This window comes from Blautia sp. MCC283 (assembly GCF_018785565.1).
Taxonomy (GTDB): Bacteria; Bacillota; Clostridia; order Lachnospirales; family Lachnospiraceae; genus Blautia_A.
Genome location: NZ_WQQB01000068.1, coordinates 99,092 through 142,288 on the forward strand (window position 1 = coordinate 99,092; position 43,197 = coordinate 142,288).

Consider the following 43,197-nt stretch of genomic DNA (forward strand, 5'->3'; position numbering starts at 1 on the left):
GAACCTTCTGTTCCGTTCAGGTTCTGCATCATTCCCGCACGCTCATAGAAGGCGGAAAGTTTGCTTGCCAGATATGCAGGGAAACCTTCCTCTGCAGGCATTTCCTCCAGACGTCCAGAAAGCTCACGGAGAGCCTCAGCCCATCGGGATGTGGAGTCTGCCATGATCGCTACGTCGTAACCCATATCACGGTAATATTCTGCAAGGGTAACGCCGGTGTAGATGGAAGCCTCACGGGCTGCAACCGGCATGTTGGAAGTGTTGGCGATCAGGGTGGTTCTGTCCATCATCAGGTTTCCGGATTTCGGGTCGATCAGTTTGCTGAAATCCTCAAGAACCTGTGTCATCTCGTTTCCACGCTCACCACAGCCGATGTAGATGATGATATCTGCGTCAGACCACTTGGCGATCTGGTGCTGGGTCATGGTTTTTCCGGTTCCGAATCCTCCCGGAACAGCAGCAGTGCCGCCCTTGGCAATCGGGAAAAGAGTATCCAGGATACGCTGGCCGGTAAGAAGCGGAACGCTTGCCGGGAAACGTTTGTAGGTCGGTCTCGGCACACGGATCGGCCATTTCTGTGCAAGTGCCAGTTCTTTTTCAGTTCCGTCATCAAGACGAACGGTAACGATGGGTTCCAGAACCGTATAAGCTCCGTCAGGAACGGCATGGATAACAGTTCCGTGTGTGATCGTCGGCGGAACCATGGACTTGTGAAGGATAGAAGCGGTTTCCTGTGTCTCGGCGATAACCGTACCTGCGCCGATGACATCGCCTTCTTTTACTGTAATGTGTGTTTCCCATTTTTTTTCGGTGTCAAGAGAGTCAACGCTGACACCACGGGAAATATATTTTCCAGAGGCCTGTGCAATCTCTGCCAGAGGTCTCTGGATACCATCAAAAATATTGTGGATGATTCCCGGACCAAGGAGAACGGAAATGGCGTCTCCTGTTCCGATCACGGTTTCTCCGGGTTTCAGTCCGGTAGTTTCCTCAAAAACCTGTACGGTGGTCATATGTTTCTTAAGACCGATGACTTCGCCTACCAGTTTTTCAGGGCCTACATAGACCATCTCGGAGATCTTGAATCCGGTGTCGCCCTTTAAGTAGATAACAGGACCGTTAACACCGTAGATAATACCTGTTTTACTCATGTGCTGGACCTCCGTCAAATTTGAATTCTCTGTAAGCTGCCTGGTAACCTTCCTCAAAGGAATTGTCTATGAGGATGTTTTTTTCAGGGATGATCGCCTTGATTCCGCCGATAAAGGACTCGTCGGAAAGCTTCAGCGGAAAGCCGGTTTTTACAGTGAGAGATTTCAGACGAGGTTCATCTTCTTTTGAAAGATAGATCTGGATCTCATCGTGTTCCGCGAAGCAGACAGCTTCTTCAATTTTTGTACAAAGATATTCTTCATAACGGGAAGATTCCATGAATTTCAGGATTTGTTCCCGGACTTCAGCAAAAAGTTTTTCTTTTAAGCGGCTCTGTCTGGCAGTCCAGTCACGCCGGATGTGAAGCTGCTCTGCGGAAAGTGCCTTGTTGATCTCGCGCTTTGCGTTTGCAATCTCGGCTTTGCGGGAGCTGGCGGCGTTTTCCAGAGACATTTTTTTATGTTCCTCCAGTGCGGCATCCAGGGAGTCTTTGTGCTCCTGTACATCTTTTTCCGCCTGACGGCGGGCTTCTTCCACGGAGGTGTCATAGAAGTGCGTAAGCTTCTCTTCAATTGTCATAATATCACCTGCCTATAATTTTAATCCGATGGCCTCGTTTACATAAGAAGTAATGAAATCGGGCCTGCGGCCGGTACCATGTCTGTCAGGAATTTCAATGATGAGAGGTGTTTTATGATGAAGTTTGACATCATCGATGATCTCAGGAAACTCCCGGCCGAATTTTTCGGTCAGGAGTATGATTCCAATCTCTTTGTCTGCGATGGTGCGTTCCAGGGCTTCTTTCAGCTCGTCGTGTTCATGGACGATCACACCTTCTACACCGGCCAGTCTCATTCCTGTCAGAGTATCAATATTGTCACTGATCAGATACATTTTCATATCAAAGTTTACCCAGGATCATGAAGGAGATGATCAGTCCATAAAGAGCAACACCTTCGGCAAGACCTACGAAGATAAGAGATTTACCAAGGATGCTCTGATCCTCACTGATTGCTCCAAGGGCTGCGCTTGCCGCACTGGCAACGGCAATACCACCACCGATACAGGAAAGTCCGGTAACGAGTGCTGCTGCGATGTAACCCATACCTGTTGCAAGGCCTGCGTCAGCGCCTGTAGCAGCCTGTACGGAAGCTCCGCCTGCAAATGTTACGGCAATGGCGACAAGCATGATACCGAAGAAGAAAAAGGCATTGACACCAAGTGCTGTTTTGTAGCGGCCACGGCTTTTTTCGCCGAGAAGATAATAACCAAATGGAAGAATGATGCTGAGTACAAGTGCAACTGCGATTGTGATCTGTGTAATGACTGTCATGATGATGACCTCCTTAATATTCGTTTAATTGGCTGCCTGGATCAGAAGGAGTTCTGACTCTGGCATTTTATTTGTTTTTGGAGCAGAACGGCTCGAATTTCCGGCCGCTGCCTTTGTAAAAACGGCTGAACATTTCGTAATATTCCAGACGGAGTACCTGGATACCTACGATCAGGCCCTCCATGGCGCATACAAACAGGTTTCCGAGAATGATGACGATCCAGTTTGGACTGCCGTTCTCCGCACCCGCAAGCATAAGTACAACTTCCATCATGGCTGCGTGGCTGACTGCAAAAGCGCCGATACGCACGAAGGAGAGTGTATTGGAAAAGTAGCTCAGGATAACCTCAAACAGTTCAAAGATACCCTGTACGATAAACATGCCTTTTTCTTTTGGCATAACCTCGGCTTTTTTCTCTACCAGGTTTGTGAGCGGCTCCTTGAAGAAAATAAGAAGCAGCGGTAAACCGAACATAATGGCAAGAACTGCACCGCCAGGAACTGCATGCCCGGATACAAAAAGTCCGATGCAGAGAACTGCGGAACCATAAAATACAAGTCCTGCCACTGCGTTGGTGTCGAACCAGGTTTTTTCAACATCGTGCATCTTAAAGGAATTGATGATGTTGAAAACCATGCACAGGAGGATGATTCCCATGCCGAAGCCGATGGCAACGATAAATACGGTATTCAGTTTTCCGATAAAAGGTATGGTCGTCATACTGTCTACGGGCCGCAGCCACAAAGCAGGTATGAGATCCTCAAATCCAAAGACACTTCCGAACATCAGGCCGAAGAATGTGGAAAAGACTCCTGCGCAGCTGATGATTCCGGCAAGATCGATATGTTTCCGTTTGTACAGGAACAATCCTCCGATAAAGAGCAGGAGCCCCTGGCCTGCATCACCGAACATGGCTCCGAAGATAAAGGAGTAGGTGATGGCAACGAACCAGGTGGGGTCCATTTCACCGTAAGCAGGAAGTCCGTACATTTTTACGTACATTTCAAATGGTTTGAAAAGTTTTGGATTTTTCAGTTTGGTTGGCGGCTGATGGCTTGGGTCATGTTCCAGTGTGGAGGTATCTTCTCCGTCAACCAGACAGAAGATCCTCTCATCAGAAGCGATGTCCGCCTGAAAAGCCCTCGTGTCGGCTTCTGTCATCCAACCGCAGAGAATGTAAAAATTCTCATGTTTTCCGGTACATGCAGCAGCTTTTCGTACATCGAAGTTTCTGGAAAACTGTCGAAGTGTATTTCTGACAGAAACAATGGTTTCAGCTTTATCTGAGAGAAATCGCTGGTATTTTTGCTTCTGTGTTTCCAGGTGTTTCATGGCTTCTTCGTATTGGCTGCTCACGGTGGAAAAAGCCTGATGCGCTGTTCCGGTGTAATTATCCGGCACAAAAATCTTCTCAAAATGCATGGAAGCGTAAGCTGCATCGATCTTACGAGCCTCATGCTTCGGCACAAAGTAGACGCCCCAGGCATACTGATCGTCTTCATCGCATTTGAGGAAGATGGTGTTCAGATTGTCGTAAATATATTTCTTGAATTTCTCATAATACTGTTTTTCGATACGTCCGAAATGAAAATGAATATATTTCAGATGCAGGATAGAGGAAATATCATAATTGATATTTCGGAATGGACGTATGATACGCAGAGATTCTTCCAGTGAAGAACATTTCTCTTCCAATTCTGCCTGTTCTTGCTGGAGCTGATCCGCCTGAGAGCGGATCTCCTTTACTGTGGAAAGTGCTTTTTCAATACCAGGACTTTCGCCGGAAGCGGCAGGAGGGCTTTTCAGCTCTTCATAAATGGCATTGATGGAATTCAGCGCATCTCTGTAAGGGTTGACCTCAAGAAAAGGTGTCAGGTTTTCTACTGTGGTCAGTTCAGAGAGTGCGTTCTCCAGATGAATTTCGTACTTGCACAGGTAGGTGTTTACAACCCGGTCGATATCTGCCTTCGGACCGGTGATGCTTAGAAAATTCATTTTTTCAATCACGTTGCTACCTCCTGGTTATTAACCGTTGCGTATATAACGCAGGGATTGTTCTGGGTCCACGCCATAGCGCACGCATTCAAGGGCAATGGTCAGACGGTTGACTTCATGTTCTTTGTGATATAAATAGGAATAGATGACTGCTACGGAATAGGGATCCTTGCGTGCTTCCTGTTCCAGTATGCTGCGAAGAATATAGTTATAAAATTCTTCCAGACTGGCAACGGTCAGCTGTTCGTATTTCTTACCATAATAAGTTCCATTGAAGATACGACGGAACTCTTCTGGTGTAGGGGCCTCCACAAGGGTGGTGATCTCCTCTTTGCGGAGCTTGTAGTTCATGGGGACCAGCAATGCGTAAATAGCAGCCGGTTCCATCTGAAAGCAGCGTTTGGAGCGCTGGATGAACTGCAGGTTCAGCATATCGAATTTTTCACCGTAAGCCTTGGTGATCTGTTTCAGATCGTTACCTTTGAAAAGCTTCTTCCGCACATTCCAGATCTGTGAAAAATACGAAAGGTCAAGTGCCATGCCGAAGTCAAAAAGCGTGGCATTTCCACGTTCGTTGACCTGAGACAGCGGAATAAAAAAATCATTTCCCTTTAATGCCGCGACAAATTCGTCCATGTTGGTACAGGCAGCGAGCCTGTCAATGTCTAGCCTGGAGTGATGTCTGAAAAAATCACGGTAAGGAGAGAGGTCTACGGGATCGGTGTCCCGGTGATCAAAGAGATTCGTCATGATTTCTTTCAGGACGCGGATCTCATAGCGCTTCGAATAAAGTGCGAGGAACGTTCGCTGTTCCTGATTTGCAAAGTGGTAAAGCCTTGAAAAATTCTGGAAGATAGATTTCTTCAGAAGTTTTTCGACCTGCCCTCGGTGAAGAGTATTTTCATCGAGACCGCCCCAGATGTCCTGATATTCCGGGGTGCGCTTCAGGTAGGCTGTTACCTGTGGGACATTGGGAAGCTGAACGATTTCTTCCAGCTGCTCAGCTGTCACAAGACGGCTCTGCATGGCTCGGATCTTAGTGGAGAGTCCGCTGTATGAGAGGACAGTGCCCATTGAATCACTTCCTTTCCCTTCAGGTTTCGGTGATGCCTGTTATTTTCTGAAACAGCTCACTGCAAAGACTTTCGTGATTGGCTTCGTAATAGGCGTCCAGCCTGGACAGCTGGTCTTCGGTTTCTGTGCGAAGCTCATTGATCCGGGCGTCTTTCTCGCGTGCCAGATCTTCACGGATCTTCTGGATCTCAGTGCCGGTTTCTTTTTCAAGTGCGGCATCGAATTCCCTGGTCTGTTTTTCTGCTTCTTCCGAGAGAGCCTTTTTCTGTCGCGCAGCGTCCTGCATGATGGCATTGGCTGTGGCTTCGATTTCCGAAAGCTTGTTTAGGATTTGTTCCATAGTGCCCTCCTTGTTTGGTTATTGTTTATAATTGATTTTTATATGATACACCTTTTTTATGGTAAAAACAACTAAAAAGTTGTTAAATTTTTTGCAAAGTTTGAATAAATGTGTTCAAAAAAAGACGGAAAAAGAATATTTGTTTATTAGACGATATATTCTTTTTTGGGAAAATGAAAACCGCAAAGGGGCCGTAAAGCCACGGCCCTTCTGCACACCCCTCGGGCTTTTTTTGAAGGAGTGCTTGGTTGTGGTGACGGGAGGTTGTTGACTTGTGGTTGGATTCTGCGGTGTTGGGATGTGGGAGGTTGTGCCGATAGGGTGGTAAGGGGACGGCGAGGCGTTTTGCTGTTGCCTGGATTGAGGGTTGATAAATTTTTTTATTTTTTGCTTGCGATAGCAGGCAAATTGCATGTATAGTTGAGTATTGGGACGTCTTGTGAATGAGTATTTTTGGGAATGATGGTAAATGAGAAAGTTTATCATATTTATGAGGGCGTTCTGGTTTATGCGGTTGGTGAGAGGGTGGATAGATGTGTCTGACTGGGATTGCTGGCTGCGGAAAGTTATGATTTGAGTTGTATATTATAAGAAGATTAATTGGAGGTTGTTTATGAGATTGCGTAATATTCCCGGGGCGAAGGATGCTATTTTGGAGTGTGACTGGGTGATTGATGAGCCGGAGAGGTTTAAGGGGAAGTGGGAGAGTGTTTTTGGGGAGAAGAGACCGCTTTTTCTTGAAGTTGGCATGGGAAAAGGGCGTTTTCTGATGGATATGGCGCGCCTGCATCCTGAGAGGAATTTTGTTGGAATTGAGATGTATGACAGCGTGCTGCTCCGGGCACTGCAGAAGAGGGAGGAGCTTGAGGAAGCCGGGGAAAAGTTTTCCAATCTTGTGTTTATCCGTGTGGATGCAAGGCTCTTACCGGAGATTTTTGAGAAGGATGAGGTTGACGGGATTTATCTGAATTTTTCCGACCCGTGGCCTAAGGCCCGTCATGCCAAGAGAAGGCTGACTTCCAGGGAGTTTCTGAAGAGATATGAGCAGGTCCTGAAGAAAGAGGGGGCTGTGGAATTTAAGACGGATAACCGTGGGTTATTTGAGTTTTCTCTGGAAGAGGTGAAGGAGTCCGACTGGAATCTGGAGGTTTGTACATTTGATCTGCATCATGATGAGGAACTGGTTAAGGGAAATGTGATGACAGAGTATGAGGAGAAGTTTTCTTCCATGGGTAATCCGATCTGCAAGATGGTGATCAGACAGAAATAGAGGCGATAAAATGCAGGAAGAGATTTTTGAAAAGTATCCGATTCCGAAGGCGTATTTTAAGCTGGCGCTTCCGGTTGTGTTCAGTATGGTGATTTCGCTGATCTATAATATGGTAGATACTTATTTTATTGCGGGAACCGGGAATACGGATCTGGTGGCGGGTGTTGCTCTGGGTACACCGATCTTTACGCTGATGATCGCCCTTGGAGATATTTTTGGCCTGGGCGGAAGTTCTTTTATTTCCAGGCTTTTCGGGGAAAAGAAATTCGAGGATGCGAAGAGGATCAGTGTGTTCAGTTTTTATGGGGCCATTGTCTGCGGTGTGGTGGTTACCGTTGTTCTGATGCTTTTGCGAAGCCCTATTCTGGGGTTGCTGGGTGCAAGTGAGGCAACCTGGGAGTATGCTTCTCAGTATTATACCTGTATCGCACTGGGCGCTCCGTTTATCATTGTGGCGTTGACGCCGTCCAATCAGCTGCGTACAGAGGGTTTTGCCACAGCATCTATGATCGGTTCTGTGCTTGGTGCGGTTGTGAATATCATTCTGGACCCGGTGATGATCTTCGGGCTTGGCTGGGGTGCGGCAGGTGCTGCCACAGCTACGGTGATCGGAAATGTATGTACGGATATTTTTTTCGTGTGGTTTCTTATTAAGAAGAGCAGAAATCTCTCTGTGAACCCTAAGGGATTTCATATTTCAGGGGCGGAAATCGGAGCGGTTTTTGCAATTGGGATTCCGGCGTCGGTGACAAATCTGATGCAGAGTATCGGGATTGCTCTTACCAACCGTGCGTTGTTGGGATTCGGTGATGATAAAGTTGCGGCTATGGGTATCGTCATGAAGATCAATATGATCGCGGCGCTGGTGCTTGTTGGCTTTGCTTTTGGCGGGCAGCCGCTGATCGGGTACAATTATGGTGCGAAAAACCGCGAGAGACTGAAGGGAACGCTGAAATTTGCCTATCTGTTTGAGGGCGGGCTGGCTCTTGTCCTGATGGCTGTACTTGGATTTTTTGCCCCGCAGCTGGTGCGGATCTTTATGAGTGATCCTTCGGTTGTGGAAAACGGCGCACTGATGCTTCGCCTGCAGCTGGCGGGTATGGTGTTTATGGGAATTGTGCTGATCAGTACCTGTACTTTCCAGTCAGCAGGACAGGCAGTGGGAGCGTTTCTCCTGTCCGTCAGCAGACAGGGTGTGATCTTTGCCATTGTGCTGAATGTGGCGCTTCGGGTTGCCGGATATCAGGGGGTGCTTGCGTCTCAGGCGGTTTCCGATCTGTTGACTGCACTGCTTGCAGTGGTGTTGGTTGTCCGATGGTGGAAGTCTGTGGAGTTTTAACCAAATCAAGTAAGTCCCCTGCGGGGTTGCGACATTTATTGTGAATAAGATTTTTTTCAGGCTGATCGGGAAACTGATCGGCCTGTTTTCATATAATAAATAAGGAAAAGAGGAACGTAAAGTGGTATGTAAATGTTTGGTTTGTTCAGGCGCAGGCTCATGATCTTACCAGGAATCTGCCGAATATGGGAAAGGGGAGAAAGAAAACTTGAAAAAAAGAAAATCCGGTTCATTCCGACGAAATCTCAACAGTGTAAACCGCAGCATCAACAATCAGGCAGCCCAGATCAGAAATTCGCTGTCAGAAATAGAAAAAACACTGAACAAAATTGCATCAAATGAAGATACAAAAAATAAAAAAGATAAAAATAAAAAAAATTAAAAAAAGGTGTTGACTTTCACCGAACCATAACGTATAATACAACATGTCTTGAGGAACGAAACAAACGAAAGACAAACAATTAAATATGCGTTTTTAGCTCAGTTGGTAGAGCACCTGACTCTTAATCAGGGTGTCCAGGGTTCGAACCCCTGAAGACGCACTAAAAGCACTGTTTTTGCAGACATGGGAGCTGCGGGGACGGTGTTTTTTTGTGCTTAAAATCAGTGTTTATGCGTGTTACGGAATTTTTGAGGTTTTGTCTGGACGGAGTGAAATGAAACGAAATCGGGGTAAAATCGGGAAACAGTAAAATGCCGATCATCAGATGTGATCAGAGTGTCCGATTTAGACACCATGATTATAGGTATAGATCCTTTTGAATAAAGAAAGGATGGTATACGATGGGAGTTTGTAAGAAGATAAAAAGGAAGGATGATCAGGAGCGGAATGTATGGGAGAATATCTCAGAAAAAAAGGAGGGCCGGGTCTTGGAACGGACCCGGCAGAGTATGAAAAGAAAAATAAGTAATGATCTATAAGATGAAAAAGCTTTGTGCTTTATTTGCTTAATAATATACCGTCAAAATGTGATGGAACTGTGAGAAGCATTTTAAAAATCTGTGATTAAAATCTAAATATCTCATAAAGTCTTATAAAATCCTGCGAAACTTCTCGACTGTTTGTTCAGACTAATCTGCAAGCGGATGTGAAAAAGACCATAAGGATGGAAAATTCTGGAATTTACTCAAAAATACTAAAAATTAAGAGGACTTTTGCAAGGCGATACGGTATAATAAACCATAGCATAAAAATCTGAAGCGGAAATGAAAGGTGACGGATGGGAATGCCTGTCTGTATTCAATTCTGAGACCTTCAGATAAAAAGGGAGGAAATAGCTATGGAGAGAGTGTTTGAGGCGATCAACGGAGTGTTCAGCTTTATCGGTCCACTGTCTGATTTTCTGTGGGATTTTCCTACAAATTTTGACTGGTACAGCAGCATTCCCATTCTGGGAAACATATCCTTTGCGATCATACTGCTTCTTGGATCCGGAATTTTTTTCAGTTTCAGGATTGGGTTCATGCAGGTGACCTATTTTAAAAAAGGAATCCGGACTATGACCGAGAAACGTGTCGTTGAAACAGGAATTTCACCGCTGGCATCGTTTTTCTTAAGTTCGGCCATGCGTGTAGGACCAGGAAATATTCTGGGTGTAACAGGTGCTATTGCAGTGGGCGGCCCGGGAGCTTTGTTCTGGATGTGGATTTCCGCATTTTTCGGAATGGCAGTGGCATATATGGAAGGTGTCCTTGCCCAGATTTTTAAAGAAAAAAAAGACGACGAATTTGTAGGAGGTCTTCCTTTCTATGGAAGAAAACTTCTGGGAAACAAAGTTTGGATCGGAGTTTTTCTTTCCGTATTGTATATTCTGTACGCCCTTTGCTGTCTGCCTGCACAGGGATTTAATGTTGTTTCCTCAGTGGGACGTATGGCAGAGATTGTAACCGGAACAACCATCGCAAGCGGATCTGCCTTCTATTATATAGTAGGAGCACTGATCGTAGTTCTCACAGCAGCCATCGCATTTGGCGGAATCAAAAAAGTTTCCAAATGGACAGATATGATGGTGCCGGTGATGGCGGTGCTCTATATGGTAGTAGTATTACTTCTTATAATATTAAACTTTACCCGCATTCCATATTTCTTCGGAAGCGTTTTTGCAGGAGCATTTAAGCCGGACGCATTCTTTGGCGGTGTTTTTGGAACGGTTCTTGCACAGGGTGTAAAACGAGGCCTGATGTCCAATGAGGCAGGTCAGGGAACTATTACAATGTCAGCGGCGGCAGCAGATGCAAAACACCCATGTGAGCAGGGTGTGATCGCCTCCCTGGGAGTTTTTCTGGATACCATTGTGATCTGCACACTTACCGGATTTGTGGTAGTTATGGCTCATTGCTGGACCGGTGCGGATGCGGAAAACTGGCAGGCTCTTGATAAACTTCCGAAATATACGGAATCTATCGCTGTGCTGACTCCGGGAACTGCAATGAACGGAATCGTTACATTTCTTGTGACATTGTGTTTCTGTCTCTTTGCGTTTACCTGCCTTCTGGGAATGATCAGTTTTTCGGAAATCGCGGCAAATCGTATCCGCAAGGATAAGATCTGCATCAATATTGTACGTTGTATCGGCCTTTTTGTTGCCGCATTTGGAATCCTCTGCAATATTGCAGGACTGGAACTTGGAAATCTCTGGGCGTTTTCTGACCTTGGAAATATTCTGATCGTGTTCTTTAACGTACCGATCGTTTATGTCGGCGCAAAATATGTTTTCCGTGCCACAAAACATTACAAAAAGAATGACGGCACTCCGTTTACATCAGAAGTAATTGGAAGAAATGACTGTGTCTACTGGGATGAGCGGGCGAAAAAACAGTGAAATTTTTTTGCAGAAAATAAAAATTCCGGCGTGAGATAAAATTAGCATTGTAAAAGTGCATACACTCATTTATAATGAGTAACAGATTCTAAAGATGTTATAAACAACAGGAGGAAAGCCTTGAAAAGAGAATTAGTTATTGTCATTGATTTTGGCGGTCAGTACAATCAGCTGGTTGCAAGACGTGTCAGAGAATGCAATGTATATTGCGAAATCTATTCTTACAAGACAGATCTTGAGAAGATTAAAGCGATGAATCCGAAGGGAATCATCCTTACCGGCGGACCAAACAGCTGCTATGAGGCAGATTCACCGACTTACCAGAAAGAATTATTCGAGCTTGGTATTCCGGTACTTGGACTTTGCTACGGAGCACAGCTCATGATGCATGTCCTTGGCGGAAAAGTTGAGAAAGCAGATGTCAGCGAGTACGGCAAGACAGAGCTTCTCATTGATAAAAAAGATTCCAAGATCTTCAAAAACGTATCCGACAAAACAATCTGCTGGATGAGCCATACAGATTACATTTCTCAGGCTGCACCGGGATTCGAGATCGCTGCACACACTGCAGACTGTCCGGTAGCAACTGCACAGAATGAGGAGAAGAAACTGTACGCGATCCAGTTCCATCCGGAAGTACTGCACACAGTTGAAGGAAAGACCATGCTGTCCAACTTCGTACTTGGTGTCTGTGAATGCGCCGGAGACTGGAAAATGGATGCCTTTGTTGAGCACACGATCAAAGAGATCCGTGAGAAAGTCGGCGATGGAAAAGTTCTTCTTGCTCTGTCCGGTGGTGTAGATTCCTCTGTAGCAGCAGGACTTCTTTCCAGAGCGATCGGCAAGCAGCTTACCTGTGTATTCGTAGATCATGGCCTTCTCCGTAAAGATGAGGGTGATGAGGTTGAAGGCGTATTCGGACCGAACGGTCAGTTTGACCTGAACTTTATCCGTGTAAACGCACAGCAGAGATATTACGACAAGCTTGCAGGTGTTACAGAGCCTGAGGCGAAACGTAAGATCATCGGTGAGGAATTTATCCGTATCTTTGAGGAAGAGGCTAAGAAGATCGGTGCCGTAGATTTCCTTGCACAGGGAACTATTTATCCGGACGTTGTAGAGAGCGGTCTCGGCGGAGAATCCGCAGTGATCAAATCCCACCACAACGTAGGAGGACTTCCGGATTTCGTAGATTTCAAAGAAATTATCGAGCCACTCCGTGACCTGTTCAAAGACGAGGTACGTAAAGCTGGCCTTGAACTTGGAATTCCGGAAAGACTGGTATTCCGTCAGCCATTCCCAGGTCCGGGACTTGGAATCCGTATCATCGGAGAAGTCACCGAAGAAAAAGTACGCATCGTACAGGATGCAGACTACATCTACCGTGAAGAAGTCGACAAAGCAGCCGCCGACTACAAAAAAGAACACGGAGAAGACCCATCCTGGATGCCAAACCAGTACTTCGCAGCCCTTACCAATATGCGAAGCGTAGGCGTAATGGGAGACTTCAGAACCTACGATTACGCAGTAGCACTCCGTGCTGTCAAGACTATTGACTTCATGACTGCCGAGTCTGCAGAGATTCCTTATGCAGTACTTAATAAGGTGATGAACCGTATTATCAATGAAGTTAAGGGCGTGAACCGCGTATTCTATGATCTTACTAGTAAGCCGCCTGGAACGATTGAGTTTGAATAATATATTAGAGCCAAGAAATGCCTATTTTACGGGCTTTCTTGGCTCTTTCTATGTCTGGTGACAATCAAATGACAATACTTTTTTAATATTATTGTAAATAATTTCTTTTTATTTAGCTGGGAATTGACTTTTCCAGTCTAAATAATCTTTTTCTGTAATCTCTTCATTTCTGAATTTCTGGTACATATCAGCCCATGCTCCAATATTATCCAGCATATTTAAAGAATCATGTCCTTTGTCTTTAAACATGAGTTGTGGTACGCCGGATTCATCCCGGTAGGCGTGCAGACCATATTGATCCTCTAAAGCAAATAATGCGTGCATGACACTAACATAAGTATCAAAGTTTGGATCAGACATGGCGTATGGACTGATCTTTAATGAGTTTGCTATTTTTTCCAATTGTTCTGATGATGGAAAACGATTCCCAAGTTCATAATTTCTAATTGCCGATTCGCTCAATCCGGACATGATTGCCAATTCTTTCTGTGTATATCCTTGATCGATCCGGAATTTTCTTATTTTCTCACCTACTGTCATAGGAAAACACTCCTTTGCTGATTGTTACTTAAAAGTATAGCATAAACAGTTCAAAAATGAAATATAAAAATAAACCGTTCATTTTTGAAATTATTCTATTGACAGTACGGAAATGAAATGTTATGATGCATATACACCGTTCGATAATGAACTGAAAAAGAAAGGAGGGATATAGATGGCTAGTAAATTATTTATATCAGCAAAAGAAGTAGCGAAAGAATTAGAAGTATCTGATTCCTATGCGTATCGTTTGATCCGTCAGTTAAATGCGGAATTGGAACAAAAAGGTTTCGTTGTTGTCAAAGGAAAAATCAGCCGTAAATATTTTGAAGAACGAGTTTACGGTATGAACGAAATGAAATAGCAGGAGGTGATGTTTTGACAGTAATCAAAAACCAAAAGTCAAATACTTACGAGGTAAGAACCTATTATAAGGACTGGACCGGCGTAAGAAAGCAGAAGACGAAAAGGGGATTTAAACGCAAATGTGATGCCCAGGAATGGGAAAGAGCGTTTAAATTAAAGGAGAATTTGAGTCTGGATATGTATTTTGAAGATTTTGTAGATCTTTATCTGAATGATATCAAATCCAGAATCAAATATAATACCTGGCTGACGAAAAAGCATATTGTAGAAAAAAAGATTCTCCCATATTTTTCGAAAAAGAAGTTGCAGGAAATAAAACCTTCCGATATTCGACAGTGGCAGAACACCATGATGAACTATCGAAATAAACAAGGAGAAGGCTATTCACAGGTCTATCTAAAGACCATCCATAATCAGCTGAGTGCAATTTTGAATCATGCAGTTAATTTCTATGATTTGAAAAGCAATGCTGCACGCAAGGCAGGATCTATGGGAAAAGAAAGAACAAAAGAGATGCTTTTCTGGACAAAAGAAGAGTATATGAAGTTCATTGAAGCGGTGGCGGATAAGCCGATCTCCTTTTATGCATTTGAAATTCTATATTGGTGTGGAGTCCGTATGGGAGAGTTGTTAGCGCTGACACCGGCAGATTTCGATTTTCAGGCTTGTACTATCCGGATCAATAAATCTTATCAAAGATTAGAGGGGAAGGATATTATTACGGATCCAAAGACTGTGAAGAGTAATCGTATGATCACCATGCCGGAATTTTTAAGCGAAGAATTAGAATCGTATATAGGAATGCTGTATGGTTTAAATGAAAATGACAGGATATTCCAAATTTCAAAAAGCTATCTTCATCATGAAATGGATCGAGGTGTGAAGTTGTCAGGAGTGAAGAGAATACGAATCCATGATTTACGACATTCTCACGTGTCATTGTTGATCAATATGGGGTATTCTGCGGTGGCAATTGGAGAAAGGGTAGGGCATGAAAGTGTGGAAATCACATATCGATATGCGCATTTATTCCCGACAATCCAAACAGAGATGGCGGAAAATCTAAATCAGGAAAGAGAGGAATATCTAGATGAGTGAAAAAAATAGGGATAACAAGAATCGGTGGCGTAATGTAACTATAGCGTTTCGAATGTCTCCGGAAGAAAATGAAGAGCTGGATTTAAGAGTAAAACTTTGTGGATACCAGACGAGACAAGAATATATCATTGAAAGCGTTTTACATCAAAAAGTCACAGCAGTAGGAAATCCATTGATGTTAGTACAGTTTAGAAAACAGCTTCGAGGGATTGAAGAGGAACTGAAAAGGTTAACTATATTAGAGGATGCCGATGAAGAGTTGTTTACACCTATTCGAACAATGTTGGAGATATTAAATGCATTTGCAGAAGAAAGAAACTATGAAAGAAGGAAAAAAGAAAAAGCCCAGAAATAATCTGAGCAAGTTCCTTGATTATCAGAATAACTGATATACCATCCTAACAACTTGAGTATATCACAAAATTGTTGTTGCAACAATTGTTAAATTCTGTTTGCCAGGGACTTGCCCGGTTGGGCAGGAGGTGGAAATGGAAGATAATTATAGAGAAGTAAAAAAGGCAGAACCATGCCTGAAATTGATCCACATGGATCAGGTTGAAGTGGAAGAAATCGAATGGCTCTTTTATCCCTTCATACCATACGGGAAGGTCACCATTATTCAGGGAGATCCTGGAGAGGGGAAAACCACCGTGGTGTTGCAGATCATTGCAAAGTTAACAAAAGGAGAAGCAATATTAAGTGAAACAAGCGAAGGGAAATCCGAAGAGGCAGGTGTAGAGCCAATCAATGTGATTTATCAAACAGCTGAAGATGGATTGGGCGATACGATCAAACCGAGATTGTTAGCGGCAGGGGCAGATTGTTCCAGAGTCTTGGTAATTGATGACCAGGATCAGCCATTAACCATGGTAGATGCAAGGCTGGAGGAGGCGATTATACAGACGAAAGCAAGACTTGTAGTATTAGATCCAATTCAAGGCTTTCTAGGGGCTGGTGTTGATATGCATAGGGCAAATGAGATTCGTCCATTGATGAAAAGAATTTCTGTATTAGCAGAGAAATATCAATGTGCCATTATTCTGATCGGTCATATGAATAAGAATAGTAATGGAAAATCATCCTATCGTGGATTGGGTTCTATTGACTTTCAAGCGGCAGCAAGAAGCGTGTTGATTGTTGGAAGAGTGAAAGATGAACCGGAAATCCGAGTGATCTGTCATGTAAAGAGTTCTCTTGCTCCGGAAGGAGATGCTATCGCCTTTCGATTAGACAAAGAAAAAGGATTTCATTGGATTGGAAAATATGACATCAGTGCAGATGACTTATTGTCTGGTGATGGACGAGGGCAAAAAATCCGAAGTGCGAAAGATTTTTTAAAAGAGATCTTAGCAAATGGATCAATGGAACAGGCAAAAATAGCGGAAGAAGCAGAAGAACGAGGAATTAAAAAGAAAACACTTTGGAATGCGAAGAAGGAATTACAGATTGATTCTGTGAAGATAGGAAATAAATGGTTCTGGATGTTACAAGAAGAGTAAAGGAAGATGGCAAGATTACCATATCTTAAAGAATAGGGAATCTTGCCACCTTGATTAAAAAGGAGTGAAGTGATGAAAAAAGTACAGATTGATTATGAACTGTTTCGAAAATTGATCTTTTATCATTTGGGTTCAGATGATCAGTATGAAGAAGATATTCGAAATGGCTTGGAAGAAAAATTGGATGCATTAGTCAGACATGAACTCTATACGAAGTATAAGACTGCTCCTTCTGAGGAAGAGCAGGAGAAAGCACGACAGGAATATTTAGATAAGCGTGGAGTGTCAGCTAGTTATCGATGGTGATGTTTGTTTGGGGAATATAGAACAGGAGCGTGGCACGCACCTGTGAATATCAAACAAGGAGAATTGCTGTAGGGTGTAGCCGATACAGTACTGGCTGATTTGAAAGCTCCCGGCAGGGCGCAAGAGTACTTTTGATGGACGTTAGGCTGTCGAAAGTGCTTTTGCGTTACTTTTGACAAAAGTAACAAAACATGATCGCCATATCTGGCGTTTTAAAATGAAGGAAAGGAGATTTATTGAAGAGGACAATTAGTTTTATGACAGGGAAAGGCTCCCTGAACCATAATAGTAGAAAATTTCATGCAAAGAATACGGATCCGAATAGAACCCATTGGAATGTTGAATATTGTAATGAAGATATCAAAGATGTATATCATGAATTGTTTGATGATGCCTTGAAGCGTTACAACGATAAGCAGACTCGGAAAGATCGTAAGATCGATGATTACTATGAAAAGATACGTTCTGGAAAACAAGAAAAATTATTTCATGAGGTTATCCTTCAGATCGGTGATAAAGATAATATGGGATCAGAAACGATGGAAGGACAACTTGCTGCAAAGATATTAGATGAATACATGAAAGGATTTCAAGAACGGAATCCTACGTTGCGAGTATTTGCTGCACATCTACATTTAGATGAAGCAACACCACATCTACATATTGATTTTATTCCTTATGTTACAGGAAGTAAGCGAGGACTTGATACAAGAGTATCTTTAAAACAAGCTTTATCGTCATTAGGATTTAAAGGCGGTTCCAGAAGTGAGACGGAGCTAAATCAATGGGTGCAATCGGAAAAGCAAAAATTAGCTATGGTCATGAGAGAAAATGAGATAGAATGGGATCAGAAAGGAACTCATGAACAACATCTTTCTGTATTGGATTACAAGAAAAAGGTTCGAGAACAGGAAGTAGAAGAATTAACGGAACATAAGAATTTATTGGAACATGATTTGCATGATATCAGTGAATGTGTGGATGAGATCCAAAAGGAAAAAGCGCAAGCAGAAAAAGAGAGAGATGCAGTAATTAAAAAGACAGAAGTGTTAGAGAAACGATTTTCTGCACTAAATTCAAAAGCTGGACTTGTTGACTCACATGCACGTGAGTATGGATATTATCCGGAAGAATGGCTGCCAGAAGCCGGAACTTTAGAGTCAGCAAAATCTTATCGGAAGAGAATATTTCCTTTGGTGAAAAAAGTTGCGAATATGATACAGGCATTATATAGCAAGTATTTGGATTTGAAAAACAAAAATCAAAAGCTGTCAGATCGAAACATAGATCTTGAAAATCGTGTAGATCGGTTGAGAGAGGAAATATCTGTTATAAAGAAAGAGAATGTAGCTTTGTTAAATGTGGCATATGATATGGATCGTGTTGTAGCTGTTTTGGGAGAAAATAAGGTCAAGGAAGCAATAGAAGTGGCAAAGCATTTGGAACAGGTAAATGCAAAGCAAAAAGGTAAGAAGAGACGTACAGATAGAGAGGGGAGATAAAGGGAGTCGAAGAAATCAAATCTATGTTTAGAAAGTACGGTTTAGATGTTGACTTTTGAAGTATAAATTAGAGAGAGTAGATTTTATACAGAAAGAAATAAAAGAGAGGAGAATAAATAGTGTAATAAATAAATAGTGTAATATAAGTAAGCAGACAGTTTTTTATAGCTGCTTTTATATGGTCTGAAAACTTGTCTGAAAATTTATTTGAAAAGTGTAACTAGATGGCATAAATTATTGCTATGAAGTATGAAGGTATTAAATATAATCAGGAAGGAGGTTGTTAGAGTGGACGATGATGAAATCGTGGAATTATTTTTGAAGAAAGATGAATCTGCAATTATTCATACTGCTGAAAAGTATGGTTGCAGATTACGTTCGATTTCGCAACGAATTACTGCAGATATTTTAACTGCTGAGGAGTGTGAAAATGATACATACCTCGAAGCATGGAATAGAATTCCACCAAATGAACCCAGAACGTATCTTATAGCATTTTTGTCAAAAATCATTCGTAATATATCTATTAATAAATGCATAGAGAAAAATCGATTGAAGCGCAGAGCATATATTGTAGAGCTATCTAGTGAAATGGAACAGTGTATTCCAGCGGTGAATGATGTTGAAAGCTATGTTGATGGAGTTGAGATAGGCAGGGTAATCAGTACATTTCTTCGCAAACAGCCTAAAGAAAAGAGAATAATTTTTATGCATAGATACTATTATTGTGATACTGTTTTGTCGATTGCAAAGCGTTTTGGATATTCGGAAAGTAAAGTGAAAATTATGCTTTATCGTATGCGAAAAGACCTTCGAGTCTATTTAACAAAGGAGGGATATTTTTTATGAATGGAAAAGAATTATTGCAAAGTATGAGTGAGATAGAAAATGATTTAATCATTCAGTCAGAATTTGAATTTCATCAAAAGAAAAAAATAATTCATGTTAAAAGAAGGATAGCAATTGCAGCGTGTTTATGTTTGTGTTTATGCGGGACAGTGCCTATATTGGCATTTGCCGGCAATGATTTTGCACATGAACTTCTTTATTCGATTTCTCCATCAATAGCTCAAAAACTTAAGCCGATTAATGTTTCGTGTGAGGATAATGGCATTGAAATGACAGTAGTTGCAGCGGAAGTAAATGGCGAAAAAACAACCATTTTGTTGTCAATGCATGATAAGATTGCTAAAAGACTAGATGAAACAACTGATCTTTTTGATAGTTATAGTATTTGCACTCCGTATGATCAAAGTGGAGGATGTTCTCTTGTTAGTTATGATGCTGGTACGAATACGGCAACATTCATGTTAACAATTGAGCAAACAGACCATATATTGCTTCCAGGTGATAAAATTACGTTTTCTGTAAATCAGTTGCTCAGCAAAAAAGAACACAATAATTTTAAAATTGAAAAAATAGATACAAACAACGTGTATTCTATAACAGAGTTTCTAGAGGAACCAGATATCAGAGGAGGTAGTGATTCGGAGTCTGAATCCATTGATGGGGATAATATGTTATTTATTAAACCTGACGAAGCAAATGCTATTATTCTCAAAAAAGGGGTAGCTGTTACTGGATATGGAATCGTAGAAGGGAAGTTGCATATTCAAGTTAGATTTAGCGATATTCTTAATACAGATAATCATGGTTATGTATATTTGAAAAACGAAGATGGAAAAGTAGTTAATTGTCAATCAAGTGTTGCATTTTGGGATCAGAGTCATGTGAATAGTTATGAGGAGTTTGTTTTTGAAGTATCTGCAGAAGAACTTGTTAACTATGAAATATGGGGAGAATTTTGGACATGTAACAATGCACCGATAGAAGGGGAATGGCAAGTTACATTTCCGGTGGAGAAAAATGAATAATAACTTTTAAATAGAATTTCTTGTATAGATAGTAGATGATTATTAGTTGATCTTGATATATAGCATATTGTTGACAATAAAATGACAATACAATCAGATGAAAACATAGCGAATTCATACAAAACAGTTCAAAAACGAACGGTTTCAAGAACGGAATACCAGAGAAACACTACAAAGCAGATAGAACTTTGCGAGTTTGAATAAATCGAGTTGCTTAAAAAAGCCAGTGTTTATGCGGGTTTCAGCGATTTCGATTAGTCTTTTGATAACAAATTGATAACAGTCATAGCAAGTGCCATTATTCTTGTTATCCAGTGGTTTATGGGTAACGGAACAATTAACAGGTGGCTTGCAGACTAAAGTTCGGAGCTTGGCTCTGAACAAATTCCATATTATAAACTAAGCCCTTAGCTGTGGTTAATAACCATAGTTAAGGGCTTTTTTGTCGTTGCCAAAGCATCTGTAGGGAGCTGCCAGTGGCAGGTCCTGTAGGTGCTTATTTATCTTTCAAGTGGTCTTTGAATGCTTCCACGAGAGCGTCACTTAATTCCTGTGATGGAACTTTTGCCCAACGCTGTGTGGTGTCGAACTCTGGATAATGGTAACGCCAGTTATCGTATTCTTCTCTGTTGATTTCTTCGGAAGATAGCTTGTCTGCCTGTTCTTTCCAAGCATACAGCATTTTGAGGAGTTCATATGCTTCTCTGCCTTTGTCCTTGTTGACCTTTAAGCATACCTCTCCGTCTGCTTCACTGACAGTAAGACCGTAAATATCTTCAAGGGTAAACAGAGTGTGCATAAGACCGATATAGCTGTCTATGTCAGGAACATCAAGAGCCTGTGGAGAAACATCAAGCACCTGTGCCAATGCATTTGTAAGGTCTGCTTTCGGTTTGCGTGTACCAGTTTCGTACTGTGCCAAACGCACATCAGCACTCTTTTCTGGAAAACCGATTGCTGTACCGAGATACTTTTGTGTCATACCACGCATTAGTCTGAAAAAATGTATTCTTTCGCTGATAGCCATAATGATACGCTCCTTTTATATTTAGTGAAATAAGTATAGCAGAAATGTTTAGTGGAAGTCAAGAAAAACCGAAACAAAAATGTTTAATATTTTCTTTGCAACCACTTGACAATAGCAAATATGTTTAGTAAAATAAATTACGAATTAAACAAATATGCTTAATGCGACAACTGAATGACCGTCCGAAAAGCCAAACCGCCAAGACCTCGTCGGAGCAAGTTCCGTATCGTTCGCTTGTGTGCAAGCACAAAAGCTCATTCGCTGCACTGCTCCTCCTCTTCCCCAAAAGTCTCCGACTTTTCGGGAACCCCTATACGAGCGAGCGCCTGATGTACTGCGGTGCATTGGGACAGCACAGCGCCTGCCGACAAGCAGGAGTGCCTGTTGGAACTTTAACACGGAGAAAGCGGCAAGCAAAAAATTATTTTAAGAAAGGAAGAAAAAGGATATGGAAAACAGATTTATCCGAGCCGAAGATGTGGCTCAGGAACTAAACGTATCAAAACCTTATGCATATAAACTCATCAGACAATTAAATGAGGAATTGAAAGCAAAGGGCTTTATTACGATTGCAGGGCGTGTAAATCGCCAGTATTTTTACGAAAGGCTCTACGGAGCAGGAAAGGGGGAAATGTAAATGCCGGTATTTAAGAATGAAGATAACGGTACTTGGTATGTGATGGCAAGGTATGTGAACTGGAAAGGGGAACGCAAGCAGAAATGCAAGCGTGGCTTTGCTACCAAACGAGAAGCACAGGAATGGGAAAGAATGTTCAAATTGCAGACTTCTTCAGACCTTGATATGAGTTTTGAAGCCTTTACGGAGCTTTATATCAATGATGTGAAGAACCGTTTGAAGGAAAACACGTGGCTTACCAAAGAGCATATCATACGCACAAAGATACTTCCGTATTTCGGGAAACTGAAAATCAGCGAGATTTCCACAAAGGAGATTATTACTTGGCAGAATGAAATGCTTGCCTATCGTGATGAGAAGAAAAAGCCTTATTCACAGACGTATCTGAAAACGCTGCACAATCAGTTGTCCGCCATTTTCAATCACGCTGTCCGCTACTATGAACTGCGTTCCAATCCTGCGGCAAAGGTGGGAAATATGGGACGTGAGGAACACAAGGAAATGCTGTTCTGGACAAAGGAAGAATACAAGAAATTCTCTTTTGAGATGATGGACAAGCCTGTTTCCTTTTATGCGTTTGAAATGCTTTACTGGTGCGGTATCCGAGAGGGCGAGCTGTTAGCTTTGACTCCGGCAGATTTCAACTTTGATAAGGAAACAGTCACAATCAATAAATCCTATCAGCGTTTGAAAGGGCAGGATGTGATTACTTCTCCGAAAACGAAAAAGAGCAACCGCACGATTAAAATGCCGAAGTTTCTGTGTGAGGAAATGAAAGAATATCTCGGTATGCTTTACGGATTGAAGAAGAAAGACCGTATCTTTACGGTGACGAAAAGCTATCTTCATCACGAGATGGACAGAGGGGCAAAGGCGGCAGGCGTGAAGCGTATCCGCATTCACGATCTCCGTCACAGCCACATTTCACTCTTGATTGATATGGGCTTTTCTGCGGTGGCGATTGCTGACCGAGTTGGTCACGAAAGTATTGATATTACTTATCAGTACGCACACCTCTTTCCGTCAAAGCAGATTGAGATGGCAGAAAAATTAGATGATTTAGGGAAAGGAGATTTTGAAAATGTCAGCTAAGAACAGAGATAACAAAAATCGTTGGAGGAATATCACAGTAGGGTTTCGAGTATCGCCCGAAGAAAACGAACTCATTAACAGAGCTGTAGCTCTATCAGGATTGCCAAAACAGGAGTATTGTTACCGCCGTTGCTTAAATCAGGATGTGGTGGTACAGGGCAATCCGAGAGTGTATAAGGCGTTGAAAACGGAATTTGCCACAGTCCTTGCGGAACTGAAAAGGATTGAAGCAGGAAAAGGTGTGGATGATGAACTGCTGAGTGTAATAGAACTGATTTCCATTATTCTCGGCGGTTTGAAAGGAGAGGATGCGAATGGAGAATAAAAAAGAAATGACTATTCCAAATGTATCTGCGGCAACAGATGCGGAACAGTCACTTTCCAAATGTACTGACAATAGTATAGTCAATCAGGATACGGATTTCAAGGGGTACGAGCAATCTTTTGAAGAAATGCAAAGGGAAATACTCAGACAGTTAGACCCTTCCTATCTGAAAACAGTATCAATGACAACGCTGTATGATACGGTGTTTGAGGTTCAGACACCACTTATCGACGGTCTGCTCCAAAGGGGAACTTACCTTTTCGTAGGTTCCCCGAAAGTGGGAAAGAGCTTTATGATGGCACAGCTTGCCTATCATATCAGCACAGGCACACCGCTTTGGGAGTATAAGGTGCGTAAGGCAACGGTGCTTTATTTTGCCCTTGAAGATGATTACCCACGTTTGCAGAAGCGATTGTTTCAGATGTTCGGTGCAAAGGAGACAGGCAATCTGTATTTCGCAACGGAATGTAAAACGGTCAATGGCGGACTGGAAGAACAGATAAGAGGGTTTATGAGGGAACACCCAGACACAGGCTTGATTATCATAGACACCTTAAAGCGTGTGCGTGAAGCAGGCGGAGCAGATTACAGCTACGCAAGTGATTATGATGTTGTGGCAAGGCTGAAAGCGTTGGCAGACAGTTACAAGGTTTCAATGCTTATTGTTCATCATACACGCAAACAAAAATCGGAAGATATATTCGATATGATTTCAGGCACGAATGGTCTGATGGGTGCGGCAGACGGTGCATTTGTTCTCAGTAAGGACAAGCGTACTTCCAACAATGCCACACTTGATGTTGCTGGCAGAGACCAGCAGGATATGAAAATCCATCTTGTAAGGGACAGCGAGCGATTGGTGTGGAACTTTGCAAAATCGGAAACGGAGATGTGGAAAGAACCGCCCGAACCTCTGCTTGAGAAGATAGCGGATACGCTCTTTTCGGAAAGTGACAGATGGGAAGGAACTGCTTCGGAACTTTGCGAAAGGCTTGCGGTGGATATAAAGCCGAATGTACTTTCTTTAAGGCTCAGTATCAACGCAAGCAGGCTGTTTCGTGATTACGGTATCCGTTATCAGAACAGCCGCACACACGACGGAAGAAAGGTTTCACTTTGGAAAGAAACCGAGCAGACGGCGTGACAAACGGTGTCAAAGGTGTCAATGTTTTTGAGAGCAGCACGCTGTGAAAAACATTGTCACCATCGTCACACTTTGACACCGGATAAAGTTTAGGGGAGTGTGCAGAGAGTGCCTTTTCAAAGGCGGCTCTTTGGTCTCGCCTGCTGGCTCGGTCGGTTCGCAGGCGTGTGTGCCACCGGCACACGCTCACCCCTCGGAGAGCCTTCGGAGAACGCAAAACCTGTTTACAGGTCGCATTTTTGATGGGTGTACCCGTCAAAAGTGCTTTTGCGTTACTTTTGACAAAAGTAACAAAACCTGAGAATGTTGAAATTTACAGATGGGAGATGAAAAAATGCAGAGAACGATAAGTGCAATGGTCGGTAAAGGCTCGGTCAATCACAATAGCCGAAAGTTCCGAGCAGAAAATGTAGACGGAACTCGTACTCATCTCAATATCGACTACTGCAATGAAAATATAAAGACAGTTTATCACGAATTGTTTGATGAAGCATTGGAAAGATACAATGCCAAGCAGATAAGGTCAGACCGAAAGATAAAAGATTATTATGAAAAAATCCGAAGTTCCAAGCAGGAAAAACCGTTCCACGAAATCATTTTACAGGTGGGCGGTAAGGGAAATATGAACGCCGATACGGAAAACGGAGAACTGGCAAAGCAGATTTTAGATGAATACTATCAGGGTTTTCAGGAGCGAAATCCACAGCTTCGGGTGTTCTCGGCTCATCTGCATATGGATGAAGCTACACCACATCTGCACATAGATTTTGTACCTTTTACCACAGGCAGCAAGCGTGGACTTGATACAAGAGTGTCACTAAAGCAGGCTCTTGCAACGCAAGGTTTTAAGGGCGGCAGTCGTGGCGATACGGAGTGGTCGCAATGGATACAGTCCGAAAAAGAACAGCTTGCGGCGGTGATGGAACGTTATGGGATTGAGTGGGAACATTTAGGCACACACGAAAAACATCTTTCTGTTTTGGATTATAAAAAGCAGGAAAGAGAAAAAGAAGTGGCGGCATTAGGTGCGAAAATCGAGCAGAAACAGATTGAATTTGATGTGTTGTCGGAACGAGTATTGAACTATGATAAGGCAAAAGACGAGCTGTCAAATCTTGAAATAGAGCTTGATACTGCACCGAAATATCAGTTGCCAGAACCAGAGAAATTTATGACTGCAAAGGCATATAAAACCAAAATGGCAGAGCCGGTTGTAAGGAAATTGAAGCAACTTGTCAAAACGGTGCTTGCCCGCTGCTTTGAGGGGTGGGACAACTATCATAGGCTGAATACAGCGAATGCACAGTTATACCGCACCAATCAGCGTTTGGAGAAAGTCAATGAAAGATTGACCGAAGAAAACAAAATCCTAAAAGCAGAAAATAAAGATTACAGCCTGCTCCGTAAGGTTTTTGGTCGCAAACAGATAGATGATTTGTTGGAGCAGGCAAGAACAGTTAAAGGTCGCAAGCGTGATAATACACGATCACGATAGACAAAAATCACAGGAGGAAAAGGAAAATGACAAAGACAATTTTTGAAGAAATGGGCGGAACTTATAGACAGGTGGGTGATTATTTATTGCCGAACATCACAGTACCAGCCGAAGAAGAAATAGAGCCGATTGGTTTATGGGGGAAACGACATGCAAGGCATTTAAAGGAACACTATAAAGTGTTATATATGAACCTGCTGACAAGCGGAAAGCTGCATAGTTATCTTGCAGAAGTCGATAAGCAAGCAGAGGATATGTTTCTTCGACTGGTAAAGGAATATGCCGACAGACAAGATGTGACGGAACAATTAAAGAAAGATAATCCCTACGAATGGATTGGAAGAATGAATAATATTCAGGCTTGTGTGAGGGAAGTTGTAGGAACGGAGTTGATTTACACATAAGCGTTTTACGGTATGGTGCTCCTGCGTTTGCTGGAGTGCTGTGGTTGTGGTTGTAAAGAGGTTGTGAAAGATTGAATTTCGTAATGGTTGGATGTATAATTAGGAAGTGAAAATTTTAATTTGCACTTCCATAAGGTGAAATGTATTGACACAAAAAATACAGTATGATAGTATTGCCATTAGAAGAAAGAAAGGCACATTTTGTGTAAGGTGAGGAAATGATTAATAGATAATTTGATTTAAGTAAGACACATATAGTTATTGAGCCTGTAGAGAATAGGTTTGTTTTGTGTACGCTTAAGTTGGATTATCGCAAGAGGCATTTCCTTTGTTTTCCTTTTGGAAAAGAAATAAGGGGCTATTTAGCGAGTCTATTTTTGCGTATGCAAAAAAGACTCGTTTTTGTGTGTTCAAAATAATAATTGGCTCAGACTTCGAAAAGGAGAAACTTTAATGTTGCAGATAAAAAAATTAAATTTAACACATAAAAAAGACCTGAGAATAATTCTTAATGATTTCAACCTTGTGCTAAATGATGGAGATAAGGCAGTTATTATTGGAGAAGAGGGAAATGGGAAATCGACATTAATGAAGTGGATATACAATCCGTCGCTTGTAGAAAACTATATAGAAGCAGATGGGGAAAGGATAATGGGACACGAACGTCTTGGTTATCTTCCGCAGGAGATGCTCGATGAAGATAAGGAAAAAACAATATACGAATATTTTTCTGAAGAGGAAATATTCTGGGAGAAAACGCCTAAAGAATTGTCTGTTATTGCGGGAAAATTTGGAATGAAAAATGATTTTTTCTACAGTAACCAGACAATGGGTAGTCTTTCAGGAGGCGAAAAAGTCAAGACACAACTTATGAGGCTTTTCATTCGCGATGTTTCTGTGCTGTTGTTGGACGAACCTTCCAATGACATCGACATTGCGACGCTTACATTACTGGAAAAAATCATAAATGACTGGAAGCACATTGTGCTTTTTATTTCACACGATGAAACGCTGATAGAGCGTACTGCCAACATGGTGATACATATCGAGCAGATTATACGAAAAACAAAGGCGAGATATACCGTGGCAAAGCTTCCCTATAGACGCTATGTGGAAGAACGGCTTCATAAATTTGAAATCCAAAAACAGCGGGCACTGAGTGACCGTAGGGAGAAAAAGATTCGCGATGAAAAATATCAAAGAGTTATGCAGAGTGTACAAGGTGCATTAAGAAGTTGTACCAGACAAGCACCGTCTGTTGCCAAAAACTTAAAGGACAAAATGCATACGGTTAAGGCAATGGAACGAAGATTTGAAAAAGAAGATGAAAATATGACTCAGATGCCGGAACAGGAAGAAGCAATCTTTGTCAAATTAGGGGATGAAAACTCACACATTCCCGCAGGAAAAACGGTCATAGAATATGAACTTTCAAAGCTTGTGACTCCGGATGGCAAAAGAATTTTAGCAGAAGGAATTCATTTAAAAATAAAAGGTTCAGAAAAAATCTGTATGATAGGAGCCAACGGGGCAGGAAAAACGACTCTTCTAAAAAAGATAGCGGAAGAACTCCTAAATCGGAATGACATTAAAGCAGAATATATGCCTCAAACTTATGAAGACCTGCTGGATTTGGATGTTACACCGGTTGATTACCTTGATAAAACAGGAGATAAAGAAGAGCGTACAAGAATTAGAACATACCTTGGTTCACTTAAATACACACCAGATGAAATGGAGCATCCGATTCGGGAGTTATCAGGCGGACAAAAGGCGAAAGTGCTTCTCTTGAGGATGAGCTTAAGTGGTGCAAATGTTCTTATTCTGGATGAACCGACAAGAAATTTTTCACCATTGTCCGGTCCGGTAATAAGAAAAATGCTCCGAGAATTTCCGGGGGCTGTCATTAGCATTTCTCACGATAGAAAGTATATTGAAGAGGTGTGCGATAAAATATATCAGCTAAATCCTAATGGATTACAGCTAATTGGTGATTGATAACAAAAAGGATGAAAGACTGACAAATTTCAGGCTTTTAGTGAGTTGGAAAGCATACAAAGATTTGAATTTGGAGGATAGATTATGGTACGTACAGAAGATGCATGTGAAATTATAAAATATGCTTTGCAAAACGAAATTAAAGTATATTTAGATGGCGGATGGGGTGTTGATGCACTTCTTAAAAGAGAATCAAGAATACACAATGATATTGATTTGTTTGTTGAACTGAAACATTATCATGATTATATTTATGTGATTAAGCAGCATGGATTTGAGGAAGTAAATACTGATTATACAACGGATGGTCATACTGTCTGGAAAGATGATAAACAAAGAATCATTGATTTACATTGTTTTGAATTTACAGATGACGGAATTGTTTATGAGGGAGATATATTTCCATCAAAAACTTTTTCCGGTATTGGAAAAGTTGGAGATATAACTGTTTCTTGTATTGAACCATTGAGTCAGGTAATGCTTCATTTGGGATATGAACACGATAAAAATGATGTGCATGATGTGATGCTGTTGTGTGAAACATTTCAAATAGCAATACCAGATGAATATAAGGAAAAGTAAAATTTCAGTTTTGTGTTGAATCTCTAAGCAAAATAGCTTATAATTTGACATGCTACATATAGTTATTATCCACAGTTATCGAGTAGGTGTTATCAATGCCGATAACAAAATGATAACATTAGCTCGTATAGGCAGGATAATATGGATATATCAAATAATCAAAAGAACGAGAAACATTACAGAGAATAATTCCTAAACAAAAAGCGTTAGTCTTTGTAGAGTTTGAATAATCCACACAATCACGAGGAACCAGTATTCATGCGGGTTACAAACAAATTTGTTTAGTGATTGGCAACAAAATGGCAACATTTTGTGATTATTCAAGAGATAAAAATTTTATTTCATAACGTATATAAAGAAACCTTACTGATTTTCAGAAGTAAAAAACTGAATATCGGTAAGGTTTTTCTTTTCTCTTATTTTTCTTTTTTAGTCAATTCTTTTACGAGGTAATCACTTAGTTCCTGAGATGGTACCTTGGCACGTTTCTGGTAAGTATCCAGTTCCGGGTACTTATATCTCCATTCATCATATTCTTCCTTGCTGATTTCACCGTTTTCCAATTTGTCAGCCTGTTCCATCCATGAACGAAGCATTTCATCAACAGATGAGCCGGGAGCAGATATGTAAGAGTCAAGGCAGATATGAGGCTGCCCATCTACATTTCTTACTTTCAGACCATACATATCTTCCAGTGCAAATAGTGTATGCATCAGACCTATGTGAGTATCAATATCTGGAACTGTTAAAGCATGAGTATTGACATCGAAGATCTGAGACATTTGTTTTACAAGATCGATTTTAGGAACTCTGGCTTCAGATTCATACTGAGCCATGCGGACATCTGAGGTTTTTCCTTTGAATCCCAGTTGCTCTCCGAGTTGCTTTTGTGTCATGCCTTTGCGGTTGCGAAAAAATTTGATACGTTGTCCGATTGCCATTTTTGTTTGCCTCCTTATAGTGGTCATTCGTGTTGCCATAATTAATTGTGAAGAAAATAAAACAATTCTGTTTAGGTTCAGTATAGCATGAGCAATTTTAGATAGCAAGAAGAACTTAAACAAAAAAATTTAATATTCTTATAAAACTGCTTGACTTAAATTAAAATGTTTAGTATCATGCAAATGTAACAACTTAAACAAATTGCGTTAAGATAGAGAGGGGAGATGCGATGTGACGAACAGAACTTTTATGACAGTAGAAGAAGTTGCAGCGGAACTGGGAGTTTCCAAGTCTTATGCTTATAAGATTGTCAAACAATTAAATGATGAATTACAGAAGCTGGGTTATCTTACGGTAGCTGGCAGAGTAAACACCAATTATTTCCGCAAAAAAGTATGTTACAGCGAAGTGTAAGAGAGAGGAGAATTTGTATGAGTATTTACAAAGATAATGTCACTGGGAAGTGGCGAGTGGTTTATCGGTATACCGACTGGACAGGGAAAACGAAACAGACTTCAAAACGAGGATTTCCTACGAAGCGAGAAGCGCAGATGTGGGAACACGAACAAATGTTAAAGCATGATGCAAAACTGGATATGACTTTCGCAAGTTTTTATGAAATCTATGTAGAAGATAAAAAGGAACGAATCCGGGATAACACATGGGGAACTAAGAATAATATTGCCAGAACAAAAATTCTTCCATACTTTGGGGAGAGAAAGATTGCAGAAATTGAACCAAAAGATGTGATTGCATGGCAGAATCATTTGCTTGCATTTAAGAGAGCGAATGGAAAAGGGTATTCTGCTTCATATCTGCGGAAAATCCACAGCCAGTTAAGTGCCATTTTCAATCATGCAGTTGATTTTTATCATTTGCCTTCTAATCCGGCACAGAAAGCTGGAAATATAGCAATAGAGGAATATAAGGAAATGTTGTTCTGGACGAAAGAAGAGTATTTGAAATTTGCAGATGTGATGATGGATAAACCAGTTTCTTACTACGCTTTTGAAATGCTTTACTGGTGTGGTATCCGTGAAGGAGAGTTGCTTGCCCTGACATCAGCGGATTTTGACTTTACAACGCATACACTGCGAATTAACAAATCATATCAAAGATTAAACCGGGAAGATGTGATTACCCCACCAAAGACATTTAAAAGTAACAGATTTATCAAGATGCCACAATTTATATGTGATGAGATGCAGGATTATATGGAAATGCTTTACGGTCTGAAGGAAGATGAAAGAATTTTCACAATTTCCAAATCTTATCTGCATCATGAAATGAACAGAGGATCAAAAGTGTCTGGGGTGAAGCGAATCCGTGTGCATGATTTGAGACATTCCCATGTATCGTTATTGATCAATATGGGATTTACGGTATTGGCAATCGCAGACCGAATGGGACATGAGAGCATTGATATCACTTACCGATATGCGCATCTGTTTCCAAGTGAGCAGACACAGATGGCAGAACAGTTGGATATTGAAAGGATGGAAAAATTAAATGGAGAAAAATCTGGACAGTAAAGGAAGATGGAGAAACAAAATCGTAGCATTCCGGGTATCACCGGAAGAAGCAGAGCAGATTGATGCATGTGTCCGATTGTCAGGACTTAGCAAGCAGGACTATATCACAAAACGATTAACTGATCGGGAAATTGTGGTACAGGGAAATCCAAGAGTGTATAAAGCATTGCGAAATCAGATGGCAGAGATTTATGAAGAATTGAAACATCTGGAAAAATGCAGTGAGGAAAACGAAGAGTTGCTGAGTACTCTGAGATTGGTCGCAGAGACATTGTATGGATTGAAAGGGGAAAATGAATGACAGCAAAAGAAAAAATGACTGCTCCGATTGCATCTGTTGGCGCAGATGTGGAACAGTCATCAAGTAATAAATTAACCAACCAAAGTATAGCAGATTTGCCCGGTAAGGGCAATCTGCAAGCCACAAATAATGCGGAAAATACAGCAAAATCAGCAAATAAAAAGAATCTAGATGATCTGGAAACAGTTTCTATGATGGAATTATACGATACTGCATATCCACCAAAATTGCCGATTGTAGATGGACTTCTGTATAACGGAACTTATCTGTTTGTTGGTTCGCCGAAAATTGGAAAATCATTCTTTATGGCACAGATCGGGTATCACATCAGTAAAGGACTTCCATTGTGGGGCTTTTCAGTCAGACAGGGAACGGTTCTGTATCTGGCATTGGAAGATGATTATGCAAGGTTGCAAAAGCGGTTATCACAGATGTTTGGAATGGAAGGCAGTGAGAATTTTTATTTCGCTACAAAATCAAAATCGCTCAATGACGGACTGGAAAAACAGCTTGTAACGTTTGTAACAGAGCATAAAGACGCAAGATTGATTATCATTGATACTCTTCAGAAGGTTCGAGAGGTCGGTGGAGATAAATTCAGTTATGCCAGCGATTACGAAATTGTAACGAAGCTGAAAGCATTCAGCGATAAATATGGTATCTGTTTTCTGGTTGTGCATCATACAAGGAAAATGGAATCTTCAGATAGTTTTGATATGATTTCTGGCACAAATGGATTGCTTGGAGCTGCGGATGGAGCGTTCGTCATGCAGAAAGAAAAACGGACAGATAATAAGGCAGTTCTGGAAGTGGCAGGACGTGACCAGCAGGATCAGAAACTATGGTTGAACTTTAACCGGGAGAGATGTGTCTGGGAACTTATCAAGACAGAGACAGAACTTTGGAAAGAACCAGAAGATCCAGTGTTGGAAAAAATCAAAGAGCTTGTAACAGAAACTACGCCAGAGTGGGCAGGAACAGCAACAGAGCTTGTGGAAGTATTGCAGGTGGAAATGCAGCCGAACGCATTATCACGAAAATTAAATGTCAGCCTTGAACGATTGATTCTGGAATATGGAATCCAGTATAAAGCGGAACGAGGACATGATGGAAGAAAGATCAGATTAGCCTTTGTTGGAAAACAAGTGTGACGATATGTGACGGTTGTGACGGTATTTTATATAGCGTGTCAGTAGTGAAAATATCGTCACTATCGTCACGACCGTCACGGAAAGGAGAAACATGGAAAGAAAATTACAGGTGCAGATACCAAAAGATTTATTACTGGCATTGTTCCAGTATCATCTTGCCGGGAATGAGGAATATCAACCGGAGATAGAAAAAGCATTGATGGAAAAATTAGACAGTATGGTAAGACGTCAGTTATATACAACATTCAAAACAGCACCAACCGAGGAAGAACGGGAAAAGGCAAGACAAGAGTATTTGGATAAGTGTGGAATGCATGAGAACTTTCGTTGGTAAAGATTTTGCCTGATTACCTAATAACAGGAGCGTGGCACGCACCTGTAGATAGCAAACAAGGAGAAAGCCGGTAAGGTGCAGTCGGGAGTTGGCTGGCGAAGTAAGGAGATTTTCAAAAGGGAGCCCTGATTCAGGGCGTCCTTGCAGGAACGATAAATGAAGGGAGAATAATCAAATGAGAGAAGGAAGATTAGGTTACAACAGTTATAACAAGAGATATGGCTTATTATCATCAGACTTATGGATTGATACGGGATTTCATTGCGGAGAATGTCTGGAAGTTCTAGTTGATGATCAGTGGGTAAAGACACGAATGGAAATGAATCTGGCGAGAGAATGGTATTTGGTTGGAACACCATATTGTGGAGATCTGGAGTATGTACGGGCAAGGATACCGGAATAAAGCAGACAGGAAGAGTAATGGTCGGTTTGTTGTTAGTGAAAAAATAAGCCCGGATACGGGCAGAAAAAGAGGGCGGATACGCCCAAAATGAAAAGCGAAAGCCAAGTTGTGGTAGATGTAAGAAGCATCTCACAAAGCCCTCGGCGTTTGAGAGCGAAATACACCCATCGCACAAATTAAAGATTTGTACTCAGGATATTTCGCCCTGCCGGGAGCTGTTCCGCCGACAGGCGGATAGTTCGTAAACGGATGTCGATGCATCCACTCACAAATGATATGGCAGAATTTATTTTGCCGAAGACAAGGAGGGAGTGCCTATCGGAAGAAATTCATTTATTCAAATGACAAAACTAAGCAATGTAAAAGGCAGGATCACTTATATATCCAGTCATGCAAAACAGGAAAACCTCTATGCAGTTTATGAAACCACAGAACGGAAATTCTGGCGGGAACTTGCAAAATGTAATCAGGAAGAATTTTCAAAAAGTGGAACAGAAGGAAAATGTATTGAGGCAAGAGAACTGATCATTGCTTTGCCAGAGAGTTTTACAGAATATCAGCCGGATAGATTGCTACAGCTTTTTACAAATCATTTTAAACAGAATTATGGAACAGAGTGTATTGCTGCTTTGCACCACAATAAAAGAAAGACCAATTATCACATTCATTTGATATTTGCAGAACGGAAACTACTGGATGAACCAATCATTAAGATTGCCAGCAGAAATATGTTTTATGATGAAAATGGAAAACATGTCCGAACCAAGAAAGAGATATTAGGAGAAGATGGCGAGATCCGAGAAGGCTGCAGTATTGTGAAGAAAGGAGAAGTCTATGAGAAGAAGCTGTTTACTGCGAAAGATGAACGCTTCAAGTGCAATTCATTTCTGGATGAGGTAAAGCATTCTTATACAGATTTAATCAATATTTATGTGCAGGACGAGAAACAGAAACTACAGGTATTTGAGCGTGGCAGTGTTTATCTTGCAACAAAGAAAATCGGAAAAAATAATCCGAAGGCACAGGAAATAGAAGCGGATAATCAAAAACGCCGGGAATGGAACAGAGCTGTTGATATGGCATTGATTAGTGGAGTGCCGGAACCGAAGATAATGGAAGTGAAGCGGAAAGAAATCACAGAACCAATCAGGAAATCCATTGCTCGGCGTGGAAACAGACCACGATTATTTTCCAGAGTTGTAACAGTGGCTGTTGAGGCATTGGAGTTTTTGATAGCAAGTGTGCTGTTTAAGAAACCCAGGGAAGTGCCAAAACAGACAGAGCAAACGGAAACAGAACACCCAAAGCATGTTGCTGAAAATAGCACGGCAGCAGTCAAGACAACAAAAGAAGAAAAGGCAGAACCGGAACAACCTAAAATGACGAGGCTTGCATCAAAGTATCCGAAACTATTTAAAGTGAATAAAGAACTGGAAGATCAAAACGGTGCAATTCAACAGAAACAAAAACAGCTTTCTGCAAAGAAGAAAGAACTGTCAGAAGTCACGGGATGGTTTAAAGGAAGAAAGAAAAAAGAATTGCAGAAAGAAATTGATGAACTGAAAAGCCAGATTAGAGATATGAAAGATTATCTTCCAAGGATTGTGCAGAAAATCGGATATAGAAGTGTACAGGAATTTTTTAAGGATTTTAAGGCTTCTCAAACTGAGTATAGTCAGTATCAAACTGCAATAGAAAAATGGAAGAAAGAAACAGGAAAAGAGCCAGTAGCGCATGGTATTAGGGCGAAGCTGGCAGAAAAGAAACAAGAAATACAGAATGAACAGAAAAATAAACAGCATACCCATAGTCAGAATAAAGACCGGGGAGCAAGATAGGAGGACAATCATGGAGAAACACATTATGGGAGAAAATGGAATCAGTTATACTTTAGGAGAGGACGGTCTGTATTATCCAGACCTGTACCTCCCGGAAGAGACAGAGTATCCGATTGGAAAGTATGGAATGTTGAGAAAGATATATTTGCAGGAGCATCGGAAAGGATTATATCTGGAGTTGGTACTTGCCGGGAAGTTAAATGAGCATCTGCATCAGATTGACAAGGAATGTAATCAGATGATGGACAGATTAGTGGAGCAGATGAAAGAAAAGCAAGGCGTGACGGAAGAATTGAAGATGCAGGATCAGATGGCATGGGTTGGGAGAATGAATAATATCCGGGCATGTGCGGAGGAGATTGTCCAATATACAATGGTATTCATATGAGATAAAATATCTCTAAAATCAATATAAAAGTATTGCAAATACAATACTTTTATATTAAAATTTAGAGAGATTTAGAGAGGAGGGAAGTAATGTCTTTTTCATATAAGCCTTTGTGGAAATTGTTAATTGATTATGATATGAGCAAAAAAGATTTAATGAAAGCAACTGATATATCAAAATCTACTATGGATAAAATGGGAAGAGGAGAACAAGTGTCAATGGAAATCATAGATCGGCTTTGCAATTATTTTGAATGTAAAGTTGAGAATGTTATTCAGCATTGTTACGATAAGGAGGATAGATAAGTGGAACAAACAGATATTAATAATATTCATTTATATTGTAGCGATGCAATGGAAGTATATGATAAATGGAAAAGCCCAGTGGCTATAATTTGTGACGGCCCCTATGGCGTGAATGGATTTCCAGGAGATTTAGTTTCATATAATGGTTTAGCTGAATGGTATGAACCACACATAAAAAAGTGGAGTGAATTTTCAACACCACTTACTACATTATGGTTTTGGTGTACGGAAGTGGGTTGGGCAACTGTTCATCCGGTATTGGAAAAATACGGATGGGAATATGTTTCGTGTTGTGTATGGGATAAAGGAATGAGTCATGTCGCAGGAAATACAAATACAAAAACTATTAGGCATTTACCAGTTGTGACAGAAGTTTGTGTTCAATATGTAAAACGTCCAATTTTTACAGTAGATGAAAAGAAAATGAGTATGAAAGAGTGGCTGCGTTATGAATGGTTACGTACAGGATTACCATTATCAAGAACTAATGAAGCTTGTGGAGTAAAAAACGCTGCAACAAGGAAATATTTTACAAAATGTCATTTGTGGTACATGCCACCGGCAGAAGCATTTGAAAAAATTGCATCGTACGCGAATGAATTTGGTGATGAAAAAGAAAAACCCTATTTTTCTATAAATGGAAAAACCCCTATAACTAAAAATGAGTGGGCACAAATGAGATCAAAGTTTTATTGTCCTATTGGAGTAACAAATGTATGGCAAGTTCCACAACTGAGAGGAAGCGAACGTTTGAAAATTAATCAAAAAGCCATACATTTGAATCAGAAACCATTAGAATTGATTAAACGTACAATAGAAATGGTTTCTGATGTCAATGATGTGATTTGGGATCCATTTGCTGGTTTATGTACAACAGCAGTTGCCTCAGCTGAATTAGGACGAACCTGTTTTGGTGCTGAAATAAATCCAGATGTATATAGTATTGGTATAAAACGAATTAAAAGTAGTTTATAGTAGTGTTTTTAGTGCATATTCTAATTTTGCTTCATCTTTTGATGATAATATATTGCTCCATTGTTTAATTGTCATACCATGAAACTCTGTATTTAATACATGAGTTTTGAATTGTTCTATTTCTTTATGCTCTATACGGTCAATTTTAGCGTAATTAGTATCAAGTCTATATACAAATTGTCCGTATAGAGATCTTAAACGTTGCTGATATTCAGGTGTTGGACTGTATTCTAATGCATTTTCTCCCCATTTTTCGACAAATGCGATGGCTGATTTAACATCACATTTATCGGCTTGTAACTTATAACCATTGGTATTGGTTTGTTGTAAATTAGAAGTACGATTGGATGTATCTTCGGGTTCAAAAACAAGATAGTCAGGTGGTCTATGATAGTGAGCATCTCGTGCTTCTGCAACACTTTTTCCGCTAACTACTAGGACATCAATGATTTTGGGCTTGCCCCAAATAACATTTTCAGGTAGCCATGCGATTAATGCCATATCTATATTGTCCTGTGAGAAAATAGTTATACTATCTTTAAAACGTGCAGTAATTTCTGTCGCAAATGGGAACCAGGCTTTGATTTCAATGCCAGGATTTGGGGAGATAGTGCTGCTTTTAAAAAGTGCATCTGGAAAACCAGGATCTTGTCTTATCCATTCTCCCATGTTGCACCAATCATGCTTGTTTAATAAGTCCACGGTGGAAAATTCAATCATATTTCCAAGGAGAGGGGAGAGTTTTGAAATAACTTTAGCGAGTTGTTTTGCGTAGGCTAGTGATGTAGGGCGTTTAATATCTAGCACATCAATTAAATGGCTGTCCAAAGAAGTTAATTCTTCTTTTGCTGCATTTAGAATATCACGGGTATTCATTTTTGAGGCTCCTTTCGATAATTTATTGATTTTAGTATATCATAATGAACTGAATAAAAGAAAGTACATATAATTTTAATTTGATCATATGCAATATTTTGATAATATATACAATTATCTCAAATAAATGTAGCAGCACTTGACATATAAAGAATAAATTGATAAAATTGAAAAAAATAAAGTAGCTGCTAAAAATAGCAGCTAGAAAGGAGCTGAAATGAATATTAACAAATTACTATTGGAAGCTGCCAATCTTAATCCGACCAAGAACAGTAGACAAGAATATATTTTTACCTTATGTGAGTATATAGAAAAAAATGAATTAACATTGCCATTATATCAAAGGGATGTTAGCTGGACATTGGCTAAATGTGTTGAATTGTTAAATTATCAGCTTTTAAGTAAATCGCCTATATCTGCAATTTCTATCAATATAATAAATAATACAGAAAAGGAGTTTGCAGTACCACAAGTCTCATTTATAGAAAGGGAATTGCTTTCTGAAACTGTAAGAGGACAAATGTCTGTTGTGGATGGGCAGCAGAGGCTAACAACAAATTATAAGGCATATTGCAATCATCCAGATTTAAAAAGCGTAGTGTTAGATTTAGGAAAAGGAGAATTTGTTATAAATGCGGAAGCATATCGGAAAAATCAGGTGCCAGTTGGTGTGCTCTTGAATAAAGATGATAACAAACTAATTGCTTACACAGAAAAAAATAAAGCTTTGGCATCACCAATGGTAGTAAATGCGTTACTACAGATTAGAAATAAAATAAAGACTTACCAATATACAATTAATTTTGCAACAGATCTTACTGAAGATGAGCAAATTAATTGGTTTGAGGTCTTGAATAATGCAGGAAGTCGTGTAAGTATTATCCAAATGAGATTTTCTAAATTGAAAGCACATGGTATTGATGTATATACACAGTATACGCATGTATATCGTAATAAGGTACAGGAATATGGATATGATTTTTTTACACCGCAGAAGACAAATGTTTCATATTCAATCGCAGCATTAAATCCAGCGTATGAAGTGCTTATTTCCGGTAAACATTCGAATAATTTTGCACCTATTTCATCTGATACAAAAGAAAATCAGCTTTGCAACTTAGGACCAGATAAATTAAAAGAATGTTTTGAAATGACATTAGAAGCATTGGAAAGGGCTTTGAAGTTTATAGAAAATAATGATTTGGAAAAATTTAATCGTTCTGATTATGTGAATTATCTCGTTGGATATTTTGTGTTTCACAGAGAAGATATTTCAGAAAAGCAAAGGGAGAATTTGATAAATTGGTATAATGGTGTTGAATTTACTAATAAATCAAATACTGCTCGGAGAAAGATTTACACGGATTTACTAAAGATATGAGGGTAAGGGTATCCAGTTTTTATTAGAGTTGGAGAAAATAATATGCAAGAGAAGTACTGGAAATATATGGTTCAAATTAAAGCGTGGATATTCTATTTAGATGTGTATACGGAAGATTCTTACAGATGGGATAGGATCATTAATATTGTTGTGGCAATTGCGTCTTCAACAAGTATTGCAGCATGGGCTATATGGCAAAAATATTCGTTTGTCTGGTCTATTATAATAGCAATTTCGCAGGTGTTAACAACGATTAAAGGTTTTTTGCCGTATAGTAAGCGATTAAAGATGTTAGTTCCATTTATGGAAGATTTAAAATTTCTATACAACAAAATAGAATATAATTGGTTTAAAGTAGCGTCGGGAGATTTGTCAGAGGACGAGATAAATGAATTATTATATTCTTTTAAGGATGAGTTTGCAAATATAGAAAATAAAAACTTAAAAGAAGAAACATTATTAGAAAAAGATAATTTTAGAGAAATTGCCGATAGGAAAAATGATGCATATTTTGCAAATAATTTTTAAGAGGTGTAAGTATGGACGAAAATAATAAACAAAATAAACCAACTGGAGAAAAAAAAGGAGGGAAAAGGGGGTTTTCACTTCCTCCGACAACTTCGAAACCACCAATGCCACCGGTAAAACCGCCCAAAAAGAAATAAAAGATAATCGGTTGTGTGGCGTAGTAATGTAGGTGTATACTTAGAGATAAGAAAGGGGGATGAAAATGAGAAAAGCATTGTGTGTAGGAATTGATTGTTATGAGCATGTGGATGATTTGCATGGTTGTGTAAATGATGCTAATTCAGTAAAAGCAGCTTTAGAGCGAAATGGGGATGGAACTTTAAATTTTGAAGTAAAACTCATGTGTGCTACCAGTGAGGCATCATATATAAACAGAAATGATTTAAGGGATGCTATAGAAAATTTATTTAAAACTGATTCGGAAATAGCAGTTTTATATTATTCAGGTCATGGTTCATTCGATGCATTAGGAGGATATTTATGTACGAGTGAAATACAACGTCCTGATGAAGGTGTGTCATTAAATGAAGTGATGGGATTTGTGGCACAATCGAAAGCAAGAAATAAGATTATTATATTGGATAGTTGTTTTAGTGGAGCAATTTCTAATCCTGTAGAAATGCAGAATTATTCTGTGTTACATAATGGAACAACAATACTTGCGGCTTGTGGACCATCAGAATATGCTTCAGAAGAAAATGGACATGGCATTTTTACTTCTCTTTTAGTTGAAGCATTGTATGGTGGTGCTATGAATTTATTAGGTGAAGTGTCACCAGGTAGCATCTATTCTTATATTGATCGTTCATTGGGAGCGTGGGATGAGCAAAGACCGTTATTTAAGGCCAACATTAGTAGCTTTGTTTCATTAAGAAAAAATGCACCGCCGATTCCGATTGCAGAATTACGACAAATAACGGAAATATTTACTTCACAATATGATGAATATCCATTAGATCCAACTTATGAACCTGATAAACATGAAGCAGATGTTAAAGATGTAAACAAAGAGCATGAAGCTATATTCGCAACTTTGCAAAGATTTGTAAAATTGAATTTGGTAATTCCAGTGGGAGAAGAACATATGTATTATGCTGCAATTCATCATAAATCTTGTAAGTTAACGGCACAGGGACAACATTATTGGCAACTGGTAAATAAGAATACCATCTAAGTGAAAGCAATGTAGAAGGAGAAGATTTAAATGATAAATGTATTTATACCACATCGTTGGAACAATGATGACTATGAAACGATTACTGCATTATTGGATAGAACAAAATACAATGTAAGAGATTATTCTGTCCCAAGTAGCTCACCGTTTGACAGTATTGATAGGCGATATAATGTAGATCCGCAAATTCAAAGACAGATTAAATATGCAAATGTTGTTGTTTGTTCAAATCGTCCAGCAAATAATTACGGAATGTCGATGGATGAGATACGATTTGCTATTTCTATTGGTAAGCCGGTTGTTGCTGTTAAGATTACTGAAAGTACAAGTTCTAATATTACAAATTTAAATATTCCGGTAATAGCTAAACGAAAAGATTCATTGGAGGATTGGATTTGCCGGAATGTGTATTAAAGATAAGGTGGTAAGAAATGCGGATATTTATATCTCATAAATTAGAAGATGCAGCTACGGCAAATTTGATAGCAAAAGAATTGCGAGAAATTAAAGTGGAATGTTATCTTGACTTGCTTGACAATTCCATAACAGAAAACGGTAAAGCTTTAACTGATCACATACGTGCAAACTTGAATGATTGCACAGACATAATTGTTGTTATGTCGAGTATAACAAGATTTTCACAGTGGGTTCCATTTGAAGTAGGTATGGCAGCACAAAAAGATATGCCGACAGCGACTTTTTTAAAGGAAGATGTTTCTTTGCCAGACTTTTTGCAATATTGGCCTCGATTAAAGAGATATACGGATATAAAAAAATACGTGTTAGCGAGAAATGACGTGGATAGAGAATATCGCTTTATTTATGAATCTGTGAGCCAACAGCGAAAAACAGAACATTTTTATGATGTGTTAAAACAACGTTTATAACAAAGAGAATATGGCAACAAATTGGCAACAGAAAATCAGTGAGCCAAAATAATATATACAACTGAAATAAAATAACGGCAAAAAAGATACAAAACTTAAACAAATATGTTTGAGAATATCTTTGAATTTGTCGAGTTTGAGTAGCGGACTAAATTGCGAAAAAGCCCATAAATAAAGGTTTTGCGGGCTGTCTGGATGTTCCGGTGGAGTGCAAATGGAGTTAAAAAATCTTTTTTTTCTTTGTTTTCTTTTCGGAGTTATCTGAGATTTTCGCAAAAGTAACTATGCTCAGAAAATATAATTAGTGTGAATATGAAGAACAGTTTGTTTTGATGGAAATATTTTCCGTCAGGGCAGACTGTTTTTTTATACCCTTTTTCAATGATATTAACTCCATGGTTCAGCGATAACACATATGGAAACTGTAAAATTAAAATAATTTGCTAAATTTCGGAAAATGATGTCCGATTTTACATCTGCCAGTACAGAGTATATGAAGAGATAAATATTCAAAATACAGGAGGTACTGATTATGCAGAACAAATTATTTTTAAAGGCAGCCGATATTTGTGAACTTCTGGAGGTAAAACAGACATCGGCTTATGAGATCATTGGAAATCTGAACAAGGAGCTGGAAGACCAGGGATATCTGACGCTTAGAGGAAAAGTTCCGACAAAGTATTTTGTGAAGCGTTTCTATGGAGTAGAAGATACTTGTGAGATTCCTCAGGAAGAAGGAAGGAATGGTTTCATGCGTAAAAGAAAAATGTATTTATCAGTGGAAGACATTGCCGAACTCTTTGAGTTATCAGTTTCTTTTGCTTACCGGGTGGTGGAAAGAATGAACGCCGATCTGGCAAGTAAGAACTATTATGTAATTCTCGGTCAGGTACCAACCCGTTATGTAGAGGACAAGATCTATGGTCTGGAACACGTTGAGCAGTATTTGAAGGAGGATAAAGCGATATGAGTATAGTGCAGGAAAAAATGTATATGGATGTGGATGATGTGTGTGCAATTCTTGGTGTTTCTAAAGCGTATGCCTAAATTAAGCGTGAAAATGGGTCTGCCCAGCAGCGGTTTTTTTCTTTTCTGCCGCTGGGCAGATGTTTTTTCTTTAGATACATGATAAGAGGAATTTTTGAAGATTCCATAAAGATTTGAAAAATGGACGGACATAAAAGACGTCCGAGAGTATGAAACTTTTTCTGTAAAATAATGTTTATAAGGTTCTTCTATGATACAATAAATATCATTAGGAGGGCCTTT

49 protein-coding genes and 1 tRNA gene (1 of these 50 running past the window's edge) are annotated in these 43,197 nt (G+C 40.1%); 39 read left to right on the forward strand and 11 right to left on the reverse strand.

The features are described 5' to 3' along the window. From GPK81_RS16185 to GPK81_RS16215, 7 genes are all read right to left on the reverse strand, one after another. Positions 1 to 1,151, reverse strand: the 5' portion of a protein-coding gene (locus GPK81_RS16185) for a V-type ATP synthase subunit A (RefSeq protein WP_021976334.1). It extends 619 nt beyond the left edge of the window; only the first 1,151 of its 1,770 coding nucleotides appear in the window; the start codon lies at positions 1,149 to 1,151; its stop codon lies off the left edge, out of view. Beyond that, on the reverse strand, positions 1,144 to 1,731 hold the full coding sequence (locus GPK81_RS16190; protein WP_021976333.1) for a V-type ATP synthase subunit E: 588 nt from the start codon (positions 1,729 to 1,731) through the stop codon (positions 1,144 to 1,146). The genes GPK81_RS16185 and GPK81_RS16190 overlap by 8 nt, the downstream gene beginning before the upstream one ends. Positions 1,732 to 1,743: 12 nt before the next feature. Continuing rightward, entirely contained in the window at positions 1,744 to 2,052 is a 309-nt protein-coding gene (locus GPK81_RS16195) for a V-type ATP synthase subunit F (protein ID WP_021653137.1), read from the reverse strand. A 1-nt stretch (position 2,053) separates the two neighbouring features. Continuing rightward, positions 2,054 to 2,485: an ATP synthase subunit C gene (locus GPK81_RS16200; protein WP_015525392.1), complete on the reverse strand. Its 432-nt coding sequence runs from the start codon at positions 2,483 to 2,485 to the stop codon at positions 2,054 to 2,056. Positions 2,486 to 2,552: 67 nt separating this feature from the next. After that, positions 2,553 to 4,493 (reverse strand): V-type ATP synthase subunit I, encoded by a 1,941-nt coding sequence (locus tag GPK81_RS16205; RefSeq protein ID WP_215707361.1) that lies wholly within the window; start codon positions 4,491 to 4,493, stop codon positions 2,553 to 2,555. Positions 4,494 to 4,511: 18 nt separating this feature from the next. Beyond that, positions 4,512 to 5,555, reverse strand: coding sequence for a V0D/AC39 family V-type ATPase subunit (locus GPK81_RS16210; RefSeq protein ID WP_118062567.1), 1,044 nt, complete (start codon positions 5,553 to 5,555; stop codon positions 4,512 to 4,514). A 19-nt stretch (positions 5,556 to 5,574) separates the two neighbouring features. After that, complete coding sequence (locus tag GPK81_RS16215) at positions 5,575 to 5,895, reverse strand: hypothetical protein (RefSeq protein WP_118062568.1); 321 nt, start codon at positions 5,893 to 5,895, stop codon at positions 5,575 to 5,577. Between the two features lie 613 nt (positions 5,896 to 6,508). On the opposite strand from GPK81_RS16215, the gene trmB reads away from it, so the two are divergent. The 6 genes from trmB to guaA all read left to right on the forward strand — a co-directional run bounded on the left by trmB (position 6,509) and on the right by guaA (position 13,024). Next, a complete protein-coding gene (trmB, locus tag GPK81_RS16220; protein ID WP_021976327.1) occupies positions 6,509 to 7,165 on the forward strand; it encodes a tRNA (guanosine(46)-N7)-methyltransferase TrmB in 657 nt (218 codons plus the stop codon). Positions 7,166 to 7,175: 10 nt separating this feature from the next. After that, complete coding sequence (locus GPK81_RS16225) at positions 7,176 to 8,504, forward strand: MATE family efflux transporter (RefSeq protein WP_021976326.1); 1,329 nt, start codon at positions 7,176 to 7,178, stop codon at positions 8,502 to 8,504. Positions 8,505 to 8,712: 208 nt separating this feature from the next. After that, a complete protein-coding gene (locus tag GPK81_RS16230) occupies positions 8,713 to 8,886 on the forward strand; it encodes a hypothetical protein (protein WP_161206342.1) in 174 nt (57 codons plus the stop codon). 87 nt (positions 8,887 to 8,973) lie between these two features. Beyond that, a tRNA-Lys gene (locus GPK81_RS16235) sits at positions 8,974 to 9,046 on the forward strand. Between the two features lie 738 nt (positions 9,047 to 9,784). Next, positions 9,785 to 11,326, forward strand: coding sequence for an alanine/glycine:cation symporter family protein (locus GPK81_RS16240; RefSeq protein WP_021976325.1), 1,542 nt, complete (start codon positions 9,785 to 9,787; stop codon positions 11,324 to 11,326). 120 nt (positions 11,327 to 11,446) lie between these two features. Next, positions 11,447 to 13,024 (forward strand): glutamine-hydrolyzing GMP synthase, encoded by a 1,578-nt coding sequence (gene guaA / locus GPK81_RS16245; protein ID WP_118062570.1) that lies wholly within the window; start codon positions 11,447 to 11,449, stop codon positions 13,022 to 13,024. Between the two features lie 108 nt (positions 13,025 to 13,132). Here the strand turns inward: guaA and GPK81_RS16250 are convergent, their stop codons facing one another. Then, complete coding sequence (locus GPK81_RS16250) at positions 13,133 to 13,564, reverse strand: helix-turn-helix domain-containing protein (protein WP_004223586.1); 432 nt, start codon at positions 13,562 to 13,564, stop codon at positions 13,133 to 13,135. A 175-nt stretch (positions 13,565 to 13,739) separates the two neighbouring features. On the opposite strand from GPK81_RS16250, the gene GPK81_RS16255 reads away from it, so the two are divergent. The 8 genes from GPK81_RS16255 to GPK81_RS16290 all read left to right on the forward strand — a co-directional run bounded on the left by GPK81_RS16255 (position 13,740) and on the right by GPK81_RS16290 (position 20,209). Then, positions 13,740 to 13,928 carry a hypothetical protein gene (locus GPK81_RS16255; RefSeq protein ID WP_003019365.1) on the forward strand — a complete coding sequence of 63 codons (189 nt, stop codon included), beginning with the start codon at positions 13,740 to 13,742 and terminating at the stop codon, positions 13,926 to 13,928. Positions 13,929 to 13,942: 14 nt separating this feature from the next. Next, on the forward strand, positions 13,943 to 15,028 hold the full coding sequence (locus tag GPK81_RS16260; RefSeq protein WP_008976823.1) for a site-specific integrase: 1,086 nt from the start codon (positions 13,943 to 13,945) through the stop codon (positions 15,026 to 15,028). Further along, positions 15,021 to 15,383, forward strand: coding sequence for a plasmid mobilization protein (locus tag GPK81_RS16265; RefSeq protein WP_055057784.1), 363 nt, complete (start codon positions 15,021 to 15,023; stop codon positions 15,381 to 15,383). The genes GPK81_RS16260 and GPK81_RS16265 overlap by 8 nt, the downstream gene beginning before the upstream one ends. Positions 15,384 to 15,516: 133 nt before the next feature. Continuing rightward, entirely contained in the window at positions 15,517 to 16,527 is a 1,011-nt protein-coding gene (locus GPK81_RS16270) for an AAA family ATPase (RefSeq protein WP_055057785.1), read from the forward strand. Between the two features lie 72 nt (positions 16,528 to 16,599). Next, complete coding sequence (locus tag GPK81_RS16275) at positions 16,600 to 16,833, forward strand: hypothetical protein (RefSeq protein ID WP_003019356.1); 234 nt, start codon at positions 16,600 to 16,602, stop codon at positions 16,831 to 16,833. Between the two features lie 257 nt (positions 16,834 to 17,090). Beyond that, complete coding sequence (locus tag GPK81_RS16280) at positions 17,091 to 18,335, forward strand: plasmid recombination protein (RefSeq protein WP_055057786.1); 1,245 nt, start codon at positions 17,091 to 17,093, stop codon at positions 18,333 to 18,335. A 288-nt stretch (positions 18,336 to 18,623) separates the two neighbouring features. Beyond that, positions 18,624 to 19,184 (forward strand): RNA polymerase sigma factor, encoded by a 561-nt coding sequence (locus tag GPK81_RS16285; protein ID WP_055248179.1) that lies wholly within the window; start codon positions 18,624 to 18,626, stop codon positions 19,182 to 19,184. After that, positions 19,181 to 20,209 carry a DUF4179 domain-containing protein gene (locus tag GPK81_RS16290; RefSeq protein WP_055057788.1) on the forward strand — a complete coding sequence of 343 codons (1,029 nt, stop codon included), beginning with the start codon at positions 19,181 to 19,183 and terminating at the stop codon, positions 20,207 to 20,209. Before GPK81_RS16285 ends, GPK81_RS16290 begins: the two co-directional genes overlap by 4 nt. 496 nt (positions 20,210 to 20,705) lie before the next feature. Here GPK81_RS16290 and GPK81_RS16295 read toward each other — a convergent pair whose 3' ends face one another. Then, complete coding sequence (locus GPK81_RS16295; RefSeq protein WP_009247529.1) at positions 20,706 to 21,236, reverse strand: helix-turn-helix domain-containing protein; 531 nt, start codon at positions 21,234 to 21,236, stop codon at positions 20,706 to 20,708. Between the two features lie 448 nt (positions 21,237 to 21,684). Here GPK81_RS16295 and GPK81_RS16300 point away from each other — a divergent pair, with 448 nt between their 5' ends. The 8 genes from GPK81_RS16300 to GPK81_RS16335 all read left to right on the forward strand — a co-directional run bounded on the left by GPK81_RS16300 (position 21,685) and on the right by GPK81_RS16335 (position 28,913). Next, positions 21,685 to 21,873, forward strand: coding sequence for a transcriptional regulator (locus tag GPK81_RS16300; RefSeq protein WP_009247528.1), 189 nt, complete (start codon positions 21,685 to 21,687; stop codon positions 21,871 to 21,873). After that, positions 21,874 to 22,965, forward strand: a complete 1,092-nt coding sequence (locus GPK81_RS16305; protein WP_009247527.1) for a site-specific integrase — start codon at positions 21,874 to 21,876, stop codon at positions 22,963 to 22,965. It begins immediately after the preceding gene. Further along, positions 22,955 to 23,290 carry a plasmid mobilization protein gene (locus GPK81_RS16310; RefSeq protein ID WP_009247526.1) on the forward strand — a complete coding sequence of 112 codons (336 nt, stop codon included), beginning with the start codon at positions 22,955 to 22,957 and terminating at the stop codon, positions 23,288 to 23,290. Before GPK81_RS16305 ends, GPK81_RS16310 begins: the two co-directional genes overlap by 11 nt. After that, positions 23,280 to 24,434: an AAA family ATPase gene (locus GPK81_RS16315; protein ID WP_009247525.1), complete on the forward strand. Its 1,155-nt coding sequence runs from the start codon at positions 23,280 to 23,282 to the stop codon at positions 24,432 to 24,434. The genes GPK81_RS16310 and GPK81_RS16315 overlap by 11 nt, the downstream gene beginning before the upstream one ends. Before the next feature lie 355 nt (positions 24,435 to 24,789). Beyond that, positions 24,790 to 25,929 (forward strand): plasmid recombination protein, encoded by a 1,140-nt coding sequence (locus GPK81_RS16320; RefSeq protein WP_019190307.1) that lies wholly within the window; start codon positions 24,790 to 24,792, stop codon positions 25,927 to 25,929. A gap of 26 nt (positions 25,930 to 25,955) precedes the next feature. Further along, positions 25,956 to 26,333 carry a TnpV protein gene (locus tag GPK81_RS16325; protein ID WP_009247523.1) on the forward strand — a complete coding sequence of 126 codons (378 nt, stop codon included), beginning with the start codon at positions 25,956 to 25,958 and terminating at the stop codon, positions 26,331 to 26,333. A 453-nt stretch (positions 26,334 to 26,786) separates the two neighbouring features. Further along, positions 26,787 to 28,331, forward strand: coding sequence for an ATP-binding cassette domain-containing protein (locus GPK81_RS16330; RefSeq protein ID WP_009247522.1), 1,545 nt, complete (start codon positions 26,787 to 26,789; stop codon positions 28,329 to 28,331). 84 nt (positions 28,332 to 28,415) lie between these two features. Next, the gene (locus GPK81_RS16335) at positions 28,416 to 28,913 is read left to right on the forward strand and encodes a nucleotidyltransferase domain-containing protein (protein WP_009247521.1); all 498 of its coding nucleotides are present in this window, start codon (positions 28,416 to 28,418) and stop codon (positions 28,911 to 28,913) included. Between the two features lie 416 nt (positions 28,914 to 29,329). Here GPK81_RS16335 and GPK81_RS16340 read toward each other — a convergent pair whose 3' ends face one another. Continuing rightward, the gene (locus GPK81_RS16340; protein WP_215707362.1) at positions 29,330 to 29,854 is read right to left on the reverse strand and encodes a helix-turn-helix domain-containing protein; all 525 of its coding nucleotides are present in this window, start codon (positions 29,852 to 29,854) and stop codon (positions 29,330 to 29,332) included. Positions 29,855 to 30,086: 232 nt separating this feature from the next. Between GPK81_RS16340 and GPK81_RS16345 the strand changes: the two genes are divergently transcribed. The 10 genes from GPK81_RS16345 (at position 30,087) to GPK81_RS16390 (ending at position 37,082) form a co-directional block, all read left to right on the forward strand. After that, positions 30,087 to 30,269 carry a transcriptional regulator gene (locus GPK81_RS16345; protein ID WP_026650251.1) on the forward strand — a complete coding sequence of 61 codons (183 nt, stop codon included), beginning with the start codon at positions 30,087 to 30,089 and terminating at the stop codon, positions 30,267 to 30,269. Between the two features lie 17 nt (positions 30,270 to 30,286). Further along, a complete protein-coding gene (locus GPK81_RS16350; RefSeq protein WP_215707363.1) occupies positions 30,287 to 31,387 on the forward strand; it encodes a site-specific integrase in 1,101 nt (366 codons plus the stop codon). Beyond that, positions 31,365 to 31,688 (forward strand): plasmid mobilization protein, encoded by a 324-nt coding sequence (locus GPK81_RS16355; RefSeq protein WP_022250154.1) that lies wholly within the window; start codon positions 31,365 to 31,367, stop codon positions 31,686 to 31,688. Before GPK81_RS16350 ends, GPK81_RS16355 begins: the two co-directional genes overlap by 23 nt. After that, positions 31,685 to 32,839, forward strand: coding sequence for an AAA family ATPase (locus tag GPK81_RS16360; protein WP_215707364.1), 1,155 nt, complete (start codon positions 31,685 to 31,687; stop codon positions 32,837 to 32,839). Before GPK81_RS16355 ends, GPK81_RS16360 begins: the two co-directional genes overlap by 4 nt. Positions 32,840 to 32,930: 91 nt before the next feature. Beyond that, complete coding sequence (locus GPK81_RS16365) at positions 32,931 to 33,173, forward strand: hypothetical protein (protein WP_055155751.1); 243 nt, start codon at positions 32,931 to 32,933, stop codon at positions 33,171 to 33,173. A 175-nt stretch (positions 33,174 to 33,348) separates the two neighbouring features. Continuing rightward, positions 33,349 to 33,576 carry a DUF5348 domain-containing protein gene (locus GPK81_RS16370; protein ID WP_005340457.1) on the forward strand — a complete coding sequence of 76 codons (228 nt, stop codon included), beginning with the start codon at positions 33,349 to 33,351 and terminating at the stop codon, positions 33,574 to 33,576. 341 nt (positions 33,577 to 33,917) lie between these two features. Next, positions 33,918 to 35,414: a coiled-coil domain-containing protein gene (locus tag GPK81_RS16375; RefSeq protein ID WP_215707365.1), complete on the forward strand. Its 1,497-nt coding sequence runs from the start codon at positions 33,918 to 33,920 to the stop codon at positions 35,412 to 35,414. Positions 35,415 to 35,424: 10 nt separating this feature from the next. Continuing rightward, on the forward strand, positions 35,425 to 35,802 hold the full coding sequence (locus GPK81_RS16380) for a TnpV protein (protein ID WP_147577620.1): 378 nt from the start codon (positions 35,425 to 35,427) through the stop codon (positions 35,800 to 35,802). 89 nt (positions 35,803 to 35,891) lie between these two features. After that, positions 35,892 to 36,107, forward strand: coding sequence for a helix-turn-helix domain-containing protein (locus GPK81_RS16385; protein WP_147577621.1), 216 nt, complete (start codon positions 35,892 to 35,894; stop codon positions 36,105 to 36,107). After that, positions 36,108 to 37,082 (forward strand): DNA methyltransferase, encoded by a 975-nt coding sequence (locus tag GPK81_RS16390; protein WP_147577622.1) that lies wholly within the window; start codon positions 36,108 to 36,110, stop codon positions 37,080 to 37,082. Here GPK81_RS16390 and GPK81_RS16395 read toward each other — a convergent pair. Then, the gene (locus GPK81_RS16395) at positions 37,077 to 37,958 is read right to left on the reverse strand and encodes a hypothetical protein (protein ID WP_147577623.1); all 882 of its coding nucleotides are present in this window, start codon (positions 37,956 to 37,958) and stop codon (positions 37,077 to 37,079) included. The two genes, GPK81_RS16390 and GPK81_RS16395, sit on opposite strands and share 6 nt — an antisense overlap. 217 nt (positions 37,959 to 38,175) lie before the next feature. On the opposite strand from GPK81_RS16395, the gene GPK81_RS16400 reads away from it, so the two are divergent. The 7 genes from GPK81_RS16400 (at position 38,176) to GPK81_RS18105 (ending at position 42,898) form a co-directional block, all read left to right on the forward strand. Continuing rightward, positions 38,176 to 39,339, forward strand: coding sequence for a DUF262 domain-containing protein (locus GPK81_RS16400; RefSeq protein ID WP_215707366.1), 1,164 nt, complete (start codon positions 38,176 to 38,178; stop codon positions 39,337 to 39,339). A gap of 42 nt (positions 39,340 to 39,381) precedes the next feature. Beyond that, on the forward strand, positions 39,382 to 39,867 hold the full coding sequence (locus GPK81_RS16405) for a hypothetical protein (protein WP_147577625.1): 486 nt from the start codon (positions 39,382 to 39,384) through the stop codon (positions 39,865 to 39,867). An 11-nt stretch (positions 39,868 to 39,878) separates the two neighbouring features. Beyond that, positions 39,879 to 40,004 (forward strand): hypothetical protein, encoded by a 126-nt coding sequence (locus GPK81_RS18195; protein WP_022425278.1) that lies wholly within the window; start codon positions 39,879 to 39,881, stop codon positions 40,002 to 40,004. 65 nt (positions 40,005 to 40,069) lie between these two features. Then, positions 40,070 to 41,041, forward strand: coding sequence for a caspase family protein (locus tag GPK81_RS16410; protein ID WP_022425277.1), 972 nt, complete (start codon positions 40,070 to 40,072; stop codon positions 41,039 to 41,041). Positions 41,042 to 41,071: 30 nt separating this feature from the next. Next, positions 41,072 to 41,455 (forward strand): hypothetical protein, encoded by a 384-nt coding sequence (locus tag GPK81_RS16415; protein WP_186865398.1) that lies wholly within the window; start codon positions 41,072 to 41,074, stop codon positions 41,453 to 41,455. Positions 41,456 to 41,472: 17 nt separating this feature from the next. Continuing rightward, a complete protein-coding gene (locus tag GPK81_RS16420) occupies positions 41,473 to 41,928 on the forward strand; it encodes a toll/interleukin-1 receptor domain-containing protein (protein ID WP_186865397.1) in 456 nt (151 codons plus the stop codon). Positions 41,929 to 42,460: 532 nt separating this feature from the next. Continuing rightward, positions 42,461 to 42,898, forward strand: a complete 438-nt coding sequence (locus GPK81_RS18105; RefSeq protein WP_252196684.1) for a hypothetical protein — start codon at positions 42,461 to 42,463, stop codon at positions 42,896 to 42,898. Positions 42,899 to 43,197 lie beyond the last annotated feature (299 nt).

What these genes read in the sequence shown, in the direction of transcription:
- GPK81_RS16370 (WP_005340457.1), top strand. Translation starts at nt 33,349, where the DNA reads ATGAGAGAAGGAAGATTAGGTTACAACAGTTATAACAAGAGATATGGC.
- GPK81_RS16415 (WP_186865398.1), top strand. Translation starts at nt 41,072, where the DNA reads ATGATAAATGTATTTATACCACATCGTTGGAACAATGATGACTATGAA.
- GPK81_RS16400 (WP_215707366.1), top strand. Translation starts at nt 38,176, where the DNA reads ATGAATATTAACAAATTACTATTGGAAGCTGCCAATCTTAATCCGACC.
- GPK81_RS16240 (WP_021976325.1), top strand. Translation starts at nt 9,785, where the DNA reads ATGGAGAGAGTGTTTGAGGCGATCAACGGAGTGTTCAGCTTTATCGGT.
- GPK81_RS16380 (WP_147577620.1), top strand. Translation starts at nt 35,425, where the DNA reads ATGGAGAAACACATTATGGGAGAAAATGGAATCAGTTATACTTTAGGA.
- GPK81_RS16225 (WP_021976326.1), top strand. Translation starts at nt 7,176, where the DNA reads ATGCAGGAAGAGATTTTTGAAAAGTATCCGATTCCGAAGGCGTATTTT.
- GPK81_RS16275 (WP_003019356.1), top strand. Translation starts at nt 16,600, where the DNA reads ATGAAAAAAGTACAGATTGATTATGAACTGTTTCGAAAATTGATCTTT.
- GPK81_RS16325 (WP_009247523.1), top strand. Translation starts at nt 25,956, where the DNA reads ATGACAAAGACAATTTTTGAAGAAATGGGCGGAACTTATAGACAGGTG.
- GPK81_RS16280 (WP_055057786.1), top strand. Translation starts at nt 17,091, where the DNA reads ATGACAGGGAAAGGCTCCCTGAACCATAATAGTAGAAAATTTCATGCA.
- GPK81_RS16250 (WP_004223586.1), bottom strand. Translation starts at nt 13,564, where the DNA reads ATGACAGTAGGTGAGAAAATAAGAAAATTCCGGATCGATCAAGGATAT.
- GPK81_RS16355 (WP_022250154.1), top strand. Translation starts at nt 31,365, where the DNA reads ATGGAGAAAAATCTGGACAGTAAAGGAAGATGGAGAAACAAAATCGTA.
- trmB (WP_021976327.1), top strand. Translation starts at nt 6,509, where the DNA reads ATGAGATTGCGTAATATTCCCGGGGCGAAGGATGCTATTTTGGAGTGT.
- GPK81_RS18105 (WP_252196684.1), top strand. Translation starts at nt 42,461, where the DNA reads ATGCAGAACAAATTATTTTTAAAGGCAGCCGATATTTGTGAACTTCTG.
- GPK81_RS16210 (WP_118062567.1), bottom strand. Translation starts at nt 5,555, where the DNA reads ATGGGCACTGTCCTCTCATACAGCGGACTCTCCACTAAGATCCGAGCC.
- GPK81_RS16270 (WP_055057785.1), top strand. Translation starts at nt 15,517, where the DNA reads ATGGAAGATAATTATAGAGAAGTAAAAAAGGCAGAACCATGCCTGAAA.
- GPK81_RS16340 (WP_215707362.1), bottom strand. Translation starts at nt 29,854, where the DNA reads ATGGCAATCGGACAACGTATCAAATTTTTTCGCAACCGCAAAGGCATG.
- GPK81_RS16320 (WP_019190307.1), top strand. Translation starts at nt 24,790, where the DNA reads ATGGTCGGTAAAGGCTCGGTCAATCACAATAGCCGAAAGTTCCGAGCA.
- GPK81_RS16405 (WP_147577625.1), top strand. Translation starts at nt 39,382, where the DNA reads ATGCAAGAGAAGTACTGGAAATATATGGTTCAAATTAAAGCGTGGATA.
- GPK81_RS16350 (WP_215707363.1), top strand. Translation starts at nt 30,287, where the DNA reads ATGAGTATTTACAAAGATAATGTCACTGGGAAGTGGCGAGTGGTTTAT.
- GPK81_RS16195 (WP_021653137.1), bottom strand. Translation starts at nt 2,052, where the DNA reads ATGAAAATGTATCTGATCAGTGACAATATTGATACTCTGACAGGAATG.
- GPK81_RS16295 (WP_009247529.1), bottom strand. Translation starts at nt 21,236, where the DNA reads ATGGCTATCAGCGAAAGAATACATTTTTTCAGACTAATGCGTGGTATG.
- GPK81_RS16255 (WP_003019365.1), top strand. Translation starts at nt 13,740, where the DNA reads ATGGCTAGTAAATTATTTATATCAGCAAAAGAAGTAGCGAAAGAATTA.
- GPK81_RS16310 (WP_009247526.1), top strand. Translation starts at nt 22,955, where the DNA reads ATGTCAGCTAAGAACAGAGATAACAAAAATCGTTGGAGGAATATCACA.
- GPK81_RS16265 (WP_055057784.1), top strand. Translation starts at nt 15,021, where the DNA reads ATGAGTGAAAAAAATAGGGATAACAAGAATCGGTGGCGTAATGTAACT.
- GPK81_RS16420 (WP_186865397.1), top strand. Translation starts at nt 41,473, where the DNA reads ATGCGGATATTTATATCTCATAAATTAGAAGATGCAGCTACGGCAAAT.
- GPK81_RS16290 (WP_055057788.1), top strand. Translation starts at nt 19,181, where the DNA reads ATGAATGGAAAAGAATTATTGCAAAGTATGAGTGAGATAGAAAATGAT.
- GPK81_RS16335 (WP_009247521.1), top strand. Translation starts at nt 28,416, where the DNA reads ATGGTACGTACAGAAGATGCATGTGAAATTATAAAATATGCTTTGCAA.
- GPK81_RS16330 (WP_009247522.1), top strand. Translation starts at nt 26,787, where the DNA reads ATGTTGCAGATAAAAAAATTAAATTTAACACATAAAAAAGACCTGAGA.
- GPK81_RS18195 (WP_022425278.1), top strand. Translation starts at nt 39,879, where the DNA reads ATGGACGAAAATAATAAACAAAATAAACCAACTGGAGAAAAAAAAGGA.
- GPK81_RS16360 (WP_215707364.1), top strand. Translation starts at nt 31,685, where the DNA reads ATGACAGCAAAAGAAAAAATGACTGCTCCGATTGCATCTGTTGGCGCA.
- GPK81_RS16305 (WP_009247527.1), top strand. Translation starts at nt 21,874, where the DNA reads ATGCCGGTATTTAAGAATGAAGATAACGGTACTTGGTATGTGATGGCA.
- GPK81_RS16385 (WP_147577621.1), top strand. Translation starts at nt 35,892, where the DNA reads ATGTCTTTTTCATATAAGCCTTTGTGGAAATTGTTAATTGATTATGAT.
- GPK81_RS16365 (WP_055155751.1), top strand. Translation starts at nt 32,931, where the DNA reads ATGGAAAGAAAATTACAGGTGCAGATACCAAAAGATTTATTACTGGCA.
- GPK81_RS16395 (WP_147577623.1), bottom strand. Translation starts at nt 37,958, where the DNA reads ATGAATACCCGTGATATTCTAAATGCAGCAAAAGAAGAATTAACTTCT.
- GPK81_RS16375 (WP_215707365.1), top strand. Translation starts at nt 33,918, where the DNA reads ATGACAAAACTAAGCAATGTAAAAGGCAGGATCACTTATATATCCAGT.
- GPK81_RS16190 (WP_021976333.1), bottom strand. Translation starts at nt 1,731, where the DNA reads ATGACAATTGAAGAGAAGCTTACGCACTTCTATGACACCTCCGTGGAA.
- GPK81_RS16410 (WP_022425277.1), top strand. Translation starts at nt 40,070, where the DNA reads ATGAGAAAAGCATTGTGTGTAGGAATTGATTGTTATGAGCATGTGGAT.
- GPK81_RS16300 (WP_009247528.1), top strand. Translation starts at nt 21,685, where the DNA reads ATGGAAAACAGATTTATCCGAGCCGAAGATGTGGCTCAGGAACTAAAC.
- GPK81_RS16200 (WP_015525392.1), bottom strand. Translation starts at nt 2,485, where the DNA reads ATGACAGTCATTACACAGATCACAATCGCAGTTGCACTTGTACTCAGC.
- GPK81_RS16315 (WP_009247525.1), top strand. Translation starts at nt 23,280, where the DNA reads ATGGAGAATAAAAAAGAAATGACTATTCCAAATGTATCTGCGGCAACA.
- GPK81_RS16215 (WP_118062568.1), bottom strand. Translation starts at nt 5,895, where the DNA reads ATGGAACAAATCCTAAACAAGCTTTCGGAAATCGAAGCCACAGCCAAT.